Here is a 40,771-nt window from a genome sequence, read left to right as displayed (position 1 = left end):
GCACGGCAGGACTCCCCGATCAGCCCCGATACGCCTGTGCCACACGTTCCAGCGACAACAAACGCGGCACTACGTCACATACCGCCCTCTGAGACTGTCGTCCCAGTAGGCCTCCGGCGCCCAGGTGTTGCCCGCGGTGCCCGGGGCCACCTTCACCAGCCGCTGGTCGGTCCAGTGGACGAGGTCGGTCGACTCCCAGATCATGATCGACTTGCTGCCGTGGCGCTGGACGTGGTCCCAGTCGCCGCTGCTGTACTGGTACATCCGCAGATCGGTGGCGATGAGGAAGAACCTGTCGCCCTTCGGGGAGCGGATCACGAACGGATCGCGCAGGCCCTTCTCCCCGATGGTCGAGGTGAGGACCGGCTGCCCGCCGTTCAACTCCCGCCAGTGCAGGGGGTCGTTGCCGCGGCTCAGGGCATAGCGGATCTGCTCGCCGTCGGCGGTGCCCTCGCCGGTGAAGTAGGCGAAGAGATAGCCGGCGTACTTCGAGTGCGTCACGGGTGGTGCTCCGGAGGTCGCGGTGCTGGGCGGGGCGGTGAGGAAGGAGAAGAAGGAGAGGAGGGCGAGGGAGAGTGCCAGGAGCAGGGCGCGGGCGGTACCGAGGCGGCGCATGACACATCCTGTGTGGGTGTGGGGGTTCTGTTGGGTGTTTCTGTGGGGTGTGGTGCCTTCGGAGTGTCACCAGCGGGAGACGGTGCGTCAATCGATGGGGGTGGGCGGAAGGGGAGCGAAAGTTTCGCCGATCTTTTTCGCCGGGCGCGGCAACCCTTTCCGGCCATGGCGGCGACTGATGTGAGGAAACGGGCCGGGGCGGCCCCTCCGGCCCGTTTCCTCCCGGCAAGCCTCACGTTGAAAGGAACGCCCGTGCGTTTGAGCACCGGACGCCACCGCAGGACGCGCACCCTCTCGATCGCCGCCGCAGTGGCGCTCGCCTCGGGGGGCGGCGGAGTCTACCTAGGCCTGTCGGGCGGCGGCGCCCAGGCCGCGTCCACGACCGTCACCGTCTCCACCACCGCGCAGCTGGAGTCGGCCGTGAAGAACGCGGTCGCCGGCACCGTCATCCAGGTCCGCGCCGGCACGTACTACCCGACGGCCACCCTCAAGTCCACGGCCAGCGGTACGAGTTCGTCCCGCATCACGCTCCAGGCCTACGGCAGCGAGAAGGTGAAGATCGACGGCTCCAAGCTGCCCGCGGGCTCCTGGCTGACCGGGATCTACGGCAGCTACTGGACCGTCCAGAACCTCACCTTCCAGGAATCCCCGGCCCAGGGCTTCGTCGTCACCTCGTCCACCGGTGGCGTCTTCAAGAACCTCGTCACCGCGAACAACGGCGACTCCGGGTTCACGCTCCGCGGCGACAACACCGTCAACAACCTCGTCCAGAACCTGGACAGTTACGGCAACTACGACGCCGCCGGGCACGGGCAGAACGCGGACGGCATCGCCATCAAGTTCGGCTCCGGCACCGGAAACAAGATCACCGGCGCGCGTCTGTACAACAATTCGGATGACGGCCTCGACCTCTGGCAGTTCTCCACGCCCGTCACCATCGAGCACAGCTGGGCCTTCGGCAACGGCAAGAACCGCTGGAGCGACACGGCGTTCGAGGGCAACGGCAACGGGTTCAAGCTGGGCGGCGGGGGTGTCGCCGTCGCGCACGTCGTCAACAACAACGCGGCCTGGGACAACACGCTCAACGGGTTCACCGAGAACTCCAACACGGGCGCCATCGTCCTGAACCGCAACACCGCGTACTCCAATGTGGAGGCGGGGTTCTACTTCGCCACCGGTAAGGCGCGGCTCGCGCGGAATCTTGCGGTGAGCAACAAGGGTGGGCTGTCGAAGCTGGGGTCTTCGACCGTGTCGGCCGCGAACAACTGGGACAGTGGGGTGTCCACGCCGAAGTTTGTCTCGACTGACGCGACTTCTGCGTACGGCACGAGGAAGAGTGATGGGTCGTTGCCGGCCACTACGTTTCTGACCACTGGGTCTACGACCATCGGGTCCACCATGAACTGATCGTTGTACGCGGGCTGCGGGCCGGTTGTGGCTGGTCGCGCAGTTCCCCGCGCCCCTAGAGGTCGGGAAAGCCCCCGTCGGGTTCCAGCGACGGGGGCTTTCCCTTTTGCCGGCCTCAGAGGGGCTGAAGCCGGCAAGTTCTCAGGTGAGGAGGTCTATGCAGTCGAAGGACGTGCCTGGGCTCAGGTAGGTCGTGCCGGAGGAGCCGCTCACGATGTTGAGCTTGAGGACGTTGTACTGGGAGACGTCCGTCTTCCAGGCGGTGGCCGGGACGTTGTACGTGAAGGTGTGGTTGTTGCCCCGGTAGGAGCCCGTCGTGAGGGAGCGGGTCGAGGGCTGGGTGACGGCCGCCAGGACCGGGGAGACCCAGTCGTTCACGGTGACGCGCGGGCGGCCGTTCGCGAAGGCGTCGGTGACGCCGATGCGGAGGGTGTGGGCGGCCGCCGCCTGCTCCCTGGTCAGCTTGAAGTAGATCAGGACGCCGTCGTTGACGTTCTTCCAGATGTACGCCGGGAAGGACTTGGCCGGGTCACCGCTGCCGATCGTGACGTTGCCCGTCCACTTCGCCGCGCGGGCGTCGGACGGATGCGCGTACGTCATGAGCTGGGCGTTCTTGAACTCTCCGGGGGTGCCGTCCCAGTCGCCCAGCCGCCAGAGCGTCCTGGCGGTGGACGGGTCGCCGGTGATCGAGAGGGTGTGCAGGCTCGTCGTGGTGCCCGCCGTCACCTTCACCGTCTCCGTGTGGACCGCCAGCTCGCCCTTGTGGACCGTCAGTGTGTACGTCCCCGGCAGCATCCCCTTGCAGGAGAAGGCGCCGGTACCGGCCGTCGCCTTCGCCCAGTACTGGGCGTCCTTGTTGGCGAAGCCGACCGTGTACGGGTACTTCGCGTCCATGCCCTTCAGGCCCACGCCCGCCACCCTGCCGCGGCCGGCCCTGCCGACCCAGCCGGTGATGCCGAGGCCGTCCACCCAGGAGGTGTCCAGGTCGGCGTGGAAGAGGGAGGACGCGGGAGCGCCGCCGTCGGTGAAGGCGAGGACGTACGGGCCCTGCAGGCCGAAACGTTCCGCCTCGGTCTGGGCCTGGTTGTAGTGCAGGATCTCGTACAGGCCCGCGCCCTTGTCGTTGGAGTGGCGCAGCAGGGAGCGGTAGAAGGGGCCGCCCGAGGCCTTCTCGTGGTTGGAGCGGACCAGGTACAGGCCGACCGAGCCGGTGGTGAGGCCGACGTGGTCGTAGTCGATGGTGCGCTTGCCCGAGTAGTGCTTGGAGTGGGTGGTGCCGTCCGCGCGCTTCCAGACGTCCCCGGCCTCGATGACCGTGTCGGACGCCTCGATCCAGGAGTCCGGGCCGGTGTTGGGGAACATGCCGGGCTTGAGGCGGACGATGAACCGGGTCGCGGTGAAGGACGCGTCCGCCTTGTTCGTCCAGAGGTAGACGTTGTTCTGGCCGCTGCGGGCCGCGTACCACTGGGTGATCGAGCCGTGGACCACCTTGACCAGGATCGTGGAGCCCGACTGCCTGATCGTCACCGTGGAGGTGCCGAGGCCGGACTCGACATGCGAGTGCTTGCCGCCGTAGCCCTCGTACTCCTTGCCCTTGTAGACGAGGGAGGTGAGGTCGCCGGTCGTCTTGGAGACCTTGAAGACGAGGGACGCCCCGGTGTCGACGACGTAGTTCCTGCCGTCGTCCTTGTAGCCGAAGGCCGCGGCGGACGCGGACGACAGCAGGCCGGTGCCGCCCGCGACGGCGGCACCGGTGGCGGCGACCCCGATCGCGGAGGCCCCGAGCACGCGTCGGCGCGAGAGGTGTCGTCTTCTGTGCGTGCTCAAGGGTCGTTCTCCGTCGCTTCTCGGTCGCTTCTCAGTCGTTCTGTGCGGGATGTGTCACTTGTACGTGATGGCAGATGACGAGAACTTGCAGGTGGTTCCGTCCGCGCCGGACCCGATCTCGGTCGGCTCCTTGCCGGAGTTGTTGCCCTTGAACCGCACGCAGATCTTGACCTTCTTCTTCGGGTCGTTCTGGATGCGGATCTTCGACAGGGTGGCGGTGTCGCCGTAGTTGGCGTTGACGCCGACGATCGCCTTCAGCGGGGCCACCACGTCGATGTCGCTCAGCACGATCGTGCGCTTGTACTGCGTCCTGCAGTTGCCGCAGGAGCGCACCAGCTTGCCGGAGTTCTTCACCCGGAAGCCGGTCACGGTCAGCTTGCCGGCGCCGTTGAACTGCAGCACCTTGTCGTCGGCGTTCTTCGCGCCGCCGCCGATGACCCGGTACACGGCCGAGGACGACTTGCCCTTGAAGCTGGCCGCGTCCTCACCGACGTCCAGCCACCACACGTTCTGCAGCGTGCAGGAGCCCTTGCAGTGGACGCCGTCCGCCGCCGGGGTGCCGATGATGACGTTCTTCAGGACCGCGCCGTCGGCCAGCTCGAAGATCGCGCCCTGCGACTCGTCCTGGTCGGAGGTGCCGAGCGCGCCGGAGCCGTAGAACTTCCTCAGCTTGCCGTCGTAGGTGCCGGAGACCTTGATCGTCGAGGAGACGGCCTTGCTGCCGGTCGCCGTGGGCCAGGCCGTCGCGGCGCCCGCCGAGGACAGCAGCGTCGTGGTGACGATCGCCGTGCCGGTGATGCCCAGGGCGGTGGAACCCGCGATCAGCGCCCGCCGCTTGGTGACGCTGCGGCGGTGCCGGGTGCGCGGTTCTGCGGTAGCAGTCATGTGCCGAATCCTCGGGTGGTGGGTGGTCCTTGCGCTGTGTGGTCGCCACCGGTGAGGAAAGGGTTGCCGCCGTTGCAGAAGTTTTTTCGTGAGTCCCTTCCGGGTTCCCCTACGAGTCGCCGCCGGCCGTGTCCTGGGGGGCGAAGCCGCTGCCCAGGGTGCGGGCCTTGCCGTCGGACTGGCCCGTGATGACATAGCTGTCGCCGCCGGCGTCCCGGCCGCCGCGGTCGTGGTCGTACTGCCCGGCGAACACCCACTCGCCCACGGGGACCGTACGGCCCTCCTTGAGCACCCAGGTGTAGACCAGGAAGCCGTCCTGCTCGGTGACCGTGAGGTCGAAGTCCTGCTCGGGCAGCGAGCGCCAGGCCCCGGCGTTGGAGACCCCGCCGGTCTGGGCGATCCTCAGCTGCACGGTGAGCTCGGTGGCCACCGCCTTCGCCCGGATGGTGATGTTGCTCTGCGCCCAGAAGTCGTTGCTGTGCGGATCCACGGAGCCGTCCGACCACAGCGGCCCGTCGTCATCGTCGTCGGTGCCCGGCAGGAGCACGACGGCCGGCGACGTCGGAGACGACGGGGCGGAGGGCGTCGGGGAACTGCTCGGCTTCTCCGGCTCCTTCGACTCGCCGCCGCCGGACCCCGAGCTCGGCGTCGCCTTCTGGGAGGCCGGCGGGCGGCTCGTCGCGTCGGGGGACTGCACCGGCGTGGGCGAGACGGACACCGTCTGCTCCACCCGGGTGTCGTCCTTCACCGCGGACGCCACCGCGTAACCGCCGACCGCGAGCATGCCCGCGACCGCGGCCGTGGCCCCCACGACCCGCGTCCAGCCCCAGACCAGCGTGCGGGTCGCGCGGTGCGCGCGCCGGTCCTGGACCTCGGTCCCGCCCGCCATGCCGCGCTCGATCCGGGCGAGGATGCGCGCCCGGTCCGGCTCGTACGCCTCGGCCGCCTGCTGCAGCCGGGCGCGCAGTTCGTCGTGCACGTCCCGCTGCATCGTCATCGGTTCCTTCCCGAGGTCTCGCGGGTGCGCGTCATCACGTGCACCTTGAACGGAGCTCCCTTTGCGCCGAGCAGCTTCTGCAGCTCGGCCATTCCCTTGGACGTCTGGCTCTTCACGGTACCCACCGAGACCCCCAGGGCGAGCGCGGTGTCCTTCTCCGAGAGGTCGAAGGCGTGCCGGAGCACCACGCAGGCCCGTTTGCGGAAGGGGAGTCTACGCAGCGCGGACTGGACGTCCACAACGCCGGCGACGTCGGGGTTCTCGGTCTTCTCCTCGCGCTGCGACCAGAACAGGGCGATCCTGCGGCGCTCGCGGACCGCGCTGCGGATCCGGGTGCGGGCCAGATTGGCGACGACACCACGGGCGTACGCCACCGGATGCTCGGCCGCGCGCACCCGGTCCCAGCGGTTCCACAGCGCGAGGAACGCGTCCGCCGCCAGGTCGTCCGCGGCGTCCGCCTCACCCGTCAGAAGGTGGGCCAGCCGGGCCAGTTCGGCGTAGTGGCGGTCGAAGAAGGCATGGAATTCCACGGAGGCGGCGTCGTCGACGACTGTGCCCACGGGTGACCTCTTCTCGGTGCGGCGTGCGGCACCCGGCGAGGGTGCCGGCAGTGCTGGCTGTGCGTGTCAGGTGAATGACCTGGGGATGTCCCGAGAAGGAGTCGGGACGAGATCCGGAAGCGTAGCAGTGATCTACCTCTTGGATTGGTACGGGGGTTCGAACATCATGTGGCCGCCCGGAGCTGCGCGGCAGCCCGATTCCGTAACACGGCGAAAACCTGAGCACGGTTCAACGACGCAACAATCCAGCCAGCATCCGCACACGATCGAACAGGCAGCAAGGAGTTACACGTGGACACTGTCGACCGGTTCTTCAAGATCTCCGAACGGGGGTCGACCTTCGGCCGGGAAATACGCGGCGGCTTCGCCACGTTCTTCACGATGGCCTACATCCTTGTCCTGAACCCGATCATCCTCGGCAGCGCGAAGGACAAGTTCGGCCACACCCTGGACAGCGTCCAACTCACCACCGCCACCGCCCTGGTGGCCGCCGTGATGACCGTCATCATGGGCGTCGGCGGCAACCTGCCGCTCGCGCTCGCCGCCGGCCTCGGCCTCAACGCCGTGGTCGCCTTCCAGATCGCCCCGCTGATGAGCTGGGACGACGCGATGGGCCTGATCGTCCTCGAAGGCCTGCTGATCTGCGTCCTCGTGGTGACCGGACTGCGCGAGGCCGTCATGCACGCCATCCCGCAGCCGCTCAAGCAGGCCATCAGCGTCGGTATCGGCCTGTTCATCGCCTTCATCGGCTTCGTCGACGCAGGATTCGTCAGCCGCATCCCCGACGCCGCGAACACCACCGTCCCGGTCCAGCTCGGCGGCACCGGCACCCTCACCGGCTGGCCGGTACTCGTCTTCTGCCTCGGCGTGCTGCTGACCGTCGCGCTGCTCGCACGCAAGGTCAAGGGCGCCATCCTGATCAGCATCGTCGCGATGACCCTGCTCGCGATCGTCGTCAACTCGGCCGCCGACGTGAAGAACTGGGGCCTGACCACCCCGGCCTGGCCCGACCAACTCGTCGACACCCCCGACTTCGGGCTGATCGGTCACTTCAGCCTGTTCGGCGCGTTCGGCGAGACCGGTGCCGTCACCGTCGTCCTGCTGGTCTTCACCCTCGTCCTGTCCGACTTCTTCGACACCATGGGCACGGTCGTCGGCATCAGCGCCGAGGCCGGACTGCTGAACGAGAAGGGCGAGGTGCCCCACCTCGGCCGCGTGCTGCTCATCGACGGCGCGGCGGCGGTCGCCGGCGGCGCGGCCTCCTCGTCCTCCGCGACCTCCTACATCGAGTCCGCGGCCGGCGTCGGCGAGGGCTCACGCACCGGCTTCTCCAACCTCGTCACCGGCGGCCTCTTCGCCCTCGCCCTGTTCCTCACCCCGGTCCTGACGATCGTCCCGCTCCAGGCGGCGGCGCCCGCGCTGGTCGCCGTCGGGTTCCTGATGATGACCCAGGTCAAGAACATCGACTGGGACAAGTACGAGATCGCCATCCCGGCGTTCCTCACCATCGCCGTGATGCCGTTCACGTACTCCATCACCAACGGCATCGGCGCGGGGTTCCTGGCGTACGTCGTCATCAAGACGGTGCTGGGCAAGGCGCGGGACGTGCACTGGCTGCTGTGGGGGGCGTCGGCGTTGTTCGCGGTGTACTTCGCGATCGACCCGATCGAGCAGGTGCTCGGGGTGAAGTAACTCCGGTGAGGTGAGCAACCTAAGGGGCGCGGGGAACTGCGCGACCAGCCACGGACGGCCCGCAGCCGAATCGCGCAGTCAACCTCACTTCTTGAGCGCCGCCTCCATCATCGCCTTGGCGACGGGGGCGGCAAGCCCATTGCCGCTGACCTCAGAACGCGCCGCGTCCGACTGTTCCACCACCACCGCCACGGCCACCTCCTTGCCGTCGGCCTTGCCGTAGGACGTGAACCAGGCGTACGGGGCCTTGCTGTTGTTCTCGCCGTTCTGGGCCGTGCCCGTCTTGCCGCCCACGGTGACGCCGTCGATGAGCGCGTTCGTGCCGGTGCCCTTCTCGACGACCGTCTGCATCGCCGACTGCAACTGCTCGGCGGTGGAGGCGCTGACGATCCGCGTGGTGGACGCCTCGTCGTCGTAGTCCTTCAGCACGTCACCGCCGCTGTCGGTGATCTGCGAGACCATGTGCGGCGAGACCAGCTCACCGCCGTTGGCGATCGCCGCCGACACCATGGCCATCTGCAGCGGGGTCGCGGTCACGTCGAACTGGCCGATACCGGTGAGAGCGGTGGACGACTCGTCCATGTCGGAGGGGTACACGCTCGCGTACGCCCGCACCGGCACATCCAGCGTGCCGTCGTTGAAGCCGAACTTCTCGGCCATCGCCTTCAGTTTGTCCTGCCCGAGCTGCACGGCCATGTGGGCGAACACGTTGTTGCAGGAGTACTGCAGCGCCACCCGGATCGTGGCGTTCTCGCAGGGGGCGGAGGTGTTCTCGTTCTTCAGGTCCGTCCGGGTGCCGGGGAGTGCGTAGGGGTCCGGGCTGTCGGTCCTGTCGTCCACCGACGCGTACAGCCCGTCCTCCAGCGCGGCCGCCGCCACCACCAGCTTGAACGTGGAACCCGGCGCCAGCGGCTGTCGCAGCGCACGGTTGACCAGCGGCTTGTCGGAGTCGGCGTTGAGCTTCTTCCAGGCCGTACCCGCCGTGTTGGCGTCGGTGAGCGAGGAAGGGTCGTACGACGGGGTCGACACGACGGCCAGGATCCTGCCGGTCGTCGGGTCGATCGCGACGGCCGCGCCCTTCTTGTCGCCGAGGGCGTCGTACGCCGCCTTCTGCACGGCGGGGTCGATCGTCGTGATCACGTTGCCGGGGTCGGCCCGCTTGTCGGTGACCGTGTCCATCACGGTCTTGAGCCGGTTGTCCGTCCCGTTGAGCAGGTCGGCGTAGATGCCCTCGAGCTGGGTGGGGGCGTAGGCCTGCGAGGCGTATCCCGTCACCGCCGCGTACAGCTCGCCGTTCGTGTACGTGCGCTTGTACTTGAGGTCGCCCGTCGTACGGGCCGAGCCGGTGACCGCCTTTCCGGCCACGATGATGTTCCCCAGCGGCTGCGAGTACGTCTGGATCGCGTTGCGCCGGTTGTCGGTGTCGTCCGCGAGAGCCTGGGCCTCGTAGTACTGCACCCAGGTCGCCCGGATCAGCAGGGCGAACACCAGGAGCAGTGAGAAGACCGAGGCACGCCTGATCGTCTTGTTCATTGCGATCACTAAGACGAACCGGCCGAAGCGAATCGTTCCCTTCGGCCGGTTTTCTCATCGTACGTTCATACGTCGTACGTTCATGCGTCCAGCTTCAGGACGACCTCCGGGATCTCCTCGCCGCGCGCGTGGGCGAAGCCCGAGGCGTGCGCCGTGAAGCGAAAGCCGCACTTCTGGAGCACCCGGAGGGAACCGGCGTTGTCGGCCGCCGCCCGGGCGTACAGCGGGCGCTCGGGAACCTCCGCCAGCAGCGCGCGCAGCGCCGCCGTCGCGATCCCCTTGCCCCAGTAGGCGCGGTCCACCCAGTACGTCACCTCGCGCTCGCCCGGCTCCCCGTACACCGAGGCGTGACCGACGACGTCCCCGTCGGCCAGGACGGTACGGACCAGCGCGGAGGAGGACCTGACCCGTTTCCAGTGGTCCTCGAACAACGACCGGTCGGCGGGGTTCTCCGGGGTGAACGCGGCCATCCGCAGGGCCTCGGGATCGTTCAACTGCCGGTAGAACACCGGCAGATCACTGTCGTGAACCGGGCGCAGGGAGATTTCCATCAGCCGACCCTACGCCGGTCGGGGTCAGAGTCGGCGGGTGGCGAGGGTCAGCCGGTCGCGCGCGTCGAACAGGGCGTCCTTCACCAGCTGCTCGTGCGCCGGGGTGAGGCGGGCCACCGGCACCGAGCAGCTGATCGCGTCCCGGGCCGGGGTGCGGTACGGGACCGCCACGCCGAAGCAGCGCAGGCCGAGGGTGTTCTCCTCGCGGTCCACGGCGAAGCCCTGCTCACGTACCTGGTGCAGCTCCTCGATGAGCTTCTCGCGGTCCGTGATGGTGTGCTCGGTGAGCGCGGGGAGCGTCTCCGGGAGCAGCTTGCGGACCTGCTCGTCGGTGTACGTGCTCAGCAGCGCCTTGCCCAGGGAGGTGGAGTGGGCGGGCAGCCGGCGGCCGACGCGGGTGAAGGGGCGCAGATAGTGCTGGGACTGGCGGGTGGCGAGGTAGACCACGTTCGTGCCGTCGAGCCGGGCCAGGTGGATGGTCTCCGTGGTGTCGTCCGAGAGCCGGTCCAGGGTCGGGCGGGCGGCGGCCACCACCTCGTCGCCGTCGATGTAGGAGGTGCCGACGAGCAGCGCCCGCACCCCGATGCCGTACCGGGTGCCCGTCGCGTCCGTCTCCACCCAGCCCAGTTCCACGAGCGTGCGCAGCAACATGTAGAGACTGGACTTGGGGTAGCCGACGGCCTCCTGGACCGCCGCGAGGGAGTGCATTCCGGGGCGGCCGGCGAAGTATTCCAGCAGCTCAACCGTCCGCACCGCGGACTTGACCTGCGCCCCGCCCCCCGTCTCGCCAGCCGACATCGCCCTTGACCCCTTCGTTCGACGGGAAATAGTCTCCAACAGCATATTCACCATGAGAAACGCTGTTCAGTATATCGAACATCCCTGGTGGATAAGCCAGTGATAAGCCAGTGGATGAGCCAGTACCAAACGTGGCCAGTGAGCAAGCGTGGAGGGACCCGCGGTGGCAGCAGCACCAGTCTGGAGTGTCGACCCCCGTACCGGGAAGCAGCGTGAACAGGTTGCGGTGGAGGCCACGGCCCAGGAGGTGGACACCGTCGTCCGCGCCGCGCACGGCGCGCGGGGCTCCCTCGCGGACCGCACCGTCCGCGCCGCCTTCCTGCGCACCGCCGCCGACAAGCTGGAGGCGGCCAAGGACCAGCTGGTCGAGGTCGCCGACGCGGAGACCGCGCTCGGCCCGGTGCGGCTGAACGGCGAGCTGGCCCGCACCTGCTACCAGCTGCGCGCGTTCGCCGGGATCGTCGACGAGGGCGCCTTCCTCGACGTCGTGATCAACCACCCCGACGACACCGCCACCCCGCCGATCCCGGACCTGCGCCGCTACAAGGTGCCGCTGGGTGTCGTCGCCGTGTACTCGGCCTCCAACTTCCCCTTCGCCTTCTCCGTCGCCGGCGGCGACACCGCGAGCGCGCTGGCGGCGGGCAACCCGGTCGTGGTCAAGGCGCACCCCGACCACCCGGCCCTGTCCGAGCTGGTCGCCAAGGTGCTGCGCACGGCCGCCGCCGCGCACGGCATCTCCGAGGACGTCCTGGGTCTCGTCCACGGCTTCGAGGCCGGTGTCGAGCTGATCAAGCACCCGCTGGTCACCGCGGCCGGTTTCACCGGGTCCGTCCGGGGCGGGCGCGCGCTGTTCGACGCGGCGGCGGCCCGGCCGGTGCCGATCCCCTTCCACGGCGAGCTCGGCTCGCTGAACCCCGTCGTCGTCACCGAGGCCGCCGCCGCCGAGCGCGCGGAGGCCATCGGCGCGGGCCTCGCGGGCTCCATGACCCTCGGCGTCGGCCAGTTCTGCGTCAAGCCCGGACTGGTCCTCGTACCGTCCGGCGCGGCCGGTGACGGGCTGGTCAAGTCCCTCACCGACGCGGTCAGCGCCACCGAGGCGGGCGTGCTGCTCGACCACCGGATGCGGGACAACTTCATCGCCGGGGTCGCCGAGCGCGCGGAGCTGGCCGAGGTCGACTCGCCGGTGACACCCGGCGCGGGCGGGGAGCACACCGTCAGCGCGGGCTTCCTCACGGTGCCCGCCAGTCGGCTGGCCGCCGGCGGTGAGCACGATCTGCTGCTGGAGGAGTGCTTCGGGCCGGTCACCGTCGTGGCCCGCTACGAGGACGACGGTGAGGTCAGGGCCGTACTGTCGCGCCTGCCGGGCAACCTGACGGCCACCGTGCAGCTGTCGGACGAGGAGGCCGCCGGTCAGGGGCGCGGTGGGGAGATCCTCGCCGAGCTGACGCCGCTGGCGGGGCGTGTGCTCGTGAACGGGTGGCCGACCGGTGTCGCCGTGGCGCCCGCCCAGCATCACGGGGGGCCGTACCCGGCGACCACGTCCACGTCCACCTCCGTGGGCGGGACCGCCATCGAGCGGTGGCTGCGGCCTGTCGTCTACCAGAACGCGCCTGCCGCGCTGTTGCCGGTGGAGCTTCGGGACGAGAACGAGTTGGGGCTGCCGCGGAGGTTCAACGGGCGGCTTGAGCGGTAGCGCCGTAGGGGGTGCGGTTGTTCGCGGGCTGCGGGTTCGTCGTGGCTTGTCGCGCCCACGCGGCGGAGCCGCATGTCGATACAGCCCCGCGCCCCCAAGAAGGTTGGCCTGGCTCACCCTAGATAATTCCGCCATGGATGTCTCGCTTCCCGAACTGCCCTTCCCCCTTCGTACTTATGGGCCCGATGGGCACTGGGCCCATGAGGACGGGGTGCTCAGTGCCTGGGCGGGGCCCCGGCAGGATCGGTTTGTCACGCCTACCGGGGAGGCGCTGGAGCCCGCCGGTGACGCCCCGAGGCTGCTCGGGGCGCCCGAGGGGGACTTCCAGCTGATCGCGCGGGTCACCGTGGGGTTCAACTGGGCGTTCGACGCGGGGGTGTTGTACGTCCATGTCGGTGAACGTGCCTGGGCCAAGCTCTGTCTGGAGTACTCGCCGGATGTGGCGACCGTCTGCACGGTCGTCACCCGGGGGCACTCCGACGACGCCAACTCCTTCACCGTGGACGGGAGTTCGGTCTGGCTGCGGGTGAGCCGGACGGGGCGGGCCTTCGCCTTCCACGCCTCGCGCGACGGCGAGCGATGGACCTTCGTCCGGCTGTTCACGCTGGGGGACGAGAAGGAGACGGGTGCCGCTCTCGTCGGGTTCATGACGCAGTCGCCGATGGGGGAGGGCTGTGTGGTGACGTACGACCACATCGAGTTCCGGGACAGCTGGCCGGACGACCTCAGAGACGGCAGCTGAGCGGACCGGCGGCGCGCGGGCGGAACCGGTCCGGGTGCCCGCCCGTCCTCTGGTGCATGATCGGAGAAACCCCCACCCCGAGCCGCGTCATCCGCACCGCCGTCCTCGCCGAGGCGGAGACCGTCGCCGCGCTGCACGCGCGCGCCCGGGCCACCTACTATCCCGACGGTCTCCCGCAGGACGGCACCGACTGGCTCGCCGGCTGGCGCGCCGCCATCGAGCGGCCCACCGGGACCGTGCTGTGCCTGGTGGAGCGGGGGCGGATCGTCGGGCTGGCCTCCTTCCGGGTGCCGGAGGACGCCGGCGCGGACACGGTCAAGCTGTTCCAGTTCCATGTCGACCCCGACCACTGGCGCGCGGGGGTCGGTACGGCCCTGCACGCCGCCTGCGTGGAGCAGTGGCGGGCGGACGGCCGCCGTACGGCCGTACTCGACGTACATGTCGACAACCGCCGCGCCCAGGCCTTCTACGCGCGTCAGGGCTGGGTCCCGGACCCGGAGAACCCGCCCGCGGAGGACGACCACCACCTCTTCCTGCGGTTCTCCGTGAGCGGAGGATCCGGCGGGGAATGAACCCCGCTGCTTGAACGTTCATGCACTCGGCGGAGGCAGTCTCCGTCCCCCGTACGAGCTGGAGAGAGCCGAGAAGATGCGCGTCGAGATCTGGTCGGACATCGCCTGTCCCTGGTGCTACGTCGGCAAGGCCCGCTTCGAGAAGGCCCTCGCCGCCTTCCCGCACCGCGAGCAGGTCGAGGTCGTGCACCGCTCCTTCGAACTCGACCCGGGGCGCGCCAAGGGCGACGTCCAGCCCGTGATCACGATGCTCACCAAGAAGTACGGCATGAGCGAGCAGCAGGCCCGGGCCGGCGAGGAGAACCTGGGCGCCCAGGCCGCCGCCGAGGGACTGGAGTACCGCACCCGGGACCGCGACCACGGCAACACCTTCGACATGCACCGCCTGCTGCACTTCGCCAAGGAGCAGGGCCGCCAGGACGAGCTGATCCAGCTCCTGTACCGGGCGAACTTCGCCGAGGAGCGCTCCGTCTTCACCGAGGGCGACGAGCGGCTCGTGCAGCTGGCCGTCGAGGCCGGCCTGGACGCCGACGCCGCCCGCACCGTCCTCACCGACCCGGCCGCCTACGCAGACGACGTCCGCGCCGACGAGCGCGAGGCCGCCCAGCTCGGCGCGAACGGTGTCCCCTTCTTCGTCCTCGACCGTGCCTACGGCGTCTCCGGCGCCCAGCCCGCCGAGGTCTTCGCCCAGGCCCTCACCCAGGCCTGGGGTGACCGCTCCCCGCTGAAGCTGATCGACGACGGCGGCGCCGAGGCCTGTGGCCCGGACGGATGCGCGGTGCCCCAGCACTGAGAAGCGCAGGTGGGGGCGGACCTATAAGCGTTCCTTAGGGATTCCGCGTAGAAATCCGCAATGGACTTCGACTTCTCCCGGCCGCACAGTGGAGCCATGGAGACCTTCGAGAGCCTCGTCCGAACCGAGTTCGCCCCGAAGAACACCTTCCTGAACACCGCGAGCAGCGGGCTCCTGCCGGCCCGTACCGTGGCGGCCTTGCAGGAGGCGGCGCTGATGCGGGCCGAAGGCAGGCCCCTGACCCCGCTCTTCGCCGACATGGAGGCGGCCCGCGCCTCCTACGCCCGGCTGGCGGGAGTCCCCGTCGAGCGGGTGGCGGCCGGGGCCTCGGTCGCCGCCCACTCCGGCGTGATCGCCGCCTCGCTGCCCGCCGGCGCCGAGGTGCTCACCGCCGAGGACGACTTCACCTCCGTCCTCAACCCGTTCCACGTCCGCGGCGACCTCAAGGTGCGCGCCGTGCCCCTCGAGCGGATCGCCGAGTCGGTCCGCCCGGGCACCGCGCTCGTCGCCGTCAGCGGTGCGCAGTCCGCCGACGGACGGATCGCCGACCTGCCCGCGCTGCGCGAGGCGGCCCGCGAACACGGGGCCCGCACCTACGTCGACTTCTCCCAGGGCGCCGGGTGGCTGCCCATGGACGCCGACGCGTACGACTACACGGCCTGCGTCAGCTACAAGTGGCTGCTCGGCCCGCACGGGGCGGCCTTCCTCGTCGTCCCGGAGGACTTCGGCGGACTGACCCCGGTCCTGGCCGGCTGGGTCGCGGGCGAGCGGCCCTGGGACAGCTGCTACGGGCCCGTGACCGAACTCGCCCACTCCGCCCGGCGGTTCGACCTCACCCCCGCCCTTTTCACCTACGCCGGCCTGCGCCGCTCCCTCGAACTCCTCGAGGAACTCGGCGTGGACGCCGTACGCGCCCACGACCTGGCCCTCGCCGACCGCTTCCGCGAGGGACTCGCCTCCCTGGGCCACGAGCCCGTGCCCGCCCCCGGCTCCGCGATCGTCTCCGTGCCCGGACTCGGCGCGCGCCAGCCCGGGTTGAGCGAGGCCGGTATCGAGGTGTCCGACCGCGCGGGCAACCTGCGCGCATCCTTCCACCTCTACAACACACCCGCCGACGTCGACCGCCTGCTGGACGCCCTGTCGGGCTGACCCCCCTTGCCGCACGTGTGCCCGGGACGCTAGGAAGGCACCCAGGGGTGGAGGTGCCGGTGGAACCAACGGACGCGGACGCGGACACGGATGTCTTAGCGCGGGCGGGCGGGCGCGCCGCGGACGCCGAGCTGCACGGGCGGCTGGTGTACGGGGACGGGGCCGCGCTGGCCGAGACGTATGCCCTCTACGGCGGGCTGGTGCGGCGGATCGCCCTGCGCGTCACCCGCAGCCCGGCCGCCGTCGAGGACATCGCGCAGGAGGTGTTCACCGAGCTGTGGTCCAAGCCGTACGCCTTCGACGCGCGCCGGGGCAGCCTGCGGACCTGGCTGTCCATGCTCGCGCACCGGCGGGCCGTGGACTGGGTGCGCCACGAGACACGGCACCGCAAGGCCGCCCCCGCCGACGACAGCGCCCTGGTCACCCTCCCGGACGCGGCCCCCGGCCCCGACGAGACCGTCGTGGACCGCGAACGCTCCCTGCTGTTGCACTCCGCGCTCGCCGAACTCCCGCCGCCCCAACGGGAGGTGGTGCACCTCGCCTACTTCGCGGGCCGCACCTACCGCGAGGCCGCCGCCGAACTCGGCATCCCCGAGGGCACCGCCAAGACCCGGCTGCGCACCGCCCTGCGCAGACTGGCCGAGACCCTGGCCGACCCGCCCGAACCGTCCCTGGGGAGAGGCGCATGAGGGCGACAGCGGCGACAGCGGCAACGGTGACGACAACGGCGACAGCGGAAGGAGGCGACCGGTGACCACCGAGCACGGGCACGACGAGACACCCGACCACGACGAGACACCCGACCACGACGAGTCGAACGACCACGACGAGCTGCGCGACCTGGTGGCCGCCGCGGCCTTCGACGCCGTCACGCCCGCCGAGCGGGAGACGGTGGCCCGTCACCTGGGCGGCTGCGCCGAGTGCGCGGCCGAGACGGACCGGCTGCGCGAGACCGTACGCCTGCTGGACGTGCCGCCCGGGGACGGCAGCGGACCGGAGAGGCCCGCACCCTGGTGGTCGACCGAGGAGACGGAGACCGGGGCCGAGGTCGAGACCGGGGCCGAGGCCCAGGCCGAGGCCGAGGCCGAGGACGTGGTGGCCGGGCTGTTCCACGGCCGCCGTCACACGTGGCGCACCCCCCGACCGCCCGCCACCCCGGTCGCCGAGCACGCCGCCGCCTACGCCGCAGCCGTGGCCGCCCTCACCGCACTCCTGCCCCATGTGTACGGCAGGTGGGGATACGACCGCTGGAAGGTCCCCGTCGTGCACGACTGGAACGTCCAGGCCACCCTCGCCCATCTCCTCGCCGCCGACGAGCAGCTCGCGGTGCAGCTGGGCGTGGAGCCGTCGGTGCCGCCGTCACCGGTCATGGACGGCGAGCCCTGGGAGGCGTACTGGAACCGGCGCACGGCCGACACCATCCGCCACGAACTGCGTCACGCGCCCGAGCACACGAGCGCCGCCTGGAAGGCCCAAGCGGCCGCGCTGCTCGCCACGCCCGAGGCCCATGACGCCGAACGGGCCGCGCGCCCGGTCGAGTTGATGGGGATGCGGCTGCCCATCGCCCACCACTTCGCCGTCCGGGCCTTCGAGACCTGGATCCACACCGACGACATCGGCCGCGCCCTGGGCCTGCACGTCCCGCCGCCGCCCGCGGCGCAGCTGCGGCGGCTGGTCGGGCTGGCGGTGGGCGTCCTCGGCCAGGCCCTGGGCTCCGATACCCCGCCCGTGCGGTTCACGGTCACCGGCGTCGGCGAGTGGACCCTCGGCGCCGGCACCGGCCCGGTACGCGCCGAACTCTCCCTGGAACCGGTCGAGTTCTGCTTCCTGGCGGGCGGCCGGCGCGCCCCGGACACGGCGGCGCACACGGCCACGGGCGACGCCGCCGCCGTACGGAACGTACTGGAGCGGACGGCGTCGCTGGCGTGGCTGTAGACCGGGGGCCCTCAGCGGACCGGAGTGAACTCAGGCGCCGGTAACCCCGTCGATACGTTGCCGGAGAATGTGTGCGTGACCGGGCGGACCCCTGAACCAGAGTGAAACCCTGCTCTCCCTCGACGCCGGCTCGAAGCCCGCTCAACACATGCTCAACGTGGGCTCGACACGCAGTGCGCATCATCTGGCTCGATGCAATCGTTCAAGTGAACGAGGGGGCGCGGTGACCGGTCCGTCTCCGCGCGTACGGGCCGGGATCGTACCTCCATCGTGGTGACCGCCGACGGCGCGCACTCGGGAGCGCTGGTGGACATTCCGACCGAGTTCTCCAGCCGCGGGGTCGGCCTGACCTGGAACCAGTCGTGGCCGACCGGCACGGCCCTCGTGACTTCACAGGCGCGACGCGTGCTCGTCCGGCGAGACCGAACAGTGGTGCTCTCTTCTCACTCACGGGGTATGAGGTCACGAGAGTAACCGCCGCCCCAACTCGACCCGACCGGTGGCTTCTTAGGTGGATCAGCCCCGCAACCATCGGTTTGGTTTGAGACACCCAAACATCTCCTTATAATCGGAACCCATAGTTCCCTCACAGGAGGTCCCCGTGAACACCGTCCCCGGCCGCCGGACCCGCGCTCTGCCCCGCGTCCTGGCCGCCCTCACCGCGACGGCCGGGCTGGTGCTCGTGTCCGCCTGCACCTCCAGCGACGACGGCTCCAGCGGCTCCAAGACCGCCGCCGGCGGCGTCGAGCTGGTCAAGGCCGGACAGCTCACCACCTGCACGCACCTCCCGTACCCGCCGTTCCAGTCGGAGATCGACGGCAAGGTGCAGGGCTTCGACGTCTCGCTGATCGACCTGGTCGCCGACGACCTCGGTGTGAAGCAGGAGATCCTCGACACCCCGTTCGAGAACTTCAAGACGGGCGCCTTCCTGAACGCGGGCGAGTGCGACCTGGCCGCGGCCGGTATGACCATCACCGACGAGCGCAAGAAGAACGTCGACTTCTCCGACCCGTACTTCGACGCCACCCAGGCCGTCCTGATCGACAAGAACGCCGGCGTCACCTCGCTCGCCGACGTGAAGTCCAAGAACCTCAAGCTGGGCGCCCAGGCGCAGACCACCGGCGAGGACTACGTCAAGAAGCAGGGCTTCGACCCGGTCTCCTTCGAGTCCTCCGACGCCGTCCTCAACGGACTGCGCACCGGCCAGGTCAAGGCCGTCGTCATCGACTACCCGGTGGTCCAGGGCTGGCTGAAGGACAAGGCCAACGCCGACGCCTTCACCGTCGTCGACAACCTCAACACCGGCGAGCAGTACGGCTTCACCGTGAAGAAGGGCAACGCCAAGCTCCTCGCCGCGATCAACAAGGCGCTCGCCGGCGCGAAGGCGGACGGCACGTACAAGAAGCTGTACGAGCAGTGGATCGGCCCCTACGACGAGTCGGCCGCGTCGCCCTCCGCGTCATGACCGCCGCCGACGTACCCCTCCAGCCGAAGAAGAAGGGCCTGACCCGGCGGCAGAAGCGCAGACTGTCCCGGGGCGCGCAGTACGTCGTCTTCGTCGCCGCCGTGATCGCCTTCGCGGTCTCGGCGGACTGGGACCGGCTGCGGAACCAGTTCGCCCAGTGGGACATCGCCCGGCAGATGTTCCCGGACGTCATCACACTGGCCCTGAAGAACACCGTGCTGTACACGGTGTCCGGCTTCGCCGTCGGCCTCGCGCTCGGCATGCTGATCGCGCTGATGCGGCTGTCCTCGGTCGGCCCCTACCGCTGGCTGGCCGGCATCTACATCGAGATCTTCCGCGGTCTGCCCGCCCTGCTGATCTTCATCTTCATCGGCGTGGCCGTCCCGCTGGCCTTCCCCGGCACGGAGATCGTCGGCGGGACGTACGGCAAGGTCGCCCTCGCGCTCGGCCTGGTCGCCGCCGCCTACATGGCGGAGACGATCCGCGCCGGCATCCAGGCCGTCCCCAAGGGACAGCTGGAGGCGGCCCGTTCGCTGGGCTTCTCGCCCGCCCGCGCCATGGTCTCGATCATCATCCCGCAGGCCTTCCGGATCATCCTCCCGCCGCTCACCAACGAACTCGTCCTGCTCTTCAAGGACTCCTCACTGGTGCTGTTCCTCGGTGTCACCCTGGAAGAGCGCGAACTGTCCAAGTACGGCCGTGACCTCGCCAGCACCACCGCCAACTCCACCCCCATCCTGGTCGCCGGCCTGTGCTACCTGCTGGTGACCATCCCGCTCGGCTTCGTCGTGCGCCGGATGGAGGCCAAGGCCCGGGAGGCCGTGAAGTGAGCCGACCAGAGATCGAAGTGAGGGGCCTGTACAAGTCCTTCGGCGACAACGAGGTGCTGCGCGGCATCGACCTGGAGATCGGCCAGGGCGAGGTCGTCTGCGTCATCGGCCCCTCCGGCTCAGGCAAGTCGACCCTGCTCAGGTGCGTGAACCTGCTGGAGGAGCCGACCAAGGGCCAGGTCCTCGTCGGCGGCACCGAACTCACCGACCCGGACGTCGACATCGACGCCGTACGCCGCCGTATCGGCATGGTCTTCCAGCAGTTCAACCTCTTCCCGCATCTGACCGTGACCGAGAACCTCACCCTGCCGCAGCGCCGCGTGCTGCGCCGGGACAAGGCCGCGGCGGCGAAGGTGGCCGCCGAGAACCTGGAGCGCGTCGGCCTCGCCGAGAAGGCCGACGCCTACCCCGCCTCCCTCTCCGGCGGCCAGCAGCAGCGCGTCGCGATCGCCCGCGCGCTCGCCATGGGCCCGGAGGTGATGCTGTTCGACGAACCGACCTCGGCGCTCGACCCGGAACTGGTCGGGGACGTCCTCGCGGTCATGCGGATGCTCGCCCGCGAGGGCATGACCATGATGGTCGTCACCCATGAGATGACCTTCGCCCGCGAGGTCGCCGACCGGGTCGTCTTCATGGACGGCGGAGTGGTCGTCGAGGACGGCACCCCCGCCCAGGTCATCGGCAACCCGCAGCACGAGCGCACCCGCCACTTCCTCTCCCGGCTGCTCGACCCGGCGATGGCGGAGGTGGAGGAGGAAAAGTCCTGACCGGGGCGGATTGTCGGTGCCGTGTGACAGGCATGCTTTCCGAGGGCGCCGACGACGCCGACGACCTGCGCTGCTTCGACGCCCCGCGCGTGCACGGCGGCCGGCTGCTCAGCCGTATTGAGGACGGTCTGCCCGTCGTCCTAGGCTGAGGCCATGAGCGATCACCCGGTGCTGCACGTGAAGGGCAGGGTCCTGGCCGGACCCGACGACATCCGCGACGAGCTGTGGGTCGTCGCCGGCCGGATCTCCTACGACCGTCCGGCCGGCGCCCGCGACGTACGGACCGTGGTCGGCTGGGCGCTGCCCGGCCTGGTCGACGCCCACTGCCATGTCGGCCTCGGACCGGAGGGCCCGGTCGGGCCGGACATCGCCGAGAAGCAGGCGCTGACCGACCGCGAGGCGGGCACCCTGCTGATCCGCGACGCAGGCTCGCCCTCCGACACCCGCTGGGTAGACGACCGCGACGACCTCCCGAAGATCGTCAGGGCGGGCCGGCACATCGCGCGCACCCGCCGCTACATCCGGGGCTACGCCCACGAGATCGAGCCGGAGGACCTCGTCGCGTACGTCGCCCAGGAGGCGCGGCGCGGCGACGGCTGGGTCAAGCTGGTCGGCGACTGGATCGACCGCGAGACCGGTGACCTCGCGCCCAGCTGGCCCAGGGAGGCGGCCGAGGCGGCCATCGCGGAGGCGCACCGCCTGGGCGCCCGGGTCACCGCGCACTGCTTCGCCGAGAACTCCCTGCGCGACCTCGTCGAGTCGGGCATCGACTGCGTCGAGCACGCGACGGGCCTCACCGAGGACCTGATCCCGCTGTTCGTCGAGCACGGCGTCGCGATCGTCCCGACCCTCGTCAACATCGCGACCTTCCCGAAGCTCGCGGCGGGCGGCGAGTCCAAGTTCCCGCGCTGGTCGGCCCATATGCGCCGGCTTCACGAGCGCCGTTACGACACGGTGCGCTCGGCCTACGACGCCGGCATCCCGGTGTTCGTCGGCACGGACGCCGGCGGCACCCTCCCGCACGGGCTGGTGGCCGCCGAGGTGGCGGAGCTGGTGACCGGGGCCGGTCTCCCGCCCCTGGCGGCGCTCGCGGCGACCACCTGGGACGCGCGCCGCTGGCTCGGCCGACCCGGCCTGGACGAGGGCGCCCCGGCCGACCTCGTCGTCTACGACAGCGACCCGCGCGCCGACGTCCGGGCGCTCGCGTCCCCCCGCCGGGTGGTGGTGAACGGCAGGGTCGTGGGCTGAACAGGCGTGCCGCAGGAGTCGAAGGCACGCAGGAGTCCCGGGCCGGTGGTGTCGAGACCGTCAGCGTGGTGCACGGGCCCTGGGAGATCCGCGTCCATCGCGTGGACGCCCCGTCGGACACGCCCGTGCGGGAGGGCGGCTGGGCCGTCGCCGACGACACCGCGCCGCCGGGGCGGAGACCGGGCCCGGCTGGGCGGTGGTCCGTCGGGCCGACGGGCTGACCAGTGCGCTCGTCGGGTTGTACGGGTGGGGCGACGCGGCCGGGACCGTCGTACGCGCCCTGGACGCCGACGCCTGCGGACGGCACTCCTCGACCCCGTCCTCGAGGCGCCGCCCCGCTGCTGGTCACGCTCGTCCGCCCTGGGCGTGCACGCCCAGGTCACCGGGGCCGGGGCGGACGTCGGCGCCGACGGCACGGTGGAGGTCCGATTCCCGGACGGCACCCGGGAGCGGGTGCCGTCGGTCAGCGGTCAGCCAGTGTCATCGCCCGGTCCAGGGCCTGGAGGAACGAGTTGACCGTGGGCCGGTCCCGGACCGCGAGGCGCAGCCACTCCTCGTCGAGCCCGGGAAAGGTGTCCCCCCGCCGCACCGCGAACCCCAGGTCCCGCAGATGCCGGCGCACCGCCGCCGCCCTCGGCAGCCGGATCAGCACGAAGGGGCCTTCGGCCGGTCCGGCTACCCGCACCCCGTCGGTGGCGAACTCCTCCAGGCCCGCGACGAGATGGGCCCGGTCCGTGGCGACGCGATGCGCGGCGTGGGCGGCCTCCGCCAGCGCCCGGGGCGAGACGCACGCCTCCGCCGCGGCCAGCGCCGGCGTGGACACCGGCCACAGCGGCTGGGCGCGCTCCAGCGCGGCGATCGTCTCCGGGTCGGCGAGGACGTACCCGATCCGCAGCCCCGCAAGCCCCCAGGTCTTGGTGAGGCTGCGCAGCACGACGAGACCGGGCACGTCCGTACGCCCGGCGAGGGCCTCGCGCTCGCCGGGCACCGCGTCCATGAACGCCTCGTCGACCACCAGCGTCCGCCCCGTCCGGGCCAGCCGCGCGATCGTCTCCGCCGGGTGCAGCACCGAGGTGGGGTTCGTGGGGTTGCCGATCACCACGAGGTCGGCGTCCTCGGGAACGGCCGCCGGATCCAGCCGGAAACCGTCCCCGGCCCGCAGCACCACCCGGTCCACGCTGTGCCCGGCGTCCCGCAGCGCCGCCTCCGGCTCCGTGAACTGCGGGTGCACGACGACCGGCCGGCGCACCTTCAGCGCCCGCGCCAGCAGCACGAACGCCTCCGCCGCGCCCGCCGTCAGCAGCACCCGCTCCTCCGGCAGCCCGTGCCGCGCCGCCACGGCCGCCCGCGCGGCCCGCCCGTCCGGGTAGGCCGCGAGACCGGTCAGCGACGCGGCGATGTGCTCGCGCAGCCAGCGCGGGGGTGTGTCCGCGCGGACGTTCACCGCGAGGTCGACCAGTGCCGAGCCGTCGTCGCGGACCTCGGCGTCCCCGTGGTGACGGAGGTCGTGCCCGTCAGTGCGCATGGGCGTGTCCGCCGTGATGGTGGTGTCCGTGGTGCCCGTGCTGCCCGTGGTTTCCGTGGTGGTGATCGTCGTCGTCGGGGTGGAAGTGCGGCTGCTGCGGCAGGCCCACCTTGTCCTCGAACCCGGGCAGCGCGATCCGGTACACACACGAGTCGCAGTTCATCCGCAGGTCTCCGCCGACCGCCTCCTCGTACCGCTCCCTCACCAGGTCGAGCAGCTCCGGCTCGGGCCCGATGACGTCCGCCGAGCGCACCTCCACCTCCGGGTGCGCGGCCGCCCAGCCCTCGGTCTGCCGGCGTACACGGTCCGGCAGGATGCCGGTGAACAGGAAGTAGGGGAGGACGACGATCCGGCGCGCCCCCAGCCGTACGCACCGGTCGAGGCCGCTCGGCACGTCCGGCGCGGCCAGCGACACGAACGCCGTCTCCACGCCCGCGTAGCCGCGCCCCTCCCACAGCAGCCGCGCCGCCTTGTGCACCTCGGCGTTGGCGTCCGGGTCCGTCGAACCGCGCCCGACCAGCAGCACCGTGACGTCGGACCGGTCGCCCGGGGTGCGCCCCGCCGGGCTGCCCAGCGCCTCGTCGAGACGCCGCTCCAGGACGTTCAGCAGCGCCGGGTGCGGGCCCAGCGGACGGCCGTACGTGTACGAGATCCCCGGGTGCCGTTCCTTCTCGCGGGCCAGGGCCGCCGGGATGTCCCCCTTGGCGTGCCCGGCGGACACCAGCATCAGCGGGACGGCGGCGAACCGGCGCACCCCCCGTTCCACCAGCTCGGTCACGGCCTCGCCCAGCGGGGGCGCCGAGAGCTCGATGAATCCGCCCGCGACGGGCAGCTCCGGGTGGCGGCGCCCCAGTTCCCGGACGAAGTCGCGGAACGCCTCGGCTCCGGCCTCGTCCCGGGTGCCATGGCCGGCGATGAGCAGGGCGGGCGGCGGGGTGGTCACTGTTTCTCCTCGGCGGGAACGAAAGGGTCGGGCAGGGGGTGGTGGCAGGGGAGGGGGCCGGTCATTTCGGCTCCTGCTGCCAGCGGTAGCCGCGGGGCGTCACCATGCGTCCCGCGACGGTCCGGGTCGCGGTGTTGCCCACGGTCACGACGGTCATCATGTCGACCGTCGCCGGGTCGAGGCCGGCCAGGGTCGTCACGCGGGCGGTGCCGTCCGGGCGGGAGGCGTTGCGCACGACCCCGACGGGCGTGCCCGGCTCCCGGTGCCCGGCGAGGATCGCGAGCGCCTTGGGCAGCTGCCAGTCGCGGCCCCGCGAGCGGGGGTTGTAGAAGGTGACCACGATGTCCGCCTCGGCCGCCGCCCGCACCCGCCGTTCGATGACCTCCCACGGCGTGTGCAGATCGGACAGGCTGATCGAGACATGGTCGTGCCCGAGGGGCGCGCCGAGGATCGCGGCCGCCGCGAGCGCGGCGGTCACCCCCGGCACCCCGACCACGTCGATGTCCCCGGAGGCCTCGGCGAGCGCGGGGGAGGCCATGGCGTACACCCCGGCGTCCCCGCTGCCGATCAGCGCGACCGCGTGCCCGCGCCGGGCCTCGGCGACGGCCGTGCGCGCCCGCTCCTCCTCGGCACCGAGACCCGACTCCAGGATCCGGGTGCCGGGCCGCAGCAGATCGCGGATCTGGTCGACGTACTGGTCGAGCCCCACGAGCACGGAGGCCCGCCGCAGCTCGTCCTTCGCGCGCGGGGTGAGCAGGTCCCGGGCGCCCGGCCCGAGCCCGACCACCGCGAGCCGCCCGCGCCCCGGACGCCGTACGACGGCACAGGTCGCCATCGCGGGGGAGCCGCCCGACTTCCGCTTGGGCACCAGGAGTTCGCCCCCCTCGCGCAGGGCGGCGGCCTCGGCGACGGACGGCGTGCCGACGGCGGCGAGCGGAGCGTCGGAGGGGTTCGGCACCTCCACGGCGGCCAGCTCCTCGGCACGGTGGGTCACCACGGGCACCCCGAGCCGCGCGGCGGCCTCCAGGATGCCGGGTTCCTCCGCCTTGGCGTCCACGGTGGCGAGCGAGGCGACGCTACGAGGGGACAGTCCCGCCTTCCGCAGCGCGCCCTCGATCACCTCGAGGACCTCCTCGGCCGGGGCGCCCTTGGACGCGCCGACGCCCACGACGAGCGACGGCGGCCGCACCAGCACCTCCCGGGCGGCGGGCTCGACGGCACGGTCCGTGACCCGCACGGTGTACCCGCATGACGAGTCCGACTCCGTGAACGGCAGCGGCGGCAGCGGCCACGCCACCTCCGCCTCCAGCGCCACCGGCTCCCCGTCCAGCAGGGCCCGGGTCACCGCGGCGACCTCGCCCTCCACGGGCAGCCCGAGAGTGTCCAGGCCGGGGATGCCGACGGCGTCCGTCGCCGTGGTCACCACCGGCTGGGCGCCGAGCAACTCGCCCACTTCCAGGGCGAGTTCATTGGCGCCGCCGGCATGTCCGCCGAGCAGCGGCACCGCGAACCGCCCGCCCTCGTCGACGCACACCACCCCCGGGTCGGACGCCTTGTCGCCGAGCAGCGGGGCGACGAGCCGCACCACGGCCCCCGTCGCGAGGAAACACACGAGCTGCTCGCACTCCGCGAACGCCCGCCGGACGGCGTCCCCCACGGGCCCGTCGTACACGCGCGTGCGGTCCGGCCACGCCACGGCCAGCCGGTCCCGCGCCGCCGCCCCCGCCGCGGTGGCGGAAATGAGGCCGATCACCGATCAACTCCTTCACTGGACACCGGGGTGCGCACACCCCACAGCAGAAAAACGGGATTGGTCGCCGCGAGCCGGGTCACGTCCCCCGGCAGGGGAGTGAGCCGCGAGGACTGGAGCAGGACGCCGTCGACGTCGTACCCGGCGTCGAGGAACGCGGCCCGGGCGGCCGGTACGCGGTCCAGCGCGGCCATGGCGACCACCACGGTCCGCCGCGCCCGCCGCGCGCACTCGCCCACGATGTCGGCCAGTTCGCGCCCGCCGCCGCCCACGAACACGGCGTCGGGATCGTCGAGGCCGCCCAGCGCGTCCGGCGCGCCGCCGTGCACGACATCGACGTACACGCCGTGCGCCGCGGCGTTGGCGCGGATCCGCTCCACCCCGTCCGCCGACCGCTCCACCGCACTCACCGCGGCCCCGAGCCGGGCGCACTCCACGGCCACCGAGCCCGACCCGGAGCCGACGTCCCACACCAGGTCACCGGGGCGCGGCCCGAGCCGGGCCAGGGCCAGCGCCCGCACCTCGAACTTGGTGATCATCGAGTCGCGGTGCGCGAAGTCGCCCTCGGCCAGCGCCCACCCGGCCGGTCCCGCCCCGCGCCCGGCCAGCGTGCGTACGGGACCGAGGACCCGGCTCTCGTCCAGGCACAGGACGACACTCACCGCCGTACCCCACTCCCGTTCCGCGGCCCCGGCGGCGGAGACCCGCACCACGCGCTCGCACTCCGGGTCGCCCAGCGCGGAGGCGACCACGAGCACCCGCCCCGACCGCCGCAACGCGGCCCCCAGTTCGGCGGGCCCGGCGCCGGGCCCGGTCAGCACGGCCACCTTCGGATGCGCCCGGCACACGTTGACCGCCGTCCGCAGCTCCCGCCCGTGCGCGCTCACCACGACCGCGTCGTCCCAGGCCAGCCCCAGCCGGGCGAAGGCGGTGGCCACCGACGGCACCCCGGGACGCACGTCCAGCCGCTCCGCCCCGAACCGCTCGGCGAGCGCCCGCACGATCCCGAAGAACCCCGGATCACCCGAGGCCAGCACGGTCACCGCCCGGTCCTTCGCGTCGTACTCCGCGATCGTCTCCAGGGCGGGCGCGAGCGGACCGAGGACGATCCGCTCGACCGCCTCGGGCAGCCGTACGGCGTCCAGATGGCGCCGCCCGCCGACGACCAGCTCGGCGCCGGCCAGCTCCTCGGGGGCGGGCGGGGACCCGGTACCCGTGCCGATGACGGTGATCACGTACTCGCACCCCGCTCACGCAGCGTCCGCCGCGCCTCGGGGTCGGCCTTGCGGAAACCGTGGAAGTGACCCGGGTGGTACAGGTGCGAGCGGGTGCCGTGCGCGTCCAGGGCCGGGCCGACCAGGAAGAGCGTGTGCTTCCAGAGCCTGTGCTCCTTGACCGTCTCCTCCAGCGTGCCGATCGTGCACTTCACGACCAGCTCCTCCGGCCAGGTCGCCTGATACGCGACCACGACCGGGGTGTCCGTCGGATAGCCGCCCTCCAGCAGCTCCCGCACCAGCTGCCCGCTGCGGGCCGCCGACAGGAACACCGCCATGGTGGTGCCGTGCCGGGCGAACTCCCGCACCTCCTCACCGGGCGGCATCGGCGTCTTGCCGCCGCCGAGCCGGGTGAGGACGACGGACTGCGCGACCTCGGGGATCGTCAGCTCGCGCCGGGCGAGCGCGGCGACGGCCGAGAAGGACGAGACGCCGGGGACGACCTCCGTGTCGATGCCGAGCGCGTCGCACCGGTCGAGCTGCTCCTGCGTACCGCCCCACAGGGCCGGGTCACCGGAGTGGATCCTGGCCACCCTCAGCCCGTCCCGGTGGGCCCGCTCGTACACGGCCACCACGTCCTCCAGGGACATCGTCGCCGAGTCGAGGATCTCCGCACCCTCCCGCGCATGGTCCAGGACCTCCGCCTGCACCAGGCTCGCGGCCCAGATCACGACGTCCGCCTCGGCGATGGCGCGCGCGGCGCGGAACGTCAGCAGATCGGCGGCGCCGGGGCCGGCACCGACGAAGGTCACCTTGCCGGCGGGGGCATCGGCCATGGTTTCGGGTCCTCTCATCACGGGTCGATCAGCGGGTCGAATAACGGGTTGAATAACGGGTTGAAGGGGGGCGTATCGGGGTCAGGGGCGTGGCCGGATGTGCGCGGTCGGGGGGTGATCGGATACGAAGGGCCCATGGCGGTCTTCGTCGCGCTCGGCGCGTTCCTCATGACGCTGGCCGGCGGCTGGACGGCACAGCGTGTCACCGACCGCCGCCACCTCGTCCTCGGCCTGGCCGGCGGCCTCATGCTGGGCGTCGTCGGCCTGGACCTGCTGCCGGAGGCCCTGGAGGCGGCCGGCACCGAGGTCTTCGGCGTCCCGGCCGCGCTCCTGCTGTTCGTGACGGGCTTCCTGCTGGCCCATCTGGTGGAACGCCTGCTCGCCGTGCGCCAGGCCGCGCACGGCGCCGAGGAACACAACGGCCGGGCCCCCGAGGTGGGCCTGACGGCCGCCGCGGCGATGGTCGGCCACAGCGCGATGGACGGCGTGGCGATCGGCGCGGCCTTCCAGGTCGGCGGCGGCATGGGCCTCGCGGTGGCCCTGGCGGTGATCGCCCACGACTTCGCGGACGGCTTCAACACGTACACGATCACGAGCCTGTACGGGAACGCCCGCCGCCGGGCCCTGTTCATGCTGTTCGCGGACGCGGCCGCCCCGGTGGCCGGCGCGGCGGCGGCGACCGTCGTCACCATCCCGGAGCAACTGCTCGGCGGCTATCTCGGCCTCTTCGGCGGCGCGCTGCTCTACCTCGCGGCCGCCGAGATCCTCCCCGAGGCCCACCACGAACACCCCGCCCGCTCGACCGTGCTGTGCACGATCGCGGGCGCGGCCTTCATCTGGCTGGTGGTGGGCCTGGCGGCCTGAGCTGCCCGGGCTCACGCCTGGTCTCACAGCTTGCCGCCCCGTCCGCCCTCGCGCCGCGCGGGCGCGATCAGCGTCGAGAGATAGGGCAGCGGCTCCCCGTCCAGCTCACCGGCCGGCCGGATGGACTCCTGCGCGAGCCCCAGCGCCGACCCCCACACCGCGTCCTCGATCCGCCCGGTCTCCCGCAGCGCCTCGGCGACCTCGGCGGCCTGCCGCCCGAACTTGTACGCCACGACCGTCCCCGGCCCGGCCAGCGCGTCCTTCAGCACGGCCGACCCGGCGGTCACCGGCACCAGCGTCAACGGCTCGGTGCCCTCGGTGAGCACGGCCCCCGACCGCGCGGCGAGGTCCTGCATGGCGGTGATCCCGGGCACGGTCTCGACGACGGTCCCCGGCACCGACTCGGCGATGGTCTGCGCGAGATACGTGAACGTCGAGTACACGTTCGGATCCCCGATGGTCGCGAAGGCCACGATCCCGTGCGCCGTCAGCAACTCGGCGACCCGCTCGCCGGCCGCGTCCCAGGCGGCCTCCCGCCGCGCCCGGTCGGTCCGCTCGTTCAGCGCGAACACCACCCGGACGACCTTCTCCGGCGCGACGTAGTGCAGCACGGTCGCCTCGGCGCGGCCCCGCTCCCCGCCGTCTTTTCCGTCAGACGCAGCCATGACCGGCACGACAACGACATCGGCGGCCCGCAGCGCGTTGACCCCCTTCACGGTCACCAGCTCCGGATCCCCGGGACCCACCCCGACCCCGATCAGCCTGCTGCGCTCGCTCATGACGTACGGCACCTCTCCACGAACCTACGGGCCACACCGGGCTCGGCCGCCCAGTGCGTGTGCAGATAACTCGCGTGCACACCTTGCTGCACGAAGCCTTCGACGCGCCGGGCGGGGGCACGCACCCCCCACGCGGGAGCCGCTCCGGCCCCGGGTTCGACGACGGTCCGGTGAAACTCGTGCCCCCGCATGCGCGTCCCGGCGACGGCCAGCACACTGTCGCTCACGGCGACCGCGTCCCGGTAGCCGAGGGTCAGCCGCTCCGACATCCGCGCGGTGGCGTCGAGCACCCCGCACATGGGCCGCCCGTCCAGCTCCCGGCACAGGTACAGCAGCCCGGCGCACTCGGCGGCGACCGGCGCCCCGGACTCCGCGAGCGCGGCGACGGCCTTCCGCAACGGCTCGTTGGCGGACAGCTCGGCGGCGTACACCTCGGGGAACCCGCCTCCGATGACGAGCCCGGAAGTCCCCGCCGGGAGGGACTCGTCCCGCAGCGGATCGAAGGTGACGACCTCGGCTCCGGCGGCGGTCAGAAGCTCGACCTGCTCGGCATAGGAAAAGGTGAAGGCGACCCCACCGGCAACGGCGACAACAGGTTTTTTGTCGCTCGGCCTTTCAACTGAGCGAGGCGGGTGGCCGTGGGTGGGCAAACCGGGGGTCCAGGGGGCGGAGCCCCCTGGTACGGCACCCGCACCCCGGGCCAGTGCCTCCAACGCGGCGAGATCACACCCCTCGGAGACCTGCGCGGCCATGAAGGCGACAGCCTCAACCGCAGCGGACCGCCGTTCGGCAACAGGAACCAACCCGAGGTGCCGCGAGGGCACGGACACCTGCGCGGCCCGCCGCAAGGCGCCCAGCACAGGCACCCCGGCCGAGTCCAACGCCTCCCGCAGCAACTCCTCGTGCCGATCCGACGCGACCTTGTTCAGGATCACGCCCCCCACCCGCACTTCGGGATCCCAGGAGGCGAACCCGTGCACCAGCGCCGCCACCGACCGCGACTGCGAAGACGCGTCCACGACCAGCACCACCGGCGCGCCCAGCAACTTCGCGACATGAGCGGTCGACGCCAGTTCACCTTCGCCCGCTGCCCCGTCGTACATCCCCATCACACCCTCGACGACCGCGAGGTCGCACCCCCGCGCCCCGTGCAGGAACAGCGGAGCGACCAGCTCCGGCCCGCACAGGTACGCGTCGAGGTTGCGCCCCACCCGCCCGGTCGCGAGCGCGTGGTACCCGGGGTCGATGTAGTCCGGCCCGACCTTGTGCGGGGACACGGCGAGCCCCCGCGCGGCGAACGCGGCCATCAGCCCCGTGGCGACGGTGGTCTTGCCGCTGCCCGAGGAGGGCGCGGCGACGACCAGCCGTGGGACGGACGACATCACCACTCGATGCCCCTCTGCCCCTTCTGCCCCGCGTCCATCGGATGCTTGACCTTGGACATGTCGGTCACGAGATCGGCGAAGTCCACGAGCTTCTCGGGCGCGTTCCGCCCGGTGATGACCACATGCTGGGTCCCCGGCCGGTTCCGCAGCACGTCGACGACCTCGTCGGTGTCCACCCACCCCCAGTGCATCGGGTACGCGAACTCGTCGAGCACGTACAGCCTGTACGTCTCGGCGGCGAGGTCCCGCTTGACCTGCTCCCAGCCCTCCCGGGCCTTCTCCTCGTTGTCGAGCTGCGCGTCCCGCTGGACCCAGGACCAGCCCTCGCCCATCTTGTGCCAGTCGACGGACCCGCCCTCGCCGGAGGCGCCGAGCACCCGCAGCGCGTTCTCCTCGCCGACCTTCCACTTCGCCGACTTGACGAACTGGAACACCCCGATGGGCCACCCCTGGTTCCAGGCCCGCAGCGCGAGCCCGAAGGCGGCGGTGGACTTCCCCTTTCCGATCCCGGTGTGCACGACGACGAGCGGCCGGTTGCGCCGCTGTCGGGTCGTCAGACCGTCATCGGGTACGACACTCGGCTGTCCCTGCGGCATTACGCGGCCCTCCTCTGTACGTCCTTCACCAGCCCGGCGATCGAGTCCGCCCGCAGTTCGTCGAGCGTCACCGCCGTCCCGCCCAGTTCACCCGCGAGCTGTCCGGCGAGCGCCAGCCGCACCGGCCCCGACTCGCAGTCCACGACCACGGACGCCACGCCCTCGGCGGCGAACAGCCGTGCCGCCCGCCCCGCGAGCGCCACGGGCTCCGGACCACCGGTGGCCCGCCCGTCCGTCATGACCACGACCAGCGCGCGCCGCGCCGGATCCCGCAGCCGCTCCACCCGCAGCACGTCGTGCGCCTTCAGCAGCCCGGCGGCGAGCGGCGTACGGCCCCCGGTCGGCAGCGACTCCAGCCGGGCCGCGGCGGCGTCCACCGACGACGTCGGAGGCAACGCGACATCGGCCGCCGCCCCCCGGAACGTCACCAGCCCCACCTTGTCCCGCCGCTGATACGCGTCGAGCAGCAGCGACAGCACGGCGCCCTTCACGGCGCTCATCCGCTGCCGGGCCGCCATCGACCCGGAGGCGTCGACCACGAACAGCACCAGGTTGCCCTCGCGCCCCTCCCGGGTCGCCTGCCGCAGATCGTCCCGGCGCAGCACCAGCCCCGGCCCGGACCGCCCGCGCGCCCGCTGATGCGGCGCGGCGGCCTGCACGGTCGCCGCCAGATGCAGCTTGGTCAGCGCGCCCCGGGGCCGCCGGGCCCCGGTGGTCCGCCCGTGCTCGGTCCGCGCCCGCGAACGCCGCCCGGCGGCCCCTTCACCGATCCCGGGCACGCTCAGCACCTTGGTCCGGAACGGCTCGGCGGCCCGTACGGCGGACTGCTCACCCGCACCGGAGGCCTGCGGCTCCCCGCCCTCCCCGGCCTCGGGCCGCGCACCGGAGCCACCGTCGGCCTGCGGCCCCTCGGACGGCGACTGCCCACCGCCCCCGCCGGGCCCGTCCGGACCGGGATCGGGATCCTCGTCGCCCTCGCCGGAGAACTCCTCCAGCGTCTGATCGAGTTTGTCCTCGTCCAGCCCCGGCGCGTCGAACGGGTTGCGGCGCCTGCGGTGCGGCAGCGCGAGCAGCGCCGCCTGCCGCACGTCCTCGGCGAGTACGTCGGTCCGCCCGGCCCACGCCGCCAGCGCCGTCGCCGTACGCGCCATCACGATGTCGGCGCGCATGCCGTCCACCTCGAAGGCCGCGCAGGTCGCCGCGATCTGCCGCAGCGCCCCGTCGCCCAGCCGCACCGACGGCAACAGCTCCCGCGCCGCCACGATCCGCGCCCGTACGGCGGCCTCCTCGTCCGCCCACCGCGCGGCGAAACCCGCGGGATCGTCGTCGTACGCCAGCCGCCGCCGTACGACCTCCACCCGCTGCTCGGGCTCCCGCGAGGCGGCCACCTCCACGGTCAGCCCGAACCGGTCGAGCAACTGCGGCCGCAGTTCGCCCTCCTCGGGGTTCATGGTCCCGACGAGCAGGAACCGCGCGGCATGCCGTACGGAGACACCCTCACGTTCCACGTACGACGCGCCCATCGCCGCCGCGTCCAGCAGCAGGTCGACGAGATGGTCATGCAGAAGATTGACCTCGTCGACGTAGAGGATCCCGCGGTGCGCCTGCGCCAACAGGCCAGGTTCGAATGCCTTCACGCCCTCCGCGAGCGCCCGCTCGATGTCGAGGGCGCCCACCAGCCGGTCCTCCGAGGCGCCCACCGGCAGCTCGACCATCCGCGCCGCCCGGGTCTCGAACGCCCCCGGCTCGTGCGGCCCGTCCGGACACGCCGGGTCGGGGGAGCCGGGGTCGCAGGAGAACCGGCAGCCGGAGACCACGTCCAGCGTCGGCATCAGCGCAGACAGGGCGCGTACGGCCGTGGACTTGGCGGTGCCCTTCTCGCCGCGCACCAGCACCCCGCCGACCGCCGGAGACACGGCGTTCAGCAGCAGCGCGAGCCGCAGATCGTCCTGGCCTACGACGGCCGTGAAAGGGAAGGGGGTGCTCACGCTGCGATCACTCCTTCGAGTGGCTGATCTGATGGCAGAGTGCCGCGCGCCGACAAGGCTGCCAGGCTGCTGCTCTGCTCCCCGCAGCCGCGGGGGTGGCCCGAAGCCGAACCCGTGGGCACTGCGCGGGATGACTTGCTCCCCGCACCGGCGCGGGTTTCCAGGGAGATCACGCGTCTCCCTCCAGATCTCCCTCAAGTTCGAGGTAGGTCGCCCGGAGCCGGTCCAGGGTCTCTTGGTCCGGCTCCGCCCAAAGACCCCGGTCCGCCGCCTCCAGCAGCCGCTCGGTGATACCTCGCAGCGCCCACGGGTTGGACTTCCGCATGAAGTCCTTGTTCTCCGGCGCGAAGACGTACTCGGACGCGAGCTTCTCGTACATCCAGTCGTCGACCACGCCCGCCGTGGCGTCGTAGCCGAACAGGTAGTCGACGGTCGCCGCCATCTCGAAGGCGCCCTTGTAGCCGTGCCGGCGCATGGCCGCCATCCAGCGCGGGTTGACCACCCGGGCGCGGAACACCCGGTGCGTCTCCTCGCCCAGCGTGCGCGTCCTCACCTGGTCCGGTACGGCCGAGTCGCCCACGTACGCCTCGGGGTTGGCGCCCGTCAGGTGCCGGACCATCGCGACCATGCCGCCGTGGTACTGGAAGTAGTCGTCGGCGTCGACGAGGTCGTGCTCGCGCGTGTCGACGTTCTTGGCGGCGACGGCGATCCGCTTGAACGCGGTCTCCATGTCCCCGCGCGCCGCCCGCCCGTCGAGCCCGCGCCCGTAGGCGTAGCCGCCCCAGACGGCGTACACCTCGGCGAGGTCGGCGTCGCTGCGCCAGTTCCGGGCGTCGATGAGCGGCAGCAGCCCCGCCCCGTACGCGCCCGGCTTGGAGCCGAAGACACGGGCCGTCGCGCGCCGCCGGTCGCCGTGCTCGGCGGTGTCCTCGTCGGCGTGCGCCCTCACGTAGTTGCTCTCGGCGGGCTCGTCCAGCTCGGCCACCCTGCGCACCGCGTCGTCGATCAGCCCCACGACGTGCGGGAACGCGTCCCGGAAGAAGCCGGAGATCCGGACCGTGACATCGATGCGCGGCCGGCCCAGCTCGGCCAGGGGGATCACCTCGAAGCCGGTCACCCGGCGCGAGGCGTCGTCCCAGACGGGACGGCAGCCCAGCAGGGCCAGGATCTCGGCGATGTCGTCGCCCTGCGTCCGCATGGCCGAGGTACCCCAGACCGTCAGACCGACGGACTTCGGGTACTCGCCCGTGTCCTGCAGATACCGCTGCACGAGCGAGTCGGCGAGCGACTGCCCGACCTCCCAGCTCAGCCGGGACGGGATGGCCTTGGGGTCGACGGAGTAGAAGTTCCGGCCGGTCGGGAGCACGTTGACCAGACCGCGCGTGGGGGAGCCGGACGGACCGGCGGGAACGTAACCGCCGTCCAGCGCCTTGAGGATGTGCCCGATCTCGTCCGTCGTACGGGCCAGACGCGGGACGACCTCGTTGCAGGCGAACTCCAACACCGCGACGGCGTCGGGAAGTTCGGTGCCGAGTACACCGCGGACGAGAGCCGGGGCGACCGACACGTCCCAGTCCCGCGCCTCCATCCCCTCCGCGACCCGCCGGCACAGCTGCTCCAGCAGATCGATCGCGTCGGCCGCCGACCGTGACGGGCCCTCGACGAGGTCCGTCAGCTCCACCGGCACCTTCACCGGCGCACCGGGCTCGGCAAGCAACTCCTTCTCGACCAGCCCGAAATGGGCCGCGAAGGACGCCCTGAGCCCCGGCAGCGCGTTCGCCTGCCCGCCCCACACCTGCGAGGCCCGCAGCACGGCGAGCACCAGGTTCACCCGTGCCTCGTCGACCGGGCCGCCGCCCAGGATGTGCAGACCGTCGCGGATCTGCACGTCCTTGATCTCGCACAGATAGCCGTCGATGTGCATGACGAACTCGTCGAAGTCGTCGTCGCCCGGCTGCTCGTCCACATGCAGGTCGTGGTGGAGCTCGGCAGCCTTGACCAGCGTCCAGATCTGCGCCCGGACGGCGGGTGACTTCGTCGGGTCCAGGTCGGAGACCAGCGCGTACTCGTCGAGCAGCTGCTCCAGCTTCGCCAGGTCGCCGTAGGTGTCCGCGCGCGCCATCGGTGGCACCAGATGGTCGACGACGGTGGCGTGCCCGCGCCGCTTGGCCTGGGTGCCCTCGCCGGGGTCGTTGACGATGAAGGGGTAGATGAGGGGCAGGTCGCCGAGGACGGCGTCCGGCGCACAGCCCCCGCCGAGCCCGAGGCCCTTGCCCGGCAGCCACTCCATCGTGCCGTGCTTGCCCATGTGCACGATCGCGTCGGCGCCGAAACTGTTCTCCAGCCACCGGTAGGCCGCCATGTAGTGGTGGGACGGCGGCATGTCGGGGTCGTGGTAGATCGCGATCGGGTTCTCGCCGAAACCGCGCGGCGGCTGGATCATCACCACGACGTTCCCGAACTGGAGCGACGCGAGCACGATGTCGTCGCCGTCGACGTAGAGCGAGCCCGGCGGTTCGCCCCACGCCTCGCGCATGGCGTCCCGCAGCTCCGGGTCGAGCTTGTCGAACCACGCCCGGTAGTCGGCGAGCGGCACGCGCGCGGGCGCGGCGGCCAGCTGCTCCTCGGTGAGCCACTCGACGTCGTGACCACCGGCGTTGATGAGCCGGTGGATCAACTCGTCGCCGTTGTCGGGGTGCCCTTCGACGACGTATCCGGCATCGCGCAGCGCGTCCAGCACCCGCACCGCCGACGCCGGAGTGTCAAGGCCGACCGCGTTGCCCACCCGGGAGTGCTTGGTCGGGTACGCGGTGAAGACCAGCGCCAGCTTCTTCTCGGCGTTCGGCTTGTGCCTCAACCGCGCGTGCCGTACGGCGATTCCGGCCACCCGCCCGGCCCGCTCGGGGTCGGCGACGTATACGGGGACGTCGTCGGGGCCCTGCTCCTTGAAGGAGAACGGGACCGTGATCAGCCGTCCGTCGAACTCCGGGATCGCGACCTGCATCGCCGCGTCCATGGGGGAGAGGGCGGCGTCGGACTCGTCCCAGGCCTGCCGTGAGGAGGTCAGGCAGAGTCCTTGCAGCACAGGGACGTTGAGGTCGGCGAGCGCCCCGATGTCCCAGGCCTCCTCGTCACCGCCGGCCGAGGCCTGCGAGGCGTGCGTGCCGCCCGCCGCGAGCACCGTGGCGACCAGGGCGTCCGCCCCGCCGAGGATGTCGTACAGCCCGGCGTCCGCCCCGCGCAGCGAACCGCAGTACACCGGCAGCGCGTTGGCCCCCCGCGCCTCGATCGCGTCGCACAGCGTGTCCACGAACGCGGTGTTGCCGCTCAGCTCATGGGCCCGGTAGAAGAGCACGCCCACGGTCGGCCGGCCGCTCTCCCGCGCACGGGAGCCGTGCACCCCGTACTCGGGCATCTTCCGCGGCTCGACGAACCCCTCGCCCGTCAGCAGCACGGTGTCGGACAGGAACCGCGCCAGCTCGGTCAGGTTGTCGGGCCCGCCCTCGACCAGGTACCTCAGCGCCTCCGCGACCACACCGGCCGGCACCGACGACTCCGCCATCAGCTCGGCGTCCGGCACGGTCTCGCCGCCCAGCAGCACGGTCGGGATCCCGGACGCCTTCAGCACGGCCAGCCCGTCCTCCCAGGCCCGCTTCCCGCCGAGCAGCCGTACGACGGCGATGTCGGCGCCGTCCAGCAGGCCTGGCAGCTCGTCCGTGACGTCGACGCGGGTCGGGTTGCCGATCCGGTAACCGGCGCCGGAGGCGGCCCGGGCCGCCAGCAGATCGGTGTCGGCGGTCGACAACAACAACACTGTGCTCATGCGGGCGCTCCCGGTGGAATGAAAGGCAGTCCTTGCGGCGCGCCCGACTCGATGAGCCGCCACAGCGCGTCCGTGTCCGCGTGCTGTTCGATCAGGTCGCCGAGCCGGTCGAGCTGCTCCTCGCGCAGCGCGGCGAACGAGGTGTCCGGCGTCGGCACGAACCGGCGGCCCGCGGCGGCCGCCACCTCGCGCAGGAACGCCCGCCGGAACCCGTCGGACTCCAGCGAGCCGTGCCAGTGGGTGCCCCAGGCCTGTCCGACCCGGCAGCCGTCCAGGAACGGATCGCCCCCCTCGATCTCGGCGACCCCGTGATGGATCTCGTACCCCTCGACCCGCTCGCCGAGGGCTTCGCCCACCGGCCGGGTGAGGGTCTTCTCGCGGGCGAACCGCACCCGGACCGGCAGGACAGCGAGCCCCTCCACGTGCCCCCGCCGGCTCTCGACCTCGTCCTCGATGTGCTCGCCGAGGATCTGGAAGCCGCCGCAGATACCGAGCACCGGCCGGCCCTCGGCGGCCCTGCGCCGCAGAGCCTCCGCGAGCCCCCGCTCGCGCAGCCACTCCAGCGCCCGTACGGTCCCCCGGGTTCCCGGGACGACCACGAGGTCGGCGTCGGCCAGTTCCTCCGGCCGGTCCACGAACCGCACGACGACCCCGGGTTCGGCGGCGAGCGCGTCCACGTCCGTGAAGTTGGACATCAGCGGGATCGCGCACACGGCGACCCGCAGCACGTCCTCGCCGACGGGCGGGGAGACGTTCGACTCCCGTACGGTCCCGCGCAGGGACACCCTCAGCCCGTCCTCCTCGTCGATGCCGAGCCCGTGCCGGAACGGCAGCACGCCGTACGTCCGCCGCCCGGTGAGCCCGTGGAGCATGTCGAGCCCCGGCTCCAGGAGCGAGACGTCCCCGCGGAACTTGTTGACGAGGAACCCGGCGACGAGCGCCTGGTCCTCGGGGGAGAGGAGCGCGACGGTCCCGAAGAACGAGGCGAAGACCCCGCCGCGGTCGATGTCGCCGACGACGAGGACCGGGAGCCCGGCGCCCCGGGCGATCCCCATGTTGACGATGTCGGTCCGCCGGAGATTGATCTCGGCGGGAGAACCGGCCCCCTCACAGATCACCGCGTCATACGTGCCCCGCAACTCGGCGAGGCAGTCGAGCACGGTCCCGAGCAGTCTCCGCTGCCGCCCCCCGTGATAGCCGCGCGCGCTCAGCTCGCCCACCGGCTTCCCGAGCAGCACCACTTGACTGCTCTGCTCGCCACCGGGCTTGAGCAGCACGGGATTCATCAGCGCGGTCGGCTCGACACGGCAGGCCTGCGCCTGCATGGCCTGCGCCCGCCCGATCTCGGCGCCCTCCCGCGTCACGAACGAGTTGAGCGACATGTTCTGCGCCTTGAAGGGTGCGACCTTCACCCCTTGCCGGACCAGCCACCGGCAGATCCCCGCCGTGACGACACTCTTGCCGGCGTCGGAGGTGGTGCCGGCGACGAGCAGCCCACCGCCAGTCACGAGGCCCACCTCCCCGCCCGCTGCGACCGCCGTGCCTGCTGCGCCAGCTCCGGCCGCTGCGCCCGCTGTGACGGCTGCGCCCGCCGTGGCCGCTGTGGGCAGGCGTTCCGCAGGGCGATGGGGGTCCCCCCGCTCGAGCGAAGCCGAGAGTGGGGGAGGGTGGGCACAGCCTCCAGCGCCGGGCGCCTCGCAACCCACCCCCGCAGCAACGAACCTGCCGCACTCACCGCCAGCGCCAACCACCCCACCCGCCGGGACAACCGCACGGCTCGCTCGATGTCCCCGACCTCCACCGCACGCCCCTCCTCGTTCAGCACAGGCCGATGCTCCACACGCCCCCCGTACGACAGCGTCCCGCCCAGCCGCACCCCGAGCGCTCCCGCGAACGAGGCCTCGACGGGACCGGCGTTGGGGCTCGGGTGCCGGTCCGCGTCCGCCCGCCAGGCCCGTACGGCACCCCGGGGATCGTCCCCGGTCGCGGCGGCGAGTACGGCGGTCAGCCGCGCCCCCGGCCACCCCGCGAGGTCGTCGAGCCGGGCGGACGCCCACCCGAACCGGCGGTGGCGGGCCGACTTGTGACCCACCATCGCGTCCAGGGTGTTGACGGCCCGGAACCCGAGCAGCCCCGGCACCCCGCCCACGGCACCCCACACCAGGGCCCCCACGACGGCGTCGGAGGTGTTCTCGGCGACGGACTCCACGACGGCCCGCGCGATCCCGTCGGCGTCGAGCGCCTGCGGATCCCGCCCGCACAGATGCGGCAGCCGCGCCCGCGCCCCGTCGACGTCCCCCGCCTCCAGGGCCCGCCCGATGGTGCGGGCCTCGCGCACGAGCGAGGTTCCGCCGACCACGGCCCAGGTGGCGGCAGCGGTGAGAACGACGGAGACGGCCGGGGAGCGTCGTACGGCCTTTTCGGCCACGGCCCCCAGGGCGACCGCCCCACCCGCGCACACGGCGGTGTGCAGGGCGCCCCACCCCCGGTGGTCCCGCCACAGCACCCGCTCCACGGCACCGGCGGTCCGCCCGAACGCGGCGACCGGATGCGCCCGGCGGGGATCGCCGAGGAGCAGGTCACCGAGGAGTCCGGCGGCGGCGCCGTACGCGAAGACGCGATCGGCTCGCATCGGCTCAGCCGGCCGTGGGGTCGGGCAGCGATCCTGGGCTGTACCTGAGAGCCGGGCAGGCTCTCGAACGGCAGGCGAGCATGGCGATATGTCCTCACTCAGGGTGTCCACGCCCTGGTTCGACGAGACCGGCGGCGAGAGTTCCTGGCTCCCGGGGCTACCTACCCCGGTGACAGTGGCGGGACCGCGCCGGATTCACACCGGCTTCCTCTCCTGCCGCCGTACATGGCTCCGGCAGTCCACCACGCCCCTGGAAGGGCCGTCAACTTGCCGTTGACCTGCACGGGGAGAGTGTGCAGAACCCCACACGGGGGCTGTGTGCGAGGCCGTACCCGGGCCGCCGGCGAGCACACGAGAACGGGGTGCGGGGCGGCGAA

Annotated in this window: 32 protein-coding genes, 2 pseudogenes and 1 riboswitch; of the genes and pseudogenes, 14 read left to right on the top strand and 20 right to left on the bottom strand. The window is 71.9% G+C overall.

What is annotated here, in order from left to right; translation table 11 throughout:
* Positions 1–75: 75 nt before the first annotated feature.
* A pseudogene (locus tag ACLZN2_RS32955) lies at positions 76–615 on the bottom strand (1,4-beta-xylanase); the annotation flags it as partial.
* A 252-nt stretch (positions 616–867) separates the two neighbouring features.
* On the opposite strand from ACLZN2_RS32955, the gene ACLZN2_RS32950 reads away from it, so the two are divergent.
* Positions 868–2,022, top strand: a complete 1,155-nt coding sequence (locus ACLZN2_RS32950) for a right-handed parallel beta-helix repeat-containing protein (protein ID WP_416983060.1) — start codon at positions 868–870, stop codon at positions 2,020–2,022.
* A gap of 141 nt (positions 2,023–2,163) precedes the next feature.
* Here ACLZN2_RS32950 and ACLZN2_RS32945 read toward each other — a convergent pair whose 3' ends face one another.
* The 4 genes from ACLZN2_RS32945 to ACLZN2_RS32930 all read right to left on the bottom strand — a co-directional run bounded on the left by ACLZN2_RS32945 (position 2,164) and on the right by ACLZN2_RS32930 (position 6,291).
* Entirely contained in the window at positions 2,164–3,849 is a 1,686-nt protein-coding gene (locus ACLZN2_RS32945; protein ID WP_416983059.1) for a rhamnogalacturonan lyase B N-terminal domain-containing protein, read from the bottom strand.
* 54 nt (positions 3,850–3,903) lie between these two features.
* A complete protein-coding gene (locus tag ACLZN2_RS32940; RefSeq protein ID WP_416983058.1) occupies positions 3,904–4,734 on the bottom strand; it encodes a pectate lyase in 831 nt (276 codons plus the stop codon).
* A 109-nt stretch (positions 4,735–4,843) separates the two neighbouring features.
* Positions 4,844–5,731, bottom strand: a complete 888-nt coding sequence (locus ACLZN2_RS32935) for a hypothetical protein (RefSeq protein ID WP_416983057.1) — start codon at positions 5,729–5,731, stop codon at positions 4,844–4,846.
* On the bottom strand, positions 5,728–6,291 hold the full coding sequence (locus ACLZN2_RS32930; protein ID WP_416983056.1) for a SigE family RNA polymerase sigma factor: 564 nt from the start codon (positions 6,289–6,291) through the stop codon (positions 5,728–5,730). The genes ACLZN2_RS32935 and ACLZN2_RS32930 overlap by 4 nt, the downstream gene beginning before the upstream one ends.
* A gap of 291 nt (positions 6,292–6,582) precedes the next feature.
* On the opposite strand from ACLZN2_RS32930, the gene ACLZN2_RS32925 reads away from it, so the two are divergent.
* The gene (locus ACLZN2_RS32925; RefSeq protein WP_416983055.1) at positions 6,583–7,983 is read left to right on the top strand and encodes an NCS2 family permease; all 1,401 of its coding nucleotides are present in this window, start codon (positions 6,583–6,585) and stop codon (positions 7,981–7,983) included.
* An 84-nt stretch (positions 7,984–8,067) separates the two neighbouring features.
* Here the strand turns inward: ACLZN2_RS32925 and ACLZN2_RS32920 are convergent, their stop codons facing one another.
* From ACLZN2_RS32920 to ACLZN2_RS32910, 3 genes are all read right to left on the bottom strand, one after another.
* Positions 8,068–9,516 (bottom strand): peptidoglycan D,D-transpeptidase FtsI family protein, encoded by a 1,449-nt coding sequence (locus tag ACLZN2_RS32920; protein WP_416983054.1) that lies wholly within the window; start codon positions 9,514–9,516, stop codon positions 8,068–8,070.
* 80 nt (positions 9,517–9,596) lie between these two features.
* Complete coding sequence (locus tag ACLZN2_RS32915) at positions 9,597–10,067, bottom strand: GNAT family N-acetyltransferase (protein ID WP_416983053.1); 471 nt, start codon at positions 10,065–10,067, stop codon at positions 9,597–9,599.
* Between the two features lie 24 nt (positions 10,068–10,091).
* Positions 10,092–10,865 (bottom strand): IclR family transcriptional regulator, encoded by a 774-nt coding sequence (locus tag ACLZN2_RS32910; RefSeq protein WP_416983052.1) that lies wholly within the window; start codon positions 10,863–10,865, stop codon positions 10,092–10,094.
* Positions 10,866–11,028: 163 nt separating this feature from the next.
* Here ACLZN2_RS32910 and ACLZN2_RS32905 point away from each other — a divergent pair, with 163 nt between their 5' ends.
* From ACLZN2_RS32905 to ACLZN2_RS32855, 11 genes are all read left to right on the top strand, one after another.
* Positions 11,029–12,558: an aldehyde dehydrogenase (NADP(+)) gene (locus ACLZN2_RS32905; RefSeq protein ID WP_416983051.1), complete on the top strand. Its 1,530-nt coding sequence runs from the start codon at positions 11,029–11,031 to the stop codon at positions 12,556–12,558.
* 133 nt (positions 12,559–12,691) lie between these two features.
* The gene (locus ACLZN2_RS32900; protein ID WP_416983050.1) at positions 12,692–13,300 is read left to right on the top strand and encodes a DUF1349 domain-containing protein; all 609 of its coding nucleotides are present in this window, start codon (positions 12,692–12,694) and stop codon (positions 13,298–13,300) included.
* A gap of 56 nt (positions 13,301–13,356) precedes the next feature.
* The gene (locus ACLZN2_RS32895; protein ID WP_416983049.1) at positions 13,357–13,872 is read left to right on the top strand and encodes a GNAT family N-acetyltransferase; all 516 of its coding nucleotides are present in this window, start codon (positions 13,357–13,359) and stop codon (positions 13,870–13,872) included.
* A 76-nt stretch (positions 13,873–13,948) separates the two neighbouring features.
* Positions 13,949–14,665 (top strand): DsbA family oxidoreductase, encoded by a 717-nt coding sequence (locus tag ACLZN2_RS32890; RefSeq protein ID WP_416983067.1) that lies wholly within the window; start codon positions 13,949–13,951, stop codon positions 14,663–14,665.
* Between the two features lie 96 nt (positions 14,666–14,761).
* Entirely contained in the window at positions 14,762–15,814 is a 1,053-nt protein-coding gene (locus ACLZN2_RS32885) for an aminotransferase class V-fold PLP-dependent enzyme (protein ID WP_416983066.1), read from the top strand.
* Positions 15,815–15,873: 59 nt separating this feature from the next.
* Positions 15,874–16,503, top strand: a complete 630-nt coding sequence (locus ACLZN2_RS32880; protein WP_416983048.1) for an RNA polymerase sigma factor — start codon at positions 15,874–15,876, stop codon at positions 16,501–16,503.
* Positions 16,504–16,564: 61 nt separating this feature from the next.
* Entirely contained in the window at positions 16,565–17,749 is a 1,185-nt protein-coding gene (locus tag ACLZN2_RS32875; protein ID WP_416983047.1) for a maleylpyruvate isomerase family mycothiol-dependent enzyme, read from the top strand.
* Between the two features lie 601 nt (positions 17,750–18,350).
* Entirely contained in the window at positions 18,351–19,214 is an 864-nt protein-coding gene (locus tag ACLZN2_RS32870; protein ID WP_416983046.1) for a transporter substrate-binding domain-containing protein, read from the top strand.
* Positions 19,211–20,044 carry an amino acid ABC transporter permease gene (locus ACLZN2_RS32865; RefSeq protein WP_416983045.1) on the top strand — a complete coding sequence of 278 codons (834 nt, stop codon included), beginning with the start codon at positions 19,211–19,213 and terminating at the stop codon, positions 20,042–20,044. Before ACLZN2_RS32870 ends, ACLZN2_RS32865 begins: the two co-directional genes overlap by 4 nt.
* A complete protein-coding gene (locus ACLZN2_RS32860; RefSeq protein WP_416983044.1) occupies positions 20,041–20,811 on the top strand; it encodes an amino acid ABC transporter ATP-binding protein in 771 nt (256 codons plus the stop codon). Before ACLZN2_RS32865 ends, ACLZN2_RS32860 begins: the two co-directional genes overlap by 4 nt.
* Positions 20,812–20,964: 153 nt before the next feature.
* Entirely contained in the window at positions 20,965–22,059 is a 1,095-nt protein-coding gene (locus ACLZN2_RS32855; RefSeq protein ID WP_416983043.1) for an amidohydrolase family protein, read from the top strand.
* Positions 22,060–22,522: 463 nt separating this feature from the next.
* On the opposite strand, the gene cobC is transcribed toward ACLZN2_RS32855, so the two are convergent.
* The 5 genes from cobC to cobM form a co-directional block, all read right to left on the bottom strand.
* Positions 22,523–23,584, bottom strand: a complete 1,062-nt coding sequence (gene cobC, locus ACLZN2_RS32850) for an Rv2231c family pyridoxal phosphate-dependent protein CobC (protein ID WP_416983042.1) — start codon at positions 23,582–23,584, stop codon at positions 22,523–22,525.
* Complete coding sequence (locus ACLZN2_RS32845) at positions 23,574–24,527, bottom strand: sirohydrochlorin chelatase (protein ID WP_416983041.1); 954 nt, start codon at positions 24,525–24,527, stop codon at positions 23,574–23,576. Before ACLZN2_RS32845 ends, cobC begins: the two co-directional genes overlap by 11 nt.
* A 61-nt stretch (positions 24,528–24,588) precedes the next feature.
* On the bottom strand, positions 24,589–26,280 hold the full coding sequence (gene cobJ / locus ACLZN2_RS32840; protein WP_416983040.1) for a precorrin-3B C(17)-methyltransferase: 1,692 nt from the start codon (positions 26,278–26,280) through the stop codon (positions 24,589–24,591).
* Positions 26,277–27,512: a precorrin-6y C5,15-methyltransferase (decarboxylating) subunit CbiE gene (gene cbiE, locus ACLZN2_RS32835; protein ID WP_416983039.1), complete on the bottom strand. Its 1,236-nt coding sequence runs from the start codon at positions 27,510–27,512 to the stop codon at positions 26,277–26,279. Before cbiE ends, cobJ begins: the two co-directional genes overlap by 4 nt.
* A complete protein-coding gene (gene cobM / locus ACLZN2_RS32830) occupies positions 27,509–28,327 on the bottom strand; it encodes a precorrin-4 C(11)-methyltransferase (RefSeq protein WP_416983038.1) in 819 nt (272 codons plus the stop codon). The genes cbiE and cobM overlap by 4 nt, the downstream gene beginning before the upstream one ends.
* Positions 28,328–28,462: 135 nt before the next feature.
* Here cobM and ACLZN2_RS32825 point away from each other — a divergent pair, with 135 nt between their 5' ends.
* A complete protein-coding gene (locus ACLZN2_RS32825) occupies positions 28,463–29,191 on the top strand; it encodes a ZIP family metal transporter (protein WP_416983037.1) in 729 nt (242 codons plus the stop codon).
* A 23-nt stretch (positions 29,192–29,214) separates the two neighbouring features.
* On the opposite strand, the gene cobI is transcribed toward ACLZN2_RS32825, so the two are convergent.
* The 7 genes and pseudogenes from cobI to ACLZN2_RS32790 form a co-directional block, all read right to left on the bottom strand.
* Entirely contained in the window at positions 29,215–29,982 is a 768-nt protein-coding gene (cobI, locus tag ACLZN2_RS32820) for a precorrin-2 C(20)-methyltransferase (RefSeq protein WP_416983036.1), read from the bottom strand.
* Positions 29,967–31,352: a cobyrinate a,c-diamide synthase gene (locus tag ACLZN2_RS32815; protein WP_416983035.1), complete on the bottom strand. Its 1,386-nt coding sequence runs from the start codon at positions 31,350–31,352 to the stop codon at positions 29,967–29,969. Before ACLZN2_RS32815 ends, cobI begins: the two co-directional genes overlap by 16 nt.
* A complete protein-coding gene (cobO, locus tag ACLZN2_RS32810; protein ID WP_416983034.1) occupies positions 31,352–31,951 on the bottom strand; it encodes a cob(I)yrinic acid a,c-diamide adenosyltransferase in 600 nt (199 codons plus the stop codon). The genes ACLZN2_RS32815 and cobO overlap by 1 nt, the downstream gene beginning before the upstream one ends.
* Entirely contained in the window at positions 31,951–33,939 is a 1,989-nt protein-coding gene (locus ACLZN2_RS32805) for a putative cobaltochelatase (RefSeq protein WP_416983033.1), read from the bottom strand. The genes cobO and ACLZN2_RS32805 overlap by 1 nt, the downstream gene beginning before the upstream one ends.
* Before the next feature lie 169 nt (positions 33,940–34,108).
* A complete protein-coding gene (gene cobN, locus ACLZN2_RS32800; protein WP_416983032.1) occupies positions 34,109–37,762 on the bottom strand; it encodes a cobaltochelatase subunit CobN in 3,654 nt (1,217 codons plus the stop codon).
* Positions 37,759–39,270, bottom strand: coding sequence for a cobyric acid synthase (locus tag ACLZN2_RS32795; protein ID WP_416983031.1), 1,512 nt, complete (start codon positions 39,268–39,270; stop codon positions 37,759–37,761). Before ACLZN2_RS32795 ends, cobN begins: the two co-directional genes overlap by 4 nt.
* A 197-nt stretch (positions 39,271–39,467) precedes the next feature.
* Positions 39,468–40,394, bottom strand: a pseudogene (locus ACLZN2_RS32790) (cobalamin biosynthesis protein); the annotation flags it as partial.
* A gap of 115 nt (positions 40,395–40,509) precedes the next feature.
* Positions 40,510–40,653: riboswitch (cobalamin riboswitch) on the bottom strand.
* Between the last annotated feature and the right edge of the window lie 118 nt (positions 40,654–40,771).

Source organism: Streptomyces sp. T028 (genome assembly GCF_048159505.1).
GTDB lineage: Bacteria > Actinomycetota > Actinomycetes > Streptomycetales > Streptomycetaceae > Streptomyces.
Note: the sequence above shows the minus strand (reverse complement) of the source record. Positions and strands in the feature narration are given on the sequence as shown.

Bases quoted from the DNA above. Each gene is read 5' to 3' on its own strand.
- ACLZN2_RS32940 (WP_416983058.1), bottom strand. From the start codon at position 4,734: ATGACTGCTACCGCAGAACCGCGCACCCGGCACCGCCGCAGCGTCACC.
- ACLZN2_RS32935 (WP_416983057.1), bottom strand. From the start codon at position 5,731: ATGACGATGCAGCGGGACGTGCACGACGAACTGCGCGCCCGGCTGCAG.
- ACLZN2_RS32920 (WP_416983054.1), bottom strand. From the start codon at position 9,516: ATGAACAAGACGATCAGGCGTGCCTCGGTCTTCTCACTGCTCCTGGTG.
- ACLZN2_RS32915 (WP_416983053.1), bottom strand. From the start codon at position 10,067: ATGGAAATCTCCCTGCGCCCGGTTCACGACAGTGATCTGCCGGTGTTC.
- ACLZN2_RS32910 (WP_416983052.1), bottom strand. From the start codon at position 10,865: ATGTCGGCTGGCGAGACGGGGGGCGGGGCGCAGGTCAAGTCCGCGGTG.
- ACLZN2_RS32900 (WP_416983050.1), top strand. From the start codon at position 12,692: ATGGATGTCTCGCTTCCCGAACTGCCCTTCCCCCTTCGTACTTATGGG.
- ACLZN2_RS32895 (WP_416983049.1), top strand. From the start codon at position 13,357: ATGATCGGAGAAACCCCCACCCCGAGCCGCGTCATCCGCACCGCCGTC.
- ACLZN2_RS32890 (WP_416983067.1), top strand. From the start codon at position 13,949: ATGCGCGTCGAGATCTGGTCGGACATCGCCTGTCCCTGGTGCTACGTC.
- ACLZN2_RS32885 (WP_416983066.1), top strand. From the start codon at position 14,762: ATGGAGACCTTCGAGAGCCTCGTCCGAACCGAGTTCGCCCCGAAGAAC.
- ACLZN2_RS32865 (WP_416983045.1), top strand. From the start codon at position 19,211: ATGACCGCCGCCGACGTACCCCTCCAGCCGAAGAAGAAGGGCCTGACC.
- ACLZN2_RS32855 (WP_416983043.1), top strand. From the start codon at position 20,965: ATGAGCGATCACCCGGTGCTGCACGTGAAGGGCAGGGTCCTGGCCGGA.
- cobC (WP_416983042.1), bottom strand. From the start codon at position 23,584: ATGCGCACTGACGGGCACGACCTCCGTCACCACGGGGACGCCGAGGTC.
- cobM (WP_416983038.1), bottom strand. From the start codon at position 28,327: ATGGCCGATGCCCCCGCCGGCAAGGTGACCTTCGTCGGTGCCGGCCCC.
- ACLZN2_RS32825 (WP_416983037.1), top strand. From the start codon at position 28,463: ATGGCGGTCTTCGTCGCGCTCGGCGCGTTCCTCATGACGCTGGCCGGC.
- ACLZN2_RS32815 (WP_416983035.1), bottom strand. From the start codon at position 31,352: ATGTCGTCCGTCCCACGGCTGGTCGTCGCCGCGCCCTCCTCGGGCAGC.
- cobO (WP_416983034.1), bottom strand. From the start codon at position 31,951: ATGCCGCAGGGACAGCCGAGTGTCGTACCCGATGACGGTCTGACGACC.
- cobN (WP_416983032.1), bottom strand. From the start codon at position 37,762: ATGAGCACAGTGTTGTTGTTGTCGACCGCCGACACCGATCTGCTGGCG.